We start from the raw sequence: 57,671 nt of genomic DNA on the forward strand, positions 1-57,671 counted from the left end.
TATTGGTAACAAAAACATTTCCCTTCAGTAAATAAGTATGTTTTTTATGCAAAATGATATCTTCGGAGATGCTTCCAGATAGAACCTTAACGTTTACGTCGTAATTAACTTTATTTGGCATAAATTCTGTCCAAGAACTTAACCAATTATTAGCACCTATGATGCCTTTTTCTTATTGAGCATTAAGACTACCAGTAATGATTATGAGCAAGTAAAATATTGATGAGAGATTTTTCATAATAAAATGGTTTTTATTTAAAAGAAACGTATTAAACAGCTTTAAAGAACTAATTAACTTTTAACAGAAAAGTGGTCTAAAAAACTATGATCAACCAAATACATATCATTAGTTATTTTATTTTGAATTAACATTTTCGCTTTATTGGATAGCAATTTTTTTCGCGATATGCCTAATTTGTAAATCATACTTTTGGATACTAACTGATTTTTCGAAAACCCCTTAGTAGATATCTTCAAAACAAAAAAACTGTTTACTAACCTAAAATCTCCTGCAATATCTTCTGGAGGTATAATTCTAGTTTCTAACATGTAACCTTTTGTAGTATTTGATGAATTATCATTTTTTGTTTTCTTGATATTTGATAGTTGCCTTCTTAAATCTGCTGTAGAAACATATATAGGTGCTTCTGGTTGTATAATCTTATCATCCAATCTCGACAAAACGCGGTTTAAATGCGCTTCCAAATTATTCATATTCAACTTTAGAAGTATAAATCCAGCCTTCATTTCTGTATTAATTTCATTATCTGAATACAAAAGTTCTTTGATATGGTGTTTAGAGGCAAGAATTTGGGCTTCCTTTAAAAGTTTTACTTTTTGTCTAAAAGATTCTTCAGAACTGTTAAAAGTCACAACATTACTTTTAATGGTTGATAAATCATTAAACTTAATAAGCGCCTTGTTATATCCGGTATTAATAGAAATACTATCAGCTATAAGCGTATCTAATTCTCTTTTAAATTTGGAATACTCAGGGTTAATAGATTCTATATTTTTCGCATAAGAAACAGAATAAATATTAGAAACGGACTGCCCTCTTAATGTTTGTTTTCTTGTGTTAAGTCTACTAAACGAATAATCTTTTTCTTGAGGATGTAAACTGTAAATTGAGAGCAATGCCAGAATTGACAATAAATACGAAGTTTTCATAATTTATAATTTAAGTTCGAGAGAATGAGGGGATACTCAAATGTAAAGACGAACCTTTTATAATTTCAAAAAAATCGTTTAAGTGCCCATTTCGCTGGTCTTAACAACGGACAGTTAAATATCCTATAGAAATACTACAGGTAAAGTACGAATTAACCTATATGAAGAAATTTTGATATAAAATTTTTATAGAGAATCAAATGTATTAACCATAATGCACAAATCAATAGCATCTTAGATACACTATTTTAATGATTGCTCTAAGAAGAAATGATCAACAAAAATCCGCATACCAAGTGGTAAAATTTGGAATTTGTGTTTATTGCCTTGGAAAAGTTAGAATGAAGGTTAACAAACTACGGCCTAATCTAAATATAAAACCTGATTATCAAACCAATAATAGAAATTAAGGAGATAGCCTGTCAATCTGCCAATCGTAATTATCCTGTAATTTATAACGGATCCGATCGTGTAATCGGTTTGGACGTCCTTGCCAGAATTCTATTTCCACAGGTCTCACCAAATAGCCACCCCAATGTTTTGGTCTTATAACTTCCTTGCCTTCCAATTCATCTTCTAAAGCTTTGAGTTTATTTTCTAGAACTTCTCTATTTTCAACAACCTCACTTTGGTTAGATACCAAGGCACCTATTTGACTGCCCCGAGGGCGAGACTCAAAATAGCCATCGCTTAAATTTTCAGCAATTTTCTCAGCCTTACCTTTAATAATCACCTGGCGTTCTGCTCCATGCCAGAAAAAAGACAAGCATACATTAGGATTCATAGCTATGGCTTTCCCTTTTTCACTATTATAATTAGTGTAAAAAATGAACCCTTCATAGGTGTATTTTTTTAATAGCACCACCCTATTTTTTGGGTAGCCATCCAAGCCGATAGTTGACACGGTCATAGCATTGGTTTCATCTTCAATAAAAAAAGCATCGACCTCATGAAACCATTTTTGAAACAATTCCAATGGGTTCTCAGGCACTTCTGTCAATAGTAGTGCGCCTTTTTCGTATGACTTACGATATTTGCTCAAATCCTTTTCCATAAGTTACAAAATAACAAAAAATTATACTTTTTTAACACAAATATCTTAGTAAACAATTTAAATTTGTAGCTTCTAAGAAACTATAATGAAATTTGAAAATTCCCCTCTAAGTAAAATACATAGTTTTTATAAACTTGAATTACCCTTTGGTAATTTTTATCTGTGTGAAAAATTTATTATTTCAGAAATACATGAAGGTGTTCATTTTGACTGGAATAAAATCATGCTTGCTGCAAAGGATATTTTAGGATACTACGGTGAAGAGGCTAAAGTAGCTTATATTTCTAATCGTGTAAATTCTTATTCTATAGACCCTCAAGACTGGGCGAATGTAACCGAAAATGCAACTCAGATTACGGCTACCGCCATAGTTTCTTATAGCTCAATGTCAGAAATGAATGCTAATTTAGAAAAGCACTTCGCTAAATTGGATATGGAAACCTGTAACTCTTTGGAGGAAGCTATTACTTGGGTTATCAATTCTAAGGTTGTAGATTAAAACTCAAAAGTTTTTCCGTCCCTAGCTAACTGCACATTATTAAAGACTTCCTTGGCTTCTTTTTTAAAGACTTGAATATTGTCGTAGCGCGTCGAATAATGACCTAAAATTAAGGTTCCTACATGCGCTTGCTTTGCTATTTGAGCTGCTTGTTTGGCTGTGGAATGCTTTGTTTTTGTAGCTAAGTTTTCATGTTGATCTAAAAATGTAGATTCATGATACAACACATCGGCATCTTTTATAATGGGAACAATATCTTCCTTATACATGGTATCACTACAAAAAGCATAGCTTAAAGGTTTTGGGCCTGGTGTAGTCACTTTTTTATAGTCTATTAAAACACCATCTTCATTTTCTACATCAAAACCCTGAACCAGTTTTCTGTAGTAAGCCACATTGATGTTGGCTTCTTCGGCAGCATAAATATTCAATTTTCTATCGCCTTCTTTTTCCTTAAAGAGATAGCCATTAGTATAAATTCTATGATTTAAAGGAATGGTATGTACTTCAACTTTATCATCTTCAAAAATTAATTCAGATTCATTTGAAGTTAATTCATGAAAATACAAGTTGTAATTGGTCCATGAATCGGCTAGTTTTAATTGAAGGGTTACAATTTCTTTAATGCCTTTAGGTCCATAAATATGTAAATCGGTTTCCCGGGTTAACAATCTGAACGTAGAAATCAAACCCACTAAACCAAAAAAGTGATCGCCATGTAAATGAGAAATAAATATATGCTTGATGCGATTAAATTTCACCTTATGTTTTCGCAACTGAACTTGTGTGCCTTCGCCACAATCGATAAGAAACATGTGATTGTTTATTTCTAATACTTGCGACGTGGTGTTATTTAAAGTTCTTGGCGTTGCACTATAACAGCCTAATATTGATAATTTCATAATGGTATTTCTGGTAGCGTTGCATGTTGAGTTGTTTAAGTAAAGTTTACACAACAAACAACTTTACGATCTATGGACCTTGATTAAAAACCTAAATCGCGTTCCATATCTTCCATTTCAATAAAATCGTAGGCCTCTTCAATGGTAGGAACCACTGCAATTTCTTCTGGAACCAAGTCTAAATCAATTTTATTGGTAACAATCACAAACGATTGTTTTGCGGCCTTATGCGTTTTTGAAAGTTCCAAGAATTCAACGATATCTGCTTTGGTAAAACTTCCTAAAGTGTTTAAAGCTACAATAATATTATTGTTTTTAAATTTAGGATATAAAGCCTGTATTTTTTTAACGAGTTCTATAACAGTAACTTTTTCTTGTGTAATTATAGAAGTATTTCCGTTTTGGTCTAAAATCATAATTTACTGTTTTATTTTTGATGCTAATAAATATATCACGGCCATTCTAACAGCCACGCCATTTTCAACTTGATCTAAAATAATGGACTGCTGCGAATCGGCAACATCACTAGTTATTTCCACACCTCTATTTATAGGACCTGGATGCATAACTGTAATTTCTTTATCTAATGAATCTAATAAATCTTTAGAAACACCAAACTGTTGTGTATACTCTCTTGTTGATGGAAAATAACTAATATCCATGCGCTCATTTTGCACACGAAGCATGTTTGCTACATCACACCAATTCAATGCTTTACGTAAATTAGTTTCAACCTTTACTCCAAGCTTGTCTATGTACTTTGGAATGAGTGTTTTTGGTCCGCAAACCATCACTTCAGCGCCTTGTAATTGCAGGGCAAATATATTAGAGAGCGCTACTCTACTGTGTAGAATATCACCAACAATAACCACCTTTTTGCCCTTAACCTCTCCTAGCTTTTCTCTTATGGAATATGAATCAAGTAGGGCTTGTGTAGGATGCTCATGAGCACCATCGCCAGCATTAACAATACTTGCATTAACGTGTTTAGAAAGAAACACACCAGCACCCGGATTTGGGTGGCGCATCACCACCATATCCACTTTCATGGATAAAATATTATTTACCGTATCAATTAAGGTTTCACCCTTTTTTACAGACGATTGTCCAGAAGAAAAATTAATAACATCGGCAGATAACCGTTTTTCAGCAAGCTCAAAAGATAATTTTGTACGCGTTGAATTTTCAAAAAACAGATTGGCAATAGTAATATCTCTAAGCGAAGGGACCTTTTTAATAGGTCTATTAATCACTTCTTTAAAATGATCGGCTGTTTCAAAAATTAGTTGAATATCTTGTTGATTAAGATATTTAATTCCCAATAAGTGGTTTACACTTAATTCGCTCATTATACAAGGTAAAAGTTAAAAATTAGAGCTTAAAAATTAATTAGATATACTTTTTAAAACTCGAACTTTAGTTATTTATTTTATTTTTCAATCAAGTAAACCGTATCGGCGTCGGCATCATCATGCTCTTTCCAGTTCACTTTTACTTTTTCATTATTTATCACATCTACTTGTCTGCCACGGTAATCGGGCTGAATAGGTAAATGTCTGCTAAATCGCCTATCTATAAGCGTTAACAGTTCAATTTCGTTAGGTCTACCAAAAGATTGGATGGCTGTTAGAGCCGCTCTAATACTTCTTCCAGTATAAAGTACATCATCAATAAAAACGATATTTTTATCTTCAACCAAGAAATTAATTTTCGTGCTATTGGCCTCTAAAGGTTTCTCACCTCTTCTAAAATCATCTCTAAAAAACGTGATATCCAAATGCCCGAGTTGAATATTTTTAACCTTATAATCTTCTGATAAAATTTTGGCAAGTCGATCTGCTAAAAACACGCCGCGAGGTTGTAAACCTATAAGCACCGTATTCGAAAAATCGTTGTGTTTTTCAATAAGTTGACAAGCCAATCGGTGAAGAATGATGTTTACCTCTTTCTCGTTAAGTAAAACTTTCTGACTCATATATTATCCAAAACGTAAGTTGGAGAACAAAGGTAATGCAAAATATTAGAAGTTGAAACCAATAACACTAAACTTTATTTGGGTGTATCCTTCCCTATTTCCGTGGAAAGGTCTTGCTAGAGTTTATCTTAAGCGGAGCCGAAAGGCTATATCATTTTCTCGAACCTCAAAAAAGGATACCGCTTCTATCCCTTACACGATAAACCCACGTTGTCTTTTAGAAGGTGGCACGACTGAAGCATCTATTTTTTATAAAGTTGCGGAGTTGGGTAGCTGTGAAGTTACAGAGGTCTTGCAGATATTGATAGTGTGTGGAAGTTTATGTCTTTGATTTATGCTATAATGTTCTCGACTTCGCTCGAACACCTATACTTATAACCCTAATAAAAAAAAGCCTCTCGAATACACGAGAGGCTTTAAGTTTTAAATGAATAAGAATCCTGTTTTCACAGGAACTAATTAGTTTTTCCCGTCCATTTTATCTTTAAGCGCTTGTAAAGCGTCGTTAGCATCACCTAAAGTTGGTTTTGCTTCAGCAGCAGCACTAGCAGCTTTCTTAACAGCAGCTTTTACGTTAGCAACTTCTTCAGCTTTAAAAATAGCAGTATGAGAAGCTACAACACGTTTAAACTCTTTGTTAAATTCAATGATTTTAAATTCTGCAGACTCACCTTTTTTAAGTTTGCTTCCATCTTCTTTCTCTAAGTGACGAGAAGGTACAAATGCAACGATATCTTCGTTAAATTCGATAGTAGCTCCTTTATCAACGATTTCAGAGATTTCAGCAGTATGAGTAGTTCCTAAAGCGAACTCAGTTTCATACTTATCCCAAGGGTTAGCAGTAGTTTGTTTGTGACCTAAAGATAATTTACGTCCTTCAACATCTAATTCTAATACAACAACATCTAATTTATCTCCTACAGCGCAGAATTCAGATGGGTGCTTAATTTTCTTAGTCCAAGATAAATCAGAGATATAAATTAATCCGTCGATACCTTCTTCTAATTCAACAAAAACACCAAAGTTTGTAAAGTTACGTACAACACCAGTGTGTTTAGAACCTACAGGGTATTTTCCAGTAATATCAGTCCATGGATCAGCAGTTAATTGCTTGATACCAAGAGACATTTTACGATCTTCTCTATCTAAAGTTAAGATAACCGCTTCAACTTCATCTCCTACAGATACGAAATCTTGAGCAGAACGTAAGTGAGTAGACCAAGACATTTCAGAAACGTGGATTAATCCTTCAACACCATCAGCAACTTCGATAAATGCACCGTAATCAGCGATTACAACAACTTTACCTTTTACTTTGTCACCAACTTTTACCTCTTCAGCTAAAGCTTCCCAAGGGTGTTTAGATAATTGTTTAAGACCTAATTGGATTCTTGATTTGTTTTCATCAAAATCAAGGATAACAACGTTTAATTTTTGATCTAACTCAACAATCTCGTTAGGGTGGTTAATTCTAGACCAAGATAAATCAGTAATGTGGATTAAACCATCTACACCACCAAGATCGATGAATACACCGTAAGAAGTAATGTTTTTAACAACACCTTCTAATACTTGACCTTTTTCTAATTGACCAATAATTTCTTTCTTTTGTTCTTCAATATCAGCTTCGATAAGCGCTTTATGAGAAACAACAACGTTTTTAAATTCGTGGTTGATTTTAACAACTTTGAATTCCATTGTTTTATTTACGTACTGATCGTAATCTCTAATTGGCTTAACGTCAATTTGAGAACCTGGTAAGAATGCTTCAATTCCGAAAACATCTACAATCATACCACCTTTAGTTCTACACTTAACGAAACCATTTACGATTTCACCAGACTCATGAGCAGCGTTTACACGATCCCATGCTTTGATTACACGTGCTTTTCTGTGTGATAATACTAATTGACCTGTAGCGTCTTCACGTACATCAATTAATACTTCTACTTTATCTCCAACCGCTAAGTTAGGGTTGTAACGAAACTCGTTTAAAGAGATAACGCCTTCAGATTTAGCGTTAATATCGATAATAGCATCACGATCTGTAATATGTACTACAGTTCCTTCTACAACTTCGTCATCTAAAGTGTCAACGAAATTTTCTGCTACTAACTTTTCAAATTCTTTTAATTGTTGATCGTCAACTTCATCAATACCTTCTTGGTAGTTGTGCCAGTTAAACTCTTTTAAGAATTTTTCAGGGTTTGCTTTAGCTTCAGATACTACTGGAGCTTCTACAGTTTTTGCTTCAGTTGCCTCAACTTCAGCTTGTTTTGCGTTTTCCGCCATTTTGTTAATTGATAATGTATCTTAGTTTTTTTAACCTTAATACATTATGTTTTGTATTCTGTATGCTTTGGAAGATTTAAGCGATTAACACACAGAAGTGTTATATAAAATTGAGTTCATTCCTTTTATCTTTCCAATAATCCGCTAAAAGGAGTGCAAAAATACATAATAATGATGTAATTACCTAAAAATGAATACATAAAATTAAAACCCTGACATTGAAGCTATTTAGAGTGTAAATGTGTGAAATTTCATTTTAGTTTTCATAAGAATAAAAGTGACAATCAGCTTAGTAAAAACAAAATGAGATATTTTACAGCATAAAGTTTAGTATAATATAGAATGTCTGGTCCTTTTAAATTCAAATTATCCTTTAATTTCTTAAGTTTTGGTATTACTTTTAACTAATAATTTTCATACCTTGTTAAGGTTGAAATAATCAATAACAATTTATTTAATCCATTATGACTGCAAAAGAAAAATATCAACCAGTACTAGACTTAGGAGAATCATTAAACATTAAAAACGGCGAAGTAAGAGAAGATGAAGGCGTTTTAAAAGTTAAGGGAGAAGCTAAAACTCAATATGAAAAAAATATCCTTTGGGATAAAATTAAAGAAATTGGTGGCGAAAACCCTGCTGATATAAAAGCTAATATTACTGTTGCCGATACTAGTGTGTTCCACAGACATGTGGTTAAAAGTGGTGAAACCCTTGGTAAAATTGCTGTTCAGTATTACGGAAAAGCATCAAAGTATCAAGATATATTTAAAGCAAACTCTGATATTTTAAAGAACCCTGATTTAATTCACCCAGGTCAAGAGTTAATTATCCCTAATCTGTAACATCAGAAAATTACAAACTATATAAAACGAATCTTTAAATGTTTAAAGATTCGTTTTTTTTTGTCATACTTTGAAGGTTTGCAGAGAGCACACAGCATTACACAAGTATTGGTTTATTTCTAACAGGGTATCTTCTTTGTGAAAATTGATTACAATTTAGTCTCCACTAAGGCAAGTAACTTTTGGAACTGCTCTTCCTTGGTCAATATCGAATTATCAAATTCAATAGCATCTTCAGCCTTAACAAGTGGCGAATCTGCACGTGTTGTATCTAAAAAATCACGTTCTTCTACATTTTTTAGTACCGCTTCATAAGTTACCTTATCCCCTTTTTCGGTAAGTTCTTGATAACGTCGTTTGGCTCTAGTTTCCGCGGAAGCTACCATAAATAATTTAAGTTCAGCATCTGGAAATACTACGGTACCAATATCGCGACCATCCATTACAACACCTTTATTTGCTCCCATTTTTTGCTGCTGTTCTACTAGTTTTTTTCGAACTGCAGAAACCGAGGCCACCGTACTCACAAATTTAGACACTTCTAAGGTGCGTATGTCCTTTTCAATGTTCACATCGTTTAAGTAAACTTCAGCAAAACCTAAAGCCTCATTAAATTTAAAGGTAATATTGATCTTTGAAAGTTGACCCACTAAAGCCTCAACGTTGAAAGCCTCTTTAGTTATTAGTCCGTTTTGCATGGCATAATAAGCCACACTACGATACATAGCACCTGTATCGACGTATACATAACCTAAATGTTTTGCTAATTGTTTAGCGACTGTACTTTTTCCGGTAGATGAAAATCCATCAATGGCAATGGTAATCTTATTCATTAAAATTGTTTATAGAGGCTGCAAAGGTATAAAGTTATATTGTTTTATTGGTTATTAAGTGAAAATCAAAAAACCGACATACATTCAAAGTATTTAACATATAATTTATCAACAACTTATAACTTTAAGTACTCGTAACTTTAAATACTTATAACTTAAAAACCTATTGTAAATCAATTTGAAGTCCGAAGAAGTTAGCGTTAGCCGCACTTGTATAACTGGCATAGGTGTAACTAAAACGCATTTTATTCATTTTTATAGAAAGCCCTGCTGAGAGTCCTGAAAAATTTCGCTGATCGATAATTCTCAAATCCTCGCCTCTTCTAAAATTATATCCCAAGCGCACATTAAAACCTTTATCTGGAAAAAGTTCTGCACCTATAATCGTATGCCTCACAACCTGACCTAAAAAACTAATACTTTCTTCTGTTTCGTTACCCGCTAAATCACTACTTGTTCGCGCAGGATTTGGTCGAGCAATCGGCCATTGCTGTAAATTCTCTAAAGTGACATGCCAACGAATAGGCACGTTTTCTAATTTTTGAGAAATACCAAAACCGATTTCAAAAGGTAGTTTTTCATGAACATCGGCATAAGTTGTAATTTGTGTTCCAAAATTTCGAACCACCAAAGCTGCATTCAATCCTAAATCTTCATCTATGTAAATTAGTCCTAAGTCGACAGCAACCCCAAAAGAATTATACTGTTCTAGTTTTGAAGAAATAAATTTTAGATTCGTTCCAAAATAGAAATCGGAATACCCCAACTGAAACGCATAGCCTAAAGATAAAGAAGCTTCATTTCCCGAAAAAGTTCCGGTAGAATTTCCGTCTTCATCATAACCATCAAACGACCCATAATTTATATAGTTTACCCCAGCATGAAACGTTTGAACACGTCTGTCGTACGTATAAGCGTATGCAGCAGACCCGTAACTTATGCCTCCTAAATAACTGGTGTAATTCACGGCCAACTGATTATTCATATCCACATTTATAGTTGCTGGATTAAATAATGGTTGGGTAACATCGTAGTCTACATTTGTAAAGACCTTCCCTCCTAATGCAGCTTGGCGAGGTGAAGAAATTAAATTTAAAAATTGATATGTATGCTCTCCTCCAACTTGTGCTGAAGCGAAAGTACCCATGAGTAAGCAAAAAGAGAGAATAGTTTTTTTCACCATATTTACGACACAAAGTAAGTAAATCTATCTTAAAACGATAGCATGTATCTTTTATTTTAAATCAAAAAAAAACCTCGAAATTTATCGAGGCTTTTTAAATTATTAATTAAAGTGCAGTAGCACTATAGTTTTTTCGCGTTTTTCACCTTTTGGTTAGTCACCGCTATTTTAACAACATCACTCATATCGGTTACATAGTGAAAAGTTAAACCTTTTAAATATTCTGGTTTTATCTCCTCAATATCACGTCTATTATCTTCACACAATAAAATTTCTTTTATTCTTGCGCGTTTGGCTGCTAAAATCTTCTCCTTAATACCTCCAACTGGCAGCACTTTACCACGAAGAGTGATCTCGCCAGTCATGGCTAAATTGTTCTTCACTTTCTTTTGTGTAAATAAAGATACTAAAGACGTTAACATAGTAACACCAGCACTAGGTCCGTCTTTTGGCGTAGCCCCTTCCGGCACGTGAATGTGTACATTATATTTATCGAAAACAGAAGCGTCTATTCCGAAAGCATCGGCATTCGATTTGATGTATTCCATGGCAATGGTAGCCGACTCTTTCATGACCTTACCTAAATTCCCGGTAATGGTCAAACTACCTTTTCCTTTAGATAAAATAGACTCAATAAATAGTATATCACCACCAACACGTGTCCAAGCTAAACCTGTAACAACACCAGCAACGTTATTGTTTTCGTATTTATCGCGTTCTAATTTAGGTCCGCCAAGAACTTCAATAATATCTTCGTTAGTCACTTTAATATTATAATCTTCTTCCATGGCAATGTTTTTGGCTGCATAACGCACCATTTTTGCCACTTGTTTTTCTAAACCACGAACACCAGATTCACGTGTATAACCTTCAACAATTTTCTCTAATTGCGGTTTTCCGATTTTTAAATCCTTATCACTTAAACCATGTTCTTTTAATTGTTTTGGAAGTAAATGACGTTTGGCAATTTCTACCTTTTCTTCAATGGTATAACCTGTTACATTGATAATTTCCATACGGTCTAATAAAGCCGGCTGAATAGTAGACAAACTATTAGAAGTGGCTATAAACATCACTTTAGAAAGGTCGTAACCCATTTCTAAGAAATTATCGTGAAACTCACTGTTTTGTTCTGGATCTAAAACTTCTAATAATGCAGAAGATGGATCACCTTGGTGAGAATTTGATAGTTTATCAATTTCATCTAAAACAAACACAGGGTTTGAGGTTCCTGCCTTTTTCAAACTCTGAATAATACGGCCTGGCATAGCACCAATGTAGGTTTTCCTATGTCCGCGAATTTCTGCTTCATCACGTAAACCACCTAATGAAATACGAACATACTCACGCCCTAAAGCTTCTGCTACCGATTTTCCTAATGAGGTTTTCCCAACCCCTGGAGGCCCATAAAGACAAAGGATTGGTGATTTCATATCATTACGCAACTTCAAAACTGCAAGATATTCGATGATACGTCGTTTCACATCTTCTAATCCGAAGTGATCACGATCTAGAACTTTCATGGCACGTTTTAAGTCAAATTTATCTTCTGAAAACTCATTCCAAGGCAATTCTAAAAACAGCTCCAAGTAGTTACGTTGAATAGAATACTCGGCAACTTGCGGATTCATACGTTGCATTTTTGCAATCTCCTTCTCGAAATGCTTCGCTACTTTTTCATCCCACAGCTTATCTTTAGCTTTGGCTTTCATTTCTTCTATTTCCTGATCGTGACTCACACCGCCCAATTCTTCTTGGATGGTTTTCATTTGTTGATGCAAGAAATATTCACGTTGTTGCTGACTCATATCCATCTGAACCTTAGACTGAATATCATTCTTAAGTTCAAGTTTCTGGAATTCAACGTTCATATACTTTAAAGTCGCAAGCGCACGCTTTTTCAACTCGTTAATCTCTAAAAGCTCTTGTTTTTCAGCTACCGAAAGATTCATGTTAGAAGACACAAAATTCACTAAAAACGAATTGCTTTCGATGTTTTTGATTGCAAAAGACGCTTCACTAGGAATATTTGGGTTTTCCTTAATGATATCTAAGGCTAATTCTTTAATAGAATCAATAATAGCAGTAAACTCCTTGTTTTTTAAAGCTGGTTTGGCTTCAGGAATATCTCTAATCGTTGCCGTCATGTAAGGTTCTTCAGTAAGCACTTCGGCTACTTTAAAACGCTTTTTACCTTGAATAATTACGGTAACATTACCATCAGGCATTTTTAAAACACGTAAAATCTTGGCAACCGTCCCTGTTTCATGAATTTCTTGAGCTGAAGGATCTTCAACCGATTCGTCTTTCTGAGCTACTACTCCAATAACTTTTCCGCCTTTATTGGCATCATTTATCAGTTTAATAGACTTGTCACGTCCGGCTGTGATAGGAATAACCACCCCAGGAAACAACACGGTATTTCGTAAAGACAAAATTGGTAGTGTTTCTGGTAACTCTTCATTATTAATCGCTTCCTCATCTTCAGGGGTCATTAACGGGATTAATTCTGCATTTTCATCAAACTCCTGTAATGACAAACTGTCAAGAGTTATAAAATTAGATTTCTTCATATATTATTTTAGGTCAATCTGTCATTAAAGACCAAATCAACCATTTTTTTGATTCTTAAATAAAATATTTATTTTATTGAATATCAGCAATTTACTAAACGCTAATGATATTCTGTAGTAGTATAAATTCAATACTTATGCCATAATAGTAAGGCTAAAAAGATCTCAAATGATTCATGTGCCCAAAATCATTTAAAAGTAAAAAGTCTTACAACTTCCCTGTTCTTTTCAAAATGTATAACAAAACAATAGGTAAAGCCAACAAAGCTATCATTAATAGATTGGTTTGAAAAAGCCAAGGAGCTAAAAGTAATGTGATTAAATAGCCACCAACAGCACCTCCAAAGTGCGCATCATGGCCGATATTTCCAATGCTGTTTTTCATACCATAAATAGAATATAGTAAATAGCCTATTCCGAAAAGATACGCCGGAATAGCAATTGGAATAAAGAAAAACATGAGTTTCATACCTGGTTGCAACAAAATCGCTGAATATATAATTCCTGAAACCGCACCACTTGCCCCTACGGCGCTATATTGAAATTCATTTTTATGAAAGTAATAAGACAATAAATTCCCTAGAAGCAAGCTTCCTATATAAATGACAATAAATGGAAACGCTCCTAAATTATTAATAACCACATCAGCAAAAAAATACAAAGACAGCATATTGAAAATCAAATGCTGTGTGTCGGCATGTAAAAATCCAGCACTAAACATTCTAATTTTCTCCCCTTTTTGAATAGCTCCAATATGGAATTTATATTTTTCAAAAAAATTATAATCACCAAAACCTTTATAGGATATGATTGCATTGGCTACAATGATGATAATAGTGACTAAGCTTAAATTGTCCATAAAGGATTTAAAGTTTAAATAGGATTTAACATATATTTGCTACTGCAAATCTAAAATTAATTAATGCATTTACTAGCTTATATTATTGTTTATCCTTTATTGTGGATAATTTCTATTCAACCATTTAGGATACTGTATTTTATATCGGATATGGTATTTGTTTTAGTTTACCATATTATTGGGTACCGCAAAAAAGTGGTTACAGAGAACTTGAAGTTGGTATTTCCTGAAAAATCTGAAAAGGATATTCTGGCCATTCGAAAAAAATTCTACAAACATATGTGTGATATGTTTCTTGAAATGGCTAAAACCATGACTATTTCTAGAAAGGCCTTACAAAAACGTTTTATCCTTAAAAACCCTGAAGCTTTTAAAGAAATTGAAAAGGGCGATAAAAGCATCCTACTTATGTTTGGACATTATGCTAGCTGGGAATGGGTTTTAGAACTTCAAAATCAAACATCGCTTCCTGGTTTTGGGGTTTACAAAAAACTTAATAATAAGTATTTTGATCGCTTAGTGCGAAATATTAGAGCCAAATACAACACCACATTAATTACTACTAAAGAAACCGTAAGTACTATAAACCATAATGAAGCTAAAGGTCTTAAAAGCGTTATTGCCTTTTTAAGTGATCAATCGCCTAGACTTTCTAAAGATGTATATTGGGGAGAATTTATGGGAATAGAAGTACCTTGTTTTACTGGTGCCGAGCGTATTGCCAAAAAATTGGACCTAACCATTGCCTTTTTAAAAGTCAACAAAGTAAAACGTGGTTATTACGAATCGGAATTCATTCTATTATCGGAAAACCCTAAAGAGTTTCCAGACTATGAGCTAACAGACATGTTTTTACGTGAGGTAGAAAAACAAATTTACGAGGCGCCAGAGTATTATTTCTGGACACACAAACGTTTCAAACATAGGAACAAGAAACCTACAAAATAACTAAAATAAAAAAGCTGTTTAAAAAGAAAATTATACTTCACTTTTTAAACAGCTTTTTTTAAGGTTTTATAATTTACAGAGTCTTTGCTATCTCACCTAATTCAGCAATAAACTTATCACCTAAAGTATCGGCTTCATCTTGCGATTTAGCTTCCGTATATATTCTAATAATAGGTTCTGTATTACTTTTTCTTAAGTGTACCCAGCTTTCTGCGAAATCGATTTTAACACCATCAATAGTGGTTAGTTCTTCATTTTTATAGCGGATAGCAATTTCTTTTAAAATGCCATCAACATCTAAACCAGGCGTTAATTCAATCTTCTTTTTACCCATAAAGTAACTTGGATATGTTTTTCTAAGTTCACTCACTTTCATTTTTTTGTCAGCTAACAAACTTAAAAATAAAGCCACCCCAACTAAGGCATCACGACCATAATGTGAATCTGGATAAATAATACCACCATTTCCTTCACCACCAATAACAACTTTGTTCTTTTTCATGAGGTTTACCACATTCACTTCACCTACAGCACTCGCTTCATACATACCGCCATGCTTTTCGGTAACATCACGAAGGGCTCGAGTCGAACTCATATTACTCACCGTATTACCAGGTGTTCTACTCAAAACGTAGTCGGCGCAAGCTACTAAAGTGTATTCTTCGCCAAACATCTCACCATTTTCATCCATAAAAGCTAAACGATCAACATCAGGATCGACAACAATACCTAAATCGGCATTATGCTTTTTAACAGCTTCCGATAAATCGGTTAAATGTTCCTTTAAAGGCTCTGGATTATGTGGAAACTCGCCATTAGGCTCGCAGTATAATTTGATCACTTCAACACCTAAACGCTCTAATAATAACGGAATAGCAATCCCTCCTGTTGAATTCACACCGTCAACAACCACTTTAAAACGCTCCGATTCAATAGCGCCAACGTTTACTAAATCTAAGTCTAATACTTCTATAATATGTAAATCGATGTATGCTTTATTCTTCGTGATTTTACCAAGACTATCTACATCAGCAAAATTTATGGCATCACCTTCGGCAATTTCAAGAATTTTAGCGCCTTCAACAGCATTTAAAAACTCACCTTTATCATTTAAAAGTTTTAAAGCATTCCATTGTTTTGGGTTGTGACTTGCCGTTAGAATAATCCCTCCATCGGCAACTTCCATGGGTACAGCTACTTCCACAGTAGGTGTCGTTGAGAGTCCGACGTCAACTACGTCAATCCCCAACCCGATTAGGGTGTTCATGACTAAATTCTGAATCATCTTACCCGAAATTCGTGCATCACGACCTACAACCACTTTGTAGTGTTCTTTATTACGTTGTTGTTTTAACCAAACCCCGTAAGCCGAAGCAAATTTTACAGCGTCAATTGGTGTTAAATTTTCACCAACCGCACCACCTATAGTTCCTCTAATGCCTGAAATTGATTTTATAAGTGTCATATGTTTTTATATTGACTATTGATTAATTAATAGTGTTTATTGTTGATTTTTATGTTGTATTCAAATAAAAAAGCCTCAGTACCCTACTACAACAAAAACTTAAAGATTAGAGTACATAAACTATGTATTTCCGAAACAAATATAGTATTTCAAAATCGGAATTCTTAAAAGGGAATTCGTAAATTTCCCAAATGAATTATTTAGCGCACATCTATCTTTCGGGGGAAAATGAATTGGTTACTATAGGAAACTTTATTGCCGATGGCGTTAAGGGAAAAAAGTACATGCAGTTCCCTAAAGAAATTCAAACCGGAATCTTGCTACATCGACATATAGACACTTTTACCGATGCACATCCAACGGTAAGGTTAAGCACAAAAAGGCTTCATAAAAAATACGGGCACTATTCAGGTGTGATTGTAGATATATTATATGATCATTTTTTAGCCAAAAACTGGCAGCAATATTCCGACACGCCGCTAATTGAGTATACCGAGAATTTTTACAATGCCTTGGAAGCGCATTACGATATTTTACCACTTAATATTCAAAAGCTTCTACCCTACATGCTCACCGATAACTGGCTATTAAGCTACGCCTCTATTGAAGGCATTTCTAGAGTTTTAGATGGTATGAACAGACGCACTAAAAACCGATCTGGTATGAATGAAGCTGTCTTTGAACTACAAGAGTATTATAATGAGTTTGAAGCTGAGTTTTCTTCGTTTTTTGATGAATTAATTCGCTCTTCAAAACAAAAGCTTGACGCACTAAATAGCATATAAATGAAAAATATACATATTGTTTTAGTAGCACTTCTTACCCTAATATATTCATGTAAAAAAAACATTAAAAGAGGCTTAGTCACTAAAAACGCTATGGTAGTTTCAGCCCGTGTAGAAGCTTCTAAAATAGGTAGTGATATATTAGAAAAAGGCGGTAATGCTTTTGATGCCATGGTGGCCACACAACTAGCACTAGCTGTAGTGTACCCTTGTGCTGGTAATATTGGAGGTGGTGGTTTTATGGTCTACAGAAAGGCTAATGGTGACATTGGAAGTTTAGATTTCAGGGAAAAAGCACCAAAAGCAGCAACAAAAGATATGTATTTAGATTCCTTAGGTCATATTATTCCAGATAAAAGTATTAAAGGCGCTATGGCTGTTGGCGTTCCAGGCACCGTAGCCGGTATTATGGCCGTACATGAAAAACTTGGTTCTCTACCTCTTGAAACCATTATAAAACCAGTTATAGAGCTCGCCGAAAAAGGTTATATCATTTCTAAAAGTCAGGAAAAACGATTTAGAGACAAACAAACTGATTTTAAAGACGTTAATAAAGACTCCATATTATTCATTAACAACTTTAAGCCCGGAGATACTTTAAAACAACCTGCCTTAGCTAAAACTTTAAAAGCGATTATGAATCACGGTAAGGCGGAATTCTACAAAGGTGAAATGGCTAAAACTTTGGTTAGGTTTATTCAAAATAACGGTGGTATTGTTTCTGAAGAAGACATGGCTAATTATGAAGTGCAATGGCGCCGCCCTATCACTTTTAATTACGATGATTTGAGGATTATTTCCATGGCACCACCTTCAAGTGGCGGTATTTGCTTGGGACAAATTATGAAAATGATAGAACCTTACGATCTTCATGACATGGGGCACAATACTCTAAAAAGCATTCAAATAATTACCGAGGCTGAAAAACGTGCTTACGCCGATAGAAGTTATTACTTAGGAGACCCCGATTTTGTTAATATCCCCACTAAAAAACTGCTTGACACCTCGTATCTTAATCATAGAATGTCCGATTTTTCATTTAACAAGTCAACGCCTTCCGAAACTATTTCACATGGTAATGTACAAGTTATTGAAAGCAATGAAACCACACATTATTCCATTATAGATCAATTCGGCAACGCAGTTTCCACTACAACCACTTTAAACTCATATTATGGTTCCAAACTCTATTGCAGTGAACTAGGGTTCTTTTTAAATAATGAAATGGACGATTTTAGCAGTAAACCTGGTATTCCTAATCTATTTGGACTCATAGGAGCTGAAGCCAACAGTATTGCTCCCGAAAAACGCATGCTTAGTTCTATGACCCCTACCATAGTTGAAAAAAATGGTGAGTTATTCATGGCTGTTGGTACCCCAGGAGGTTCTACGATAATTACATCGGTGCTACAAACCATACTCAATGTTCATGAGTTTGGTATGGGCATGCAGGAAGCCGTAAATGCCCCACGGTTTCATCATCAATGGTTACCAGACGTTATCACTATGGAGCCGAATTCATTTGATAAAAGCGTTATAAACCAACTTGAAATTTTAGGTTATAAAATAAAAGAAGGAGAATCTATTATTATAGGTAAAGTAGACGGTATTCTAGTTACGGAAGATCATTCTTACGAGGGAGGTGCCGATCATCGAGGTGATGATACCGCCGTAGGATTTTAATTAATTTACTATCTTTAAAAGGATGTAATTAGTAAATTAGACCTAACCAAGCCCTAAAAAAACATTTTATGCCAAAAAAATCAACTAAAGTATTTAAAATTATAGCCGGTGTCATTATTTTTTTCACTCTTCCTAGTTTACTTTTTTTCGGTTTCCTTTATTTTAAATATAATGAAGATCTACCTACCGGGGTTCAGGGAGAAACTGCCGACCAATTAGCCCATAATATGCTAGAGGCTTTAAATTACGAAGCCTACAAAAACACAGATCACATTGAATGGACCTTTAAAAAACGTCACCATTATAAGTGGGATAAAAAAAATAACATCTGCGAAGTATATTGGAAATCCTATCGGGTGGTTTTAGATTTAAATAATAAAGAAAACACTAAAGTTTATATTCAAGGTTTTATAAATCAGAGTGAATTAGCACCAGAACTTATTGAAACAGCTACCAACTATTTTAACAACGATTCCTTTTGGCTCGTCGCTCCATATAAGGTTTTTGACAAAGGCGTGGAGCGCCGATTGGTTAAAACTACAAACAATGATGCCTTATTAGTTACTTACACTTCTGGAGGCTCTACCCCTGGCGATTCGTATTTATGGTTAATGGATGATGATTATAAACCGGTCGCATTTAAAATGTGGACTTCTATTTTACCTATCGATGGATTAGAAGCTTCATGGAACCGATGGAAAACGACTGAAACTGGAGCACAACTCCCCGAATTTCATAAAATGTTGTTTTTAGGTCTAGAAATCACTGATATTAAGGGATATAACTAAATCATTAAATTAAAATTCTTTGCTTTTTTTATTGAATAATAAGAAATACTCAGTAATGAAGTATGAGTAGCGACATAAAACTGTTAAAGTTTGTTAATTTTTTACAAATTTTTAAAAATCAACAACCCTACAAATTAGGATACCATCACATTACTTTTATGGTAATAATTCCACTTACCCATCCAAAAGACACCCCTAAAATTTATAAAAGATTTTTTATGGATACCTATACCCTAAAATTTATATCCCTCGCATAAAATTAGCCAATAATTAACAATTGTTAAGGACTTCAAAACGGATTTTAACAGCCTGTTTTTCTTGTGTACTTTAGTACAAGATTTAAGTAAAGCACTTAAACAGACCCATAAATTTTAATATTATAGTCCTATGAAAAAATTAACTTTTTTATTGTTTTTAGCCTTTGGTTTTTCTTTTGCGAACACTACAAATCCAATTAGTCAAGATGTTCAAGTTGGTGATGAGCTTGTGATTAACGTTCAAAAAGCAGACAAGTTCAATCATGTTGATTTCCCTAGACTTAATTTTATTGTAAAACGTGGGGGTATTGGAAACTATAGCAGTGTAGATGGAGAAGTTGTTGTGGTAAAAAATGTAACAACTAACAATCAAGGTAACACACAAGTCACTTTAGAACGTAAAAATGGAAAGAAATTCTTCGGTTATTTAAACGCTGTAGATGCCGATTTAACGAAAGCCTTAAATTCTGGCGAAATATCTAAAAAATAATTAAAAGTTTTAGATTATAAGAATTAGTCCTCATATACTACATAAACTTGAAAAAGGATTACTTTATTTCCAAATAAGGTAATCCTTTTTTTTTGAAGTCTACTGAAATAATTTTACTTACTGCGCTGCCCTACAAACTTATGGCTATCGGACTTAAAAAGCACATTAAAACTCGTTAAGCTACCGTAAATCCTGGTAATGTACTGTTGCAAGTCCACTTTACTTTGTTCATCTAAATCGCTCGAATTAATACGTTGCTCCATAACACGAAGGCGATCTCTAACCATAATAATCTTATTAAAAAACTTATCTATAGGCAATTCGTAAGCTTTCAAATTGGTGTCGCCAGGTTCAAGAATTATTTTTCCGCCCTTGTATTTATCAGCAATTGGCACCACCTCGCTCACATCACTATATTTTTTCAATATACGCACCAAACTACTTTCAACTTCAGCAAAACTAATGGTATCTACATCGCCATCGGCTGCTTCAATAACCTCAAAATCACTATCAATTTCAATGGTTTCTAAGCCGTTATCTATAAAAGTCACCCAATAATATTGAGCTGTTACGTTGGTTATCACACCCTTACCAAATTCAGAATGATTTATGCGTGATCCTATTCCTAATATTTTCATAAGTCTAAATTATCTTAATGGTTTTACTCAGCTAAATATAAGGTCTTCAAAAGAAATTTTAAAGAAAAATAAAGTTGAAAACCAAAGCAAAAATTTATATAGCCCTTTCGCGGAAGACTACAAAACTTCACAAGAATTTAACAACTAAAATTGTAACTTTGCGCTTTTGCAAATTTATGAGCCAATTCAACGATTTTATTGAGGTTAAAGGAGCTAGAGTTCACAATCTAAAAAACATTGATGTCTCCATTCCTAGAGAAAAGCTTGTAGTTATTACAGGTTTATCGGGGAGCGGAAAATCTTCTTTAGCTTTTGACACCATATATGCTGAAGGTCAGCGCCGATATATAGAAACGTTCTCGGCTTACGCCAGACAGTTTTTAGGTGGCTTGGAACGTCCGGATGTTGATAAAATTGATGGCTTATCTCCCGTTATTGCCATAGAGCAAAAAACGACTAGTAAATCGCCACGATCTACCGTAGGTACCATTACTGAGATTTACGATTTCATGCGTTTACTTTTTGCTCGTGCTTCAGATGCTTACAGCTTCAACACCGGCGAGAAAATGGTAAGCTATAGCGACGACCAAATAAAAGAACTCATCTACAGTGATTTTAAAGGAAAGCGCATCAATATTTTAGCACCAGTGGTACGTTCCAGAAAAGGGCATTATCGCGAATTATTCGAGCAAATAGGAAAACAAGGCTTTGTAAAAGTGCGCACCGATGGTGAGATTAAAGACATCACTAAAGGCATGAAATTAGATCGTTACAAGAATCATGACATCGAAATAGTTATAGATCGATTGGTTATTAACGATTCGGCCGATAACGACAAGCGACTTTCTGAAACCATAAATACAGCCATGTATCACGGTGATGATGTGTTATTAATTATAGATCAAGACACTCAGGAAACCCGCTATTTTAGTCGTAATTTAATGTGTCCGAGTTCAGGAATATCCTATCCGAATCCAGAACCTAACAATTTCTCTTTCAACTCGCCTAAAGGAGCTTGTCCAAATTGTAATGGTATCGGAAATCTTTATCAGGTTAACGAAGCCAAAATAATTCCCGACGATTCTATTTCCATAAATAACGGCGCATTAGCACCGCAGGGACCGAAAAAAAACAGTTGGATTTTTAAACAGCTGGAAACGATTGCTCAACGCTTTAATTTCAGTTTAACAGATCCTTATAAAGACATTCCTGCAGAAGCAAAACAAATGATTTTGTACGGAGGCAATGAAAAATTCTCTATAGAAAGTAAGACCTTAGGTGTTACGCGAGATTATAAAATAGATTTTGAAGGCATTGCCAATTTTATTGAAAATCAATACAATAATGCCGAATCGACCTCTATAAAACGCTGGGCAAAAGATTTTATGGATAAGGTTGACTGTCCTGTTTGCGAAGGTTCACGCTTAAGAAAAGAGTCACTTTACTTCAAACTAAACGGTAAAAACATTGCCGAATTAGCCCAAACCGATATTGTAGAGTTAGCCCAATGGTTTGATGTGCTAAACGAGAAACTCTCGGAAAAACAACTAAAAATTGCAGAAGAAATTCTCAAAGAAATAAAATCAAGATTACAGTTTTTATTAGACGTTGGTTTAGATTACTTGAGTTTAAACAGAAGCTCAAAATCACTTTCTGGTGGTGAAGCACAACGTATCCGATTAGCCACACAGATAGGTTCGCAATTGGTTGGTGTCCTCTATATTTTGGATGAACCTAGTATTGGACTGCATCAACGTGATAATGAAAAACTCATCAATTCTTTAGTCTCCTTACGTGATATTGGAAACTCTGTTATTGTTGTAGAGCACGATAAGGACATGATTGAACGTGCCGATTACGTTATTGATATCGGCCCTAAAGCCGGAAAATATGGTGGTGAAATCATCAGTATAGGTAATCCTGATGAACTAAAAACCCACAATACTTTAACTGCCGATTATTTAAACGGCAAAAAAGAAATTGAAATTCCTAAAAAGCGCCGCGAAGGCAATGGCCATTTTATAGAGTTAAAAGGGTGTACGGGTAATAATTTAAAAAACGTATCCGTAAAATTTCCTTTAGGAAAAATGATAGGTGTTACAGGGGTATCTGGTAGTGGAAAATCAACTTTAATTAACGAGACGCTCTACCCTATTTTAAATGCGCATTATTTCAATGGCGTTAAAAAGCCTATGCCTTATAAAAGCATTAAAGGCTTAGAGCACATCGATAAAGTTATTGATATTAACCAGTCGCCCATAGGTAGAACGCCACGAAGTAATCCTGCCACTTATACAGGTACTTTTAGTGAAATTAGAGCTTTATTTGCTAAAGTTCCTGAAGCTATGGTAAGGGGTTACAAAGCTGGTCGATTCAGTTTTAACGTTAAAGGTGGACGCTGTGAAACTTGTCAAGGTGGCGGTTTACGCGTTATTGAAATGAATTTCTTACCTGATGTGTATGTGGAATGTGAAACTTGTCAAGGCAAGCGTTTTAACCGCGAAACATTAGAAATTCGATATAAAGGCAAAAGTATTAGTGATGTGTTGGAGATGACCATGAATGAGGCGGTCGATTTCTTTGAGCACATTCCTAAAATACACCGAAAATTAAAAACAATAAAAGATGTTGGTTTAGGTTACATCACACTAGGACAACAAAGTACTACCCTTTCTGGAGGTGAAGCACAACGTATAAAACTAGCCACCGAATTATCTAAAAAAGATACAGGAAACACCTTTTATATTTTAGACGAGCCAACCACAGGATTACATTTTGAAGACATTCGTGTGCTTATGATAGTACTTAACAAGCTTGCCGACAAAGGCAATACGGTACTCATTATTGAACACAATTTAGATGTTATTAAAACCGTAGACCACATTATAGATATTGGTTACGAAGGCGGAAAAGGCGGCGGAAAAGTCATTGTTGAAGGCACGCCTGAAGAAGTTGTCAAACACAAGAAAAGCCATACGGCTAAATTTTTAAAAAAAGAGTTAAAAGCTGTAAGCTCTAGGCTATAAGCATAAAGCCTACAGCATACCGCATAAAGCATAAAAAAACATCAAATTATGAGAGCAGAAAAACACCCAAAAGGATGGAACGAAATTAAAACCAACGATTCATGGGCCATTTTTAAAATTATGGGAGAATTTGTAAGTGGTTTTGAAAAAATGAGCAAAATAGGTCCGTGTGTATCCATTTTTGGTTCCGCTAGAACAAAACCAGACCATAAATATTATAAACTGGCAGAAAGTGTTGCTAAAAAAATTGTTGAGGGTGGTTATGGTGTGATTACTGGTGGCGGACCAGGAATCATGGAAGCAGGAAATAAAGGCGCGCATTTAGCCGGAGGAACTTCTGTAGGATTGAATATTGAATTGCCTTTTGAACAACACGACAATCCTTACATTGATGCAGATAAAAATCTAGATTTCGATTACTTTTTCGTCCGTAAAGTGATGTTTGTAAAATACTCTCAAGGTTTTGTGGTTATGCCAGGAGGTTTTGGAACCTTAGACGAACTTTTTGAAGCGATTACACTTATACAAACACATAAAATTGGAAAATTCCCTATCATTTTGGTCGGAAGAGATTTCTGGGCTGGCTTATTCGAATGGATTAAAACCACGCTTTTAGATGGCTATGCAAATATTAGTCCGAAAGACTTAGACCTCATTCACATGGTAGATACCGAAGATGAAGTTATTGATATCCTTGACGAATTCTATAAAAGCTCAGATTTAAGTCCGAATTTTTAATGCCAAGCTCGCATTATAATGAAGATTCCATCGTTATTGAATTTAAAGTGATACATTGTAGTCGTACCCAAAAGTTACCTAATTTACATTAACCCAAATGCTATTATTGTTGAGAAAAGCTCTTTTTAATTGTATTTTCATCTTATCATGCCTTCTTAGTTTTAGTCAGAATAAAATTGAGGTTAAGGCTGAATTTGATGTGGAAAACAGAGCTATAAAAATATCTCAAACCATACAATATTATAATGATTCTGATAACACATTAGAAAGCATTTACCTTAACGATTGGAATAACAGTTATTCTTCCAAACACACACCATTGGCCAAGAGATTGGCTGAAGAGTACAAAGACGAATTTCAGTTGGTTAAAAACGAAGATCGCGGCTTTACAATCATTGAACATATTAGGCAAAATGGAAAGCGTTTAGATTATGATGTATTGAAAAACCAACAAGATATTCTAAAAGTCTATCTAAAGGAACCCATAGAACCTTACGGAAGCTATTCCCTAGATTTGGAATACAACGTAAGAATCCCTCATGCACAATTTACGCGATACGGTATTACTGATACTGGTGAAATAAGTTTAAGATATTGGTATATAACCCCTGCGGTTTACGATGGTACTTGGCATTATTACAGTAACAAGAATTTGGATGATTTATTTATACCCAAGGCTGATGTTTCTTTAGAAATCACCTATCCTATTAACTACAAACTTACTTCAGATTTAGATTTAATTAACCTGTCTGAAACAGGTGAAAATCAAATAATTACATTAATAGGAGAAAATCGAAATTCCAACAAACTTTTTCTTCAAAAGTATTCACATTTCGATACTGTTGAAACCGATAATTTATCGTTAGTTTCTGATATTTCAGGTAAAGGTGTTGAGCTTTTAGATCAGGTAGTTATCAAGGAAAAAGTAGTCAAATTTATAACAGAAAACTTTGGAGCATATCCCCATAAAAAACTTTTGCTTTCACAAATTGATTATGATAAAGACCCTATTTATGGTTTAAATTTTCTTCCAAAATTTATAAAAACACACCCTATAAGTTTCGAATATGAGCTTAAAATTTTAAAGGTTGCTTTATATAATTATTTAGAAAACACTTTACTTCTCAATCCGAGAACCGAACAATGGCTCATTGATGGGATTCAAGTTTACTACATGATGCAATATGTAGATCAGTTTTACCCAAACATGAAGTTCTTGGGTTCTATTGCCGATTTTTGGGCTGCCAGACCCTTTCATGCTTCAGATATGATGTACAACGACAAGTACATCCTTGCCTTTATGATTATGGCCCGAACCAATCGCGATCAAGCGTTAACAACAGCAAAAGATTCGCTTTTAAAGTTTAACGCCAACATTGCTAATAAATATAAAGCAGGTATCGGATTTAAATATCTCGACGATTTCACCGATAAAGAAATGGTTGAAGAAAGCATAGAAAATTATGTAAAAACATCAAAGCTAAAAAACACCTCTGTTTCTGCTTTTGAAGAACATTTAAAATCACACACTGATAAGAATATCGATTGGTTTTTCACAGATTACTTGGCTACTAGAAAAGTGATGGATTACAAGATTAAAAAAGTAAGTAAAACCGAAGACTCCATCACCTTAACCATTAAAAATAAAGGCAAGAACAACATGCCTGTTTCTTTATACACCCTTAAAAACGATAGTGTAGTCGCTAAACAATGGGTAGAAGACATTAAAGAATACAAAACGCTTACCATAGCTAGAAATGATGGTGATAAACTGGTATTAAATTATGATAATACGATACCAGAGTTCAATTTAAGGGACAATTGGAAATCTTTAAAAGGCCCCCTTTCAAATAACAAACCATTACAAATACGTTTGTTTAAAGATATTGAAGATCCGAACTACAGCCAGGTTTTTTTAATGCCCATTTTAGAATTCAATAACATTTACGACGGTATTAACTTAGGATTAAAGGCGTATAACAAAACCGTTTTACGTCGTATGTTTTATTATAAAGTTGCACCACAATATTCGTTTGGCTCCAATTCGGTAACGGGTTCGGTAACGGTTTCAAAAACGCATAATATCCAAAACCGTAATTTATATTACCTCAATTACGGATTTACAGGTTCATATATGTCTTATGCTGAAGATTTATTCGTGCGACGCGTTACCCCTTCAGTGTCTTTATTGTATCGTGATAATAACGATTTTCGATCGAACAAGCGCGGTGCTTTATACTTCCGATTTGTAGACATCCATAGAGATGAAGATGAGCAACACATTATAACAAGCGACGAACCCAATTACTCACTCTTTAATACGCGATTTATTTATTCAAACGACAACCTGATCAATTTTTACAAATGGTATGTCGATTTACAATTTAGTAATGAGTTTAGCAAACTGTCATTAAATTATGAATACAGGCATCTTTTTGAAAACAACCGCCAAATCAACGTTAGAGCTTTTGCGGGTACATTTTTAAAGAATAATAACGATCCTAATTCAGATTATTTCAGTTTTGCCTTAGACCGTCCAACCGATTACTTATTTGATTATAACTATTTAGGTCGTTCTGAAACTACAGGGATTTTCAGTCAGCAATACATTCCTGCTGAAGGCGGATTCAAATCCAAATTAGATCCTGCTTTTGCTAACCAATGGATTACAACCTTAAATGCAAGCACAACCTTGTGGCGCTATATCTTACTTTATGGAGATATAGGATTCGTGAAAAACAAATATGAAGACCCTAAGTTTGTTTATGGTACTGGATTACGTGTAAACTTGGTTACCGACTATTTCGAACTCTACTTCCCTATTTATTCAAATTTAGGTTGGGAAATAACTCAACCAAATTACAGTCAGCACATTAGATTCATTTTTACTGTGGATCCACAATCCCTTCTAGGATTATTCAGAAGACGTTGGTTTTAAGTGTTAAGATTTAAAAATAATCAATAAAACAGTGATTTTGATTAATTTATTCTAACAAAACACTCCATATAGGCTTCTCTGTTTAATTATCCTCAACAACTTAAGATCTTTTATAATTGCAAAAAAGCTAAATATTAACTACTTTTGCAACAACTTAAAAGCACGGCTTCTATGCAAACCTTATCAGATTTGAGCAACAACCTATCATTTGAAGATTTTAAAACAGAAGTATTAAATGATTATAGAATAGCCATAATAAGTCGAGAATGTAGTCTATTGGGTAGACGTGAAGTACTAACCGGAAAGGCTAAATTTGGCATTTTTGGTGATGGTAAAGAAGTACCTCAATTAGCTATGGCTAAAGCTTTTAAGAAAGGTGATTGGCGCTCTGGATATTACAGAGACCAAACCTTTATGATGGCCATTGGAGCACTTACTCCAGAACAATTCTTTTCAGGACTATATGCCAACACGAATCTAGAATTAGAACCTATGTCTGCTGGTCGCCAAATGGGAGGCCACTTTGTAACGCATAGTTTAAATGAAAACGGAAGCTGGAAAAACCTTACCGAACAATACAATTCTAGTGCCGACATTTCACCTACAGCTGGGCAAATGCCGCGCTTATTAGGACTAGCTCAAGCTTCAAAAATATTTAGAAATGTAAAAGGTATTAATGCTAGTAATTTTTCAATTAACGGTAATGAAGTTGCTTGGGGAACTATTGGTAATGCTAGTACTAGCGAAGGTTTGTTTTTTGAAACCATAAATGCCGCAGGCGTGCTTCAAGTGCCTATGGTGATAAGTGTTTGGGATGATGAATACGGTATTTCAGTACACGCCAAACATCAAACTACTAAAGAAAACATCTCTGAAATCCTTAAAGGTTTTCAGCGTGATAGTGAAAATAAAGGCTACGAAATTTTACGCGTTAAAGGTTGGGATTATGCAAATTTAGTTGAAACCTACCAAGAAGCTGGTAAAATAGCTAGAGAAGAGCACGTGCCTGTTTTAATACATGTTACAGAATTAACTCAGCCTCAAGGTCACTCTACTTCGGGGTCACACGAACGTTATAAGGATGCCGCACGATTAGAATGGGAATCTGACAATGACTGCAATCTTAAATTCCGTAATTGGATTATAGAAAGCGGCATTGCAACTAATGAAGCCCTTATTGAAATTGATCGCGCTGCCAAACGTGATGTTCGAGAAGCTAAGAAAAATGCATGGAACACTTTTTTAAGACCAATTAGCAGAGAACAGCAAGAATTAATTGCGCTCTTAAAACCTATAGCAAAAATAAGTGCTAACGGTGTTTTTATCGCTAAAATAATTGAGTCGCTTACAAACATAGATGAACCAACACGCAAAGACTTGCTCTCTAATGCTAGAAAAGTATTAAGATATTTAGTATTTGAAAATTTCGAAGAAAAACGAAAGCTTCAAGTTTGGATTGACACTATTTTTGAAAATGTTCAACCTGCATTTAGTTCACATTTATATTCACAAACACAAGGAGGCAATACACGTATTAAAGAAGTTAAACCAAGCTATGATGACCATGCTGAAATGGTTGACGCTCGAATTATTTTACGTGATAATTTTGATGCCATTTTTAAAAACTACCCCGAATCTTTAATTTTCGGAGAAGATACTGGTAATATTGGTGATGTAAATCAAGGTCTTGAAGGCTTACAAGCCAAGTATGGCGCACTTCGTGTTGCCGATGCGGGTATACGTGAAGCTACTATATTAGGACAAGGAATTGGTATGGCACTAAGAGGCTTACGACCTATTGCTGAAATTCAATATTTAGACTATATCATGTACGCTTTACAAATTATAAGCGATGATTTAGCAACGACACATTACAGAACAAAAGGAAAACAAAAATCGCCTTTAATTATAAGAACCCGTGGCCATCGTTTAGAAGGTATCTGGCACTCAGGTTCACAGATGGGAGGTATTTTAAATCTTGTAAAAGGGGTAAATCTACTTGTACCTAGAAATATGACCAAGGCTGCCGGATTTTATAACACTTTATTATTAGGTGACGATCCTGCCATTGTGGTGGAATGTTTAAACGGTTACCGTTTAAAAGAAAAAATGCCGAATAATTTAGGAGTTATGAAAACACCTATTGGTGTTGTGGAAACACTAAAAGAAGGTCAAGATATCACCTTAGTTTCTTACGGATCTACGCTTCGTATTGTAGAACAAGTTAGTAAAGAATTATTAGCTGCAGGCATTGATGCTGAAGTTATTGATGTACAATCGTTGATGCCTTTCGATTTGAATCATGATATTGTAAAGAGTATAGCCAAAACGAATCGTGTAGTCATTATTGACGAAGATGTTCCTGGCGGTGCTTCGGCATATATTCTAGACCATATTTTGAACGAACAAAAAGCCTTTCAGTATTTAGACAGTGCGCCTAAAACCATAACTGCCAATGCACACCGACCTGCTTATGGTAATGATGGCGATTACTTTTCTAAACCTTCAGCCGAAGATATTTTTGAAGGTATTTACCAGGTTATGCACGAAAGCAACCCTACGAAATTTCCTAAAATAAGGTAAGTAGGCTACTTTCAGTGAATTAAATATTTTAGATTGGTTAAAATTCAGGATTAATCACTTATTTTGTAATTAAATTTCAGAAAAATGCCACTCTACAAAAGTCGAAGAGGCCATGATTCTTTCATCCAATAACTTGTTTTCAGTTAACCAAAAACCACTAACTGATCAAATAGTGAGGTGATTAAACCATTAAACAATTCCGCCTAAAATAACATGAAAGCTGTTTCCGTAAGAGAAATAAAAAAAGAGTTAGATACCCTATCGACTGAAGAACTACAAGCTCTTTGTTTACGCTTGTCACGTTTTAAAAAAGAAAACAAGGAACTCCTCACCTATTTACTTTTTGAATCTCATCATGAAGATGACTATATTAAAAGTGTTAAGGGTTACATGGATGACGAGTTTAAAACTATAAATCGTACCAGCTACTTTTACATAAGAAAAAGTACGCGAAAAATACTCCGCAACGTTAAAAAGTTTATTCGATACTCCCCGAAAAAAGAAACGGAAGTAGAACTACTGCTCTATTTTTGTAAACAACTTAAAGCCTTTAGACCATCCATTTCTAAGAGTGTACAACTTCAGAATCTTTATAACCGACAGTTAGCACTGGCAAAGAAAATTATAAGTACCCTTCACGAGGATTTACAGTATGATTTTAATTTGATGATTGAGGAATTGTGAGTTTATTCCATTTCGAAAGAATTAAATGAGACACCAATTCACACTAATTTTAACAAAAATGAATGCCCTCTATTTTCCGATGACTATATTGGTTTTCCTTGGTAAAAACCATATCAAAAGAAAAAACTTAAGAATCATAAATTAAAAAAACATCACAATTAAATAACTGAGCCTATCAAATAAATACTTTTCAAAGTTTATATTTGTGCTATGTTAAAGGAATTAATACCCTCAGAAATAAAAATATCATTTAATTAACTACAAAATATAAATATGAAGCCTTCAATTTTCAAATTATTAACACTTGCTACTATCTTTATTCTGTCCGGATGCTCTAGTGTACAAGAAGTAAACCACTGGACTTCGGGCAATGTTGCATCCATAAAATCTAAAAATGTTTTAGTAATTGTTAAAGTAAAAAAGCCAAAACTTAGGGCCGCTTATGAAGATCAAATCACAAAACAGTTAAAAGCTGAAAATATACAAGCTACTTCTAGTTACAAACAATATCCAGATATAAACCCAAATGATTCTATTTCAAAAGAAGCTGTTTCTAAATTTAAGGAGAAACTAGAAAAAGATGGGTTTAACGGTGTTGTGTATAGTCGCGTTATTGGTGTTGAAGAGATTTCTAAAACAACCACTTCTGGAGGTTACGAAGCTGGAACGATTTTAAGTGATTATTCTAATTTATTTGACATGGGCTTTTATGGTTTTTATAGTTACCCGCTACCTAGTCCGAGTTTTGAAGGGGTTTACGAACCTGTTGAAGTGGACACTCAAACAGCAAAAGTTTATGTATTAGAAACCGTTGTTTATAATTTAGATTTACCACAAAAAGATCAGCTAGTAGCCTCGGTTACGTCTAAAATAGACAATTTAGAAACGGGACATAATTTGGCTAAAAATTACGCCAAAACAATTATTAACGGGGTTAAAAAGAAATAATTGTTTTTCCCTAAATTCAATTTAACATCCCGTTATTATTACTTTTTATATATTAGTATCCAAATTATCAAAATTAATTTACCCTTAAAACATTGAACATTATGAAAAAAATTACCCTTTTATGCGCTGTATTATTTCTTATTCCCTTAAGCGCTGTATTTGCTCAGAACTTTGAAATTACGCCTTCTTACGGAGCTCAATTTGGAGCTAAACTAAATTTTCCCGATGGATTTTTAAAAATAGAAAATAGCGATCAATTTGGAGTTACTTTAGGTATGGAAGTAAGACCTAATTTGATGGGGGAAATTAGCTACTACCACCAAGGAACGGAGCTAAGAGACGAATATTACAACAGACCTGCTTTCAACTCTACATCAAGTCTTAACATGGACTGGTTACTTGTAGGAGCTAATCACTACTTAGGAAGAAGCCAAAATATCAAGCCTTTTTTAGGAGGTGGTATGGGTGTTGTTTTTGTATCTCCTGAATATTATGAAAATTCAACACGTTTTACTTTCTTTTTTAAAGGAGGTGCTAACTTTATGCTAACTGATAGAATTGGCTTAAACGTTCAAGGAAATCTATTTTTACCAATTCAATACGAAGGATTTTATATCGGCACTGGAGGTGGCGGTGTTAGCACACAAAGCACCATTGCTTTAGCTGGAATTAGTGCTGGAATTGTATTTAAACTTGGTGCATAAGCACATTTCATTTATAAAGAAGAGTTAAATTATAACATGATTCGTGTTACAGTTTAACTCTTTTTTTGTGCTTATATTTGGGGTGATTTTCTTCAAGGATCTTCAAAAATGACACCTCTATGCCCCCTTTTTATGGGATATTTACGTAGTGGTTTGATTTGTAATTGTGTTTTCGATAATACTTGATTGTCATGTCGAACGCAGTGAGATATCTTTTAAATATGTTTCAACTTTAAGAGATACCTCCTATCGTCGGTATGACAAGTATATTCATGGTATAAAACTATGACTACACAATTAAACAATTCCACGGTTGAACGAAAAAAAACACCCCTATCAGCTACGCTGGGTATCTTCGACAAAAACGGTGTTTTCATCTCGATAGTCCTCAAGGGGATATTTGAGTAGTGGTTTGATTTATAATTGTGTTTTCGATAATACATGATTGTCATGTCGAAGGCAGTGAGATATCTTTTTAATATGTTTCAACCTAAAGAGATACCTCCTACCGTCGGTATGACAAGTATATTCATGGTATAAAACTATGATTACACAATTAAACAATTCCACGGTTGAACAAAAAAAAACACAATTATACTCTCCTTTTTCAACACTAATTACTTAGTTCAACAATTGAAATAATTTCAATTTGCTTTGTATATTGCTATAAAATAATAAAGACATGAAAATTGTAGTATTAGATGGATATACTTTAAATCCAGGAGACTTGAGCTGGGAAGGTTTAGAGAAAATTGGAGATTTAACCGTTTATGATCGAACTGAATTTGAATCGGAAGTTATTTTAAAAAACATTGGAGATGCAGAAATTGTGTTTACAAATAAAACACCACTTACAAAAGAAGTTATACAAAAGGCTCCAAATTTAAAATACATAGGTGTTTTAGCCACTGGATATAATGTTGTTGATGTTGAAGCTGCTAAAAGTCGTGATGTTATTGTGACGAATGTTCCCGAATATAGTACTAAATCCGTGGCACAATTTACGATGGCTTTATTACTCGAAATGTGTCATCATGTGGGTAATCACAACCAGGCGGTTCAAAATGGTGCATGGAGTTCTAGTCCTGATTTTTCATTTTGGAATCATCCGCTCATCGAATTAGATGGTAAAACTTTAGGTATTATCGGCTTCGGAAATATTGGTCAAGCTACAGCTAAAATAGCCCAAGCATTCGGATTAAATATCCTGACTTACAGCCGAACAAAATATCCTGAATTAGAATCGGAAACCTGTAAATTTGTATCTCTAGACGAATTATTAAACAACTCTGATATCATCAGTCTTCATTGTCCGCTGTTTCCTGAAACGAAGCATATCATCAATAAAACAAATATTGATAAAATGAAAGATGGAGTAATGATTATTAATACCTCCCGTGGTCCCTTAATCCATGAAGAAGATTTAAGAACAGCGCTTAACAACGATAAAGTTTACGCCGCGGCTATTGATGTAGCTTCGGTTGAACCTATTGAAGCCAATAATCCGTTACTATCGGATAAAAACTGCATCATTACACCACATATAGCCTGGGCACCAATAGAAGCTCGAACGCGTTTGATGAAAACTGCTATTGAAAATTTAGAGGCCTTTATAGCGGAGAATCCTGTGAATGTGGTTGGGTAAGGATTCTCTAAACTATCTTAAAAGTTGATTTTACGTCAATCTGAATTTATTTCAGATTCTCAAAAACTAAGATTTTCAATGTAATGAAGTGCTGTTTCGAATACTCAGGTAAACAATTTGACAGTTAAATAACACTCCTATCAGCTTCGCTGGGTATCTTTGATTAAAACTGTGTTTTCATCTCGATAGTCCTCTAGGGGATACTGTTTCAATTGTGAGTTGTTGCTCGATTACACGATTTAACAATTAAGGTTCAAATTTAAGAATGAGATACCTCCTATTGTCGGTATGACAGTAGTATTTATGGTAATTACCTTGATTACACGGTGAAATATTTCTACAACTCAACATCAAAAACACCCCTATAATCCCCTTATTAGGGGATACTAGCTCATCGATTTAATTTGTAGTTATGTCTTTGATTACAAATTGTTGTCATGTGGAACGTAGTGAGGCAACTCTTGAAAACACGTTTTGATTGTGAGCTACCTCCTAGTGTCGGTATGACATGTATGTTTATGGAACTCACTTAGGTTACAGGGTTTAACTATTCGAAGGTTCAACCTTAAAAAACACCCCTATGATCCCCTTTTTAGGGGATACTGCATCAATTATAAGTTGTTGCTCGATTACACGATTTAACAATTAAGATTCAAATTTAAGAATGAGATACCTCCTATCGTCGGTATGACAGGTACATCTATGAAACTAGCTTAGGTTATACGGTTTAACTATTCGACCGTTCAATATCAAAAAACACTCTATGTTTTCCTTTTTAGGGCATACTGCTTCCATTGTGAGTTGTTGCTCGATTACACGATTTAACTATTCCACAATTAAACATTCAAAGAAAAAGATATTTTTTAAAGCTCTAAATTTTAGCATTTCTTAAACGTAAGGCATTCGCTATCACCGAAACTGAACTAAAACTCATTGCTAGTGCCGCAATCATTGGTGAGAGGAGAATTCCGAAAAACGGAAATAATACCCCTGCAGCAATAGGCACGCCCACAGTGTTATAGATTAATGCGAAAAACAAATTCTGTTTAATATTTTGCATCACTTTATCACTAAGGTTTCTGGCTTTTACAATACCGTGCAAATCACCTTTAACTAAGGTTATCATGGCACTTTCTATAGCTACATCGGTTCCTGTTCCCATGGCTAATCCCACATCACTTTTAGCGAGTGCAGGAGCATCATTAATACCATCGCCAGCCATGGCAACCACTCTACCCTGTTCTTGGAATTGTTTAACAACATTGAGTTTATCTTCAGGGAGCATCCCCGCTTTAAAATCGTCAAGTTTTAGTGTTTGCGCTACACCCTGCGCCGTATCATAATTATCACCAGTAAGCATAACCACTTCAATACCTTTATCTTGCAGTTCTTTGATAGCTTGAGCACTCGTTTCCTTTATTTTATCGGCAATCACCACAAAACCAACTACTTTTTTATCTACCGCTAAAAACGAGACGGTCTTGCCTTGTTGCTGATAGGTTTTAGCTTTTTCAGTCATTGCGGAAGTGATTTCAGCATGGGCATGGACCATCATTTTAGGATTTCCAAGACTTATCTTTTTGCCTTCAACAGTTGCTTCAACACCTTTTCCTGTCACTGCATTAAAGTTTTCAGATTTCAAAACCTGAACGTTTTTTGTCTTGCCATAGGCAACGGTCGCCTCAGCCAATGGGTGTTCGCTATTGGTATTTAACGCTACCATGAATTGAAGCAGGGTCTCTTCCGAGTCATCGCTATTGAAAACCTCAATCTTTTCAACACTGGGTTTGCCTTCTGTAATGGTTCCTGTTTTATCGATAATTAGGGTATTGACTTTATCCATTTTTTCGAGTGCTTCTGCATTTTTAATCAGCACCCCATTTTGAGCACCTTTACCCACCCCCACCATAACCGACATCGGCGTAGCCAAACCAAGTGCGCACGGACAAGCGATAATTAACACAGCAATGGCATTAACCAAGGCATAAACATAAGCAGGTTCGGGTCCGAAAACAGCCCAAACCACAAAAGTTATTAAGGCAATAGCCACGACTACGGGAACGAAATACCCAGAGACTTTATCGGCCAATTTTTGAATGGGCGCACGACTACGACTGGCATCGTTAACCATATGAATGATTTGTGATAACAAAGTATCGCTGCCCACTTTTTCGGCTTTCATTAGAAACATTTGATTACCATTTATGGTACCGCTACTTACTTTATCGCCCACTACTTTAGTTACAGGCATGGGCTCGCCGGTAATCATGGATTCATCTATACGAGATTCACCTTGGGTAATAACGCCATCAACAGGCACTTTATCTCCAGGTTTTACCTTTAAAATGTCTTGCGTGGCGATGTTATCTATACGCACTTCAACATCTACACCATCAACCACTTTAATAGCTTTATTGGGTGCTAGTTTAAGCAACTCTTTAACGGCTGCATTGGTTTTACTATGAGCTCGAGCTTCTAAAAGCTGTCCCAGAAGCACCAAGGTTAAAATTACTGTGGCCGCTTCAAAATACACATGTACTGTGCCTAATTCGGTTTTAAATTGATCGGGAAAAACATTAGGAAAAATCAATCCGAATACACTAAACAACCAGGATATTCCGGCGCCAATGCCAATTAGGGTGAACATGTTTAGATTCCATGTTACGATACTTTTATAAGCCCTCTGAAAAAACATCCACGTTGCATAAAAAACCACGGGAATAGACAGAAAGAACTGTACCCAATTCCAATATTTTTGATCGAGAAACGTGTACAATGGATTGTTTGGAAGCATTTCGCTCATGGCAATTAAAAAGATGGGCAATGTAAACGCCACAGCTATTTTAAATTTACCAAGTAGTTTTTTATAGGTTTTCTCTTCGGAAGATAAATCTCCTTCCAAAGGCACCAAATCCATCCCACAAATCGGACAATCACCAGCTTCATCCTTGATAACTTCAGGATGCATGGGGCAAGTCCACTGATTAGCCTGCCCTACCGAAAGGTTTTTCTCTTCCACGAGATCCATGCCACAAACGGGACAATCACCAGGTTTATCGAAGGTTTTATCTCCTTCGCAATGCATGGGGCAGTAAAAAACACCTGTACCCTGGCCTGACTTCACCGTTTCTTTTTTGTGCTGACTATTACAACAAGGTTTTTCATTTAAATTATAAATGGCATACTGTCCACCGTCATTTTTTAAAGCTTCTTGAAACGTTTCAATGGGTATATGATTAGCCATGTTTATAGTCGCTTGGGCCTTTTCTAAATTTACCGAAACTTCAGAAACACCTTCAACATCTGATAGTGCTTTTTCCACATGCGAACGACACCCATTACAGCTCATTCCTTGTATTTTATATGTATGTTTCATTAGTATTACCTTAAATAATTAATAATCACCGATTAATTGTAATAGCTTTTTGATATCAAAAGTATCACTAAAATTGGTGTCATATGAAATTCACCGTGACTGGTTATGAATAGTTATTTATAAACTATTCGTGTGATTTATGTTCCATATAATTTTGCCATAAAATTAGGAGGTATTTGGTTTTATTGTTCTCTTTAATTTTAAGAAATCCGTATTCATAAACAAACAGATATACTTCGCCTTTATGATTTTTCCAATAGTGAGTAAAGAAATTAGGATTAAAACCTTGATCCATAAGTAGCTCCGCTCGAAGCGTTACTTTTCCGCCTTTATTGAATTCTTTTAAAATTTTCCGATTAAGCTTCAGCTGATTATCTACTTTATTATAGAACCGTTCGGGCTGTAATTTTGATTGTTGATATTGATAGGCACTTTTACACTGCACATCACAAAATTTCTTATCAGTTCTTCCGCTTAAAGCGTCATCACAATACAAACAATTTTTATAAAACCTCATAAATTTCACATTAAAAGCATAATATACGAATATTGTGTAAATAATATACTACTAATATTTTTTCGTCATCTATATTGGTCAAAAAAAACATGTATAAAGGTCGAAGCATCACGTTAAAGCATTTATTAATTAGGGAAGAGCGTTTTATAGGATTGCAATTTAACACCGATAAGGTTATTCATGCACTTGTAAAACAACTGCCAGAAGTAAAATGGAGTAAGGAGTTTAATATGGCTTATGTTAAAAACACAAAAGAAAATCTTGATATTATTTACAAAATTTTTACGGGTGTTGCCTGGGTAAATGCCAATTATTTTTTTGATAAGAAACCACGAAATGAAAACACAGAACCTTTAGATATTACTTGGTTTAGAAATCGTGCGATACCACAAAACTACCGCTTGTGCCCTACTTCGTATTTAGATAAATTGGAAATTAAAAAATACGCTAACAATACGGCCAGATCGTACATATCGGCTTTTGAAGCGTTTATTAATTATTACTACAGTAAAGAGATCGACGCGATTAATGAAAATGATGTGCGGTTATATATTTTAAAATTAGTTCAGGAAGGTAAATCGGATTCCTCTGTTAACATAGCCATAAACAGTATTAAGTTTTACTATGAAATGGTATTAGGCATGCCAAATAGGTTTTATCAAATTGAGCGACCAAGAAAGGAAAAGAAGTTGCCCACGGTACTTTCTAAAGCCGAGGTAAAACGCATTATTGCCAATACGAATAACATAAAACATAAATGTATCGTTTCTATTTTATATTCATCGGGTATGAGACGTAGTGAACTGATCAATTTGAAACTCCAGGATATTGATAGCTCCAGAATGGTTATTCGAGTTAATGCAGGTAAGGGGAAAAAAGATCGATTTACGATACTTTCTGAAAACTTATTGGTCGACTTACGTCAATATTACATAGAGTGGCGGCCGAAAACTTACCTAATAGAAGGCACATATGGTCAACAATATTCAGCTCAAAGTGTTGCACAAATTGTTTCTAGAGCCGCAAAGAAAGCGGGTATCCGACTAAAAGTCTCTCCACATATTCTAAGACATAGTTTTGCAACTCATTTGTTAGAAGATGGTGTTGATATCAGACAGATTCAGGTTTTACTTGGTCATAGTTCGACTAAAACCACCGAAATTTACACGCATGTAGCCACCACAACATTTAAGGCTATTAAAAACCCTTTGGATGATTGATATAGGAACATTCAGATCATTTTTTCACATTTTGATATAAAAGGTTTATAAAACATTACATTCATATCCTTATATTTGATCATATATAGAACATAATGTTCGATATACTATTGTTAGGGTGCATTAGAACAACCCTAAAAACCAAGCGTACAAGTCTATTTTCAAATGGTAGCTGTTTACTATCACAAAAAGCCCAAAGGCAAAACCAAGCAAAGAGTTAAACCAATGCAAGCCAGTGTACGCCCAACTGTATTGTGTTAGTTTAGAAATTGGTGCTATAATTATAAAGTTAAAGGCTATTTTAACAAGAAAAGCCAACCAGTTAAAAGTTAATAAACCACCAAACATCCATAAAGTAAACGTAAGGCTTGCTAAACCTTTAGTTTTTAATAGGCTTTTGTATTCTTCAGTATAATCATCCCATTTTTTGCCTTTGTTCTTTTTTCCTTCCTCTTTCATTTCTTTGGCTTTTTCTACTTGGTCTTTAGGGTTTAGTAACCAAATCATTTCATAGATAATAAAAGCAATTCCAATAAAGTAAAATATGTGTTTCATAAAATAACGCACCCTAACAAAGTATAAAAACAAAAGCCTGTTAAGGTGCTTAATTTTAAAGCTTTTGTCTGTTTATTAATACCATTTTGTTAACGTCAACAATATGGTCTATTTACGGCTTCAATTTTTATACAAGTCCGTTGGCAACAATATGAACAAAACGAACAGCATAGAAAAAATTAGGACTGAATTGATTAATTCGTGTGTGAATTACGATACAAAATCATTCATTCCTTTTCTAATGTCAAAAAACGTTCTGACTGGAATGCCAAACAAAACAAGATTTTATAGTTTTTTCAAACATATGGTTAGTTGTACAAAACAATGTTCGGAAGGACAACTTACATTCAAAATAGAACACGAAAAAAGAATAAATAATCAGAGAAATTATTACTTAAATTTTTACGACAAAATTCATAAATATTCCCGTTTATCAATCGAAGTCAGAGAAACGAAAGAAAATATATATCTCGACACATTACCATTTTAAAAGCTTATGGATGATTTTATGAAAGAATGCTTTATAGAAGCATTTTCAAAAACAAACATTGATGATATTTGGAAAAATAGAACATCAAAAACCGACATTCTACCGATTGAAACCGACTTACCTATTCGCAACAAACTAAATGATGTTGGTACTCGAAATATTGAGATTATGCTTCAATCACCTTTTGGTTTAATGTACAAAACTCTTGGACTTGTCGAAAATGACCAAATAATTATTCCTAACGAATTTAACAGTCTAAAATCTCAAGTTGATTTTGGAAACTTCAAAACTTTCAACTTTAAAAGAGAAATTGATATTATGATTGGAGCTTTTTCAATGGATAGTCTTTTACAAGCTGTTGGTAATGAAGACGTGGACTTGTACAAAGCCAACGGAATTGATTTTGAAATGGTAAAAGCATTTGACGGAACAATGCAAACATTTACAAAAGAAAAAGAAGGTTTAGACTTTTTCAATCCTTTGACAAGGCTTCAACAAACTGAATTGGATGGCAATCCTATTTCTGCGTTTAAACTTCGTTCTCAACCATCTGGAGTTTTTCCAACAAACAATTCTCATCAATGGTTAGACCGTTTAGCACCTCAAAGATTAATGGCAATTTTTACAATGGAACAATAAATTATGGAAAGTATCAAAGAACAAATGAAAATGCCTATATCATTGGACTTGCATATGACAATTTCAAAACTGGCAGAAAAAAATGAAATAGATAAAAATTCGGCATTAGAAGCAGGAGCATTCGTTGCCGCACAGTTTATGGAAAGTGTAAAGAAAACTAAATTTGAAAATAACCAAGGTCCATTATCAAAAGAGGAATTAAAAGCTATATTTGAGGTTATCGGAGAATTTTATTCGGAGAGTTTTAAAGGACAATTTACTCAATCAGATTTTGACACAATCACTCAAAAAACAATGAGTTTAATAATGTCACCTAATAAAGACACAACGATTTCAAATTATTTCAAAAAACTAATGGAATAAAGTTAAAACCGAATTGAATAATAAAAAAATACTGTTGCCAACAATGGCTATAAGTAATTGCTTGTTCTCGCCTACTTCTGAAAATCCTCGCGGATTTTCAGTTCGGTGTGTACTTGCAAAGTTAAGTGCTAACCCACGCAACTACTCATAGCCGAGACCGTTGTGCTTCATTATGACAAACTGCTAACCAATGATAAAATTCTTTAGAAAAATTAGACAAAAAATGCTGACTGAAAACAAGTTCGCAAAATATCTGACTTATGCCATCGGAGAAATTGTTCTTGTTGTTATTGGGATTTTAATTGCGCTGTGGATTAACAATTGGAATGAAAATAGAAAATTGGATGAAATTAGACAAAGTTATTATAGTAAACTTATGGAGGACCTTGAAGCTGATAAGACTTACGCTAAGAATCAAATCCTAAAAATGGAATCATCCATATCAAATTTTGAGAATTATGCATTAATTTACAAAAAGCCAAATCTCAATCTTACCGAAGCTTTTGAGGCCATGAAAAAAAATGATTGGCAGGTTATCATTTTAGAATTTAAGTCAAGCACTATTAAATCTTTATTAAACGTTGGAGGATTAAATTTAATAGACCAAACCCTACGTAACAATTTGGAATCGTACAACTCGAGCAAAAATCTAACATTAAATAACTTTGATAGACTAGGTAATAGTGCTAGAAATATTTTAGAGAATGTAACAATGCAAGGAGGTATTGCTGAATTAATGATACGACTAGAAAATCAGCAAGAATTGAAAAAAACCTTGGAGATGGAAAATAAGATTCCAGACATATTCATTAAGACTGAAGCTTATTTTGCTTTTAAGATTGGCGGATACAAGGGTACAATAGAGAGATTAAATAATTTGATAATTGATGCGGAATACAATATTGAACTAATCAAAAAACGACTGAATAAATAACGAAAGCACAACAACGTGTATAATTAATTGCTTTGGCAAGTGCTTATTTGGAAAATTCCTTCGGAATTTTCTTTGGTTCGTATTTGTTTACTAAATTAGTTGCTTAACCACGCAACTAACCATACACAAAACCGTTGTGTATAATGCCGGAAAAAACGTCTCGAATGAAAAAAATAATACTTCTTTTATTGTTAGCGACTTCGGTTTATGGACAGAATTCGGAGAAAATTTCTGACGGACAACTGTGCAGACAAATTAAATCAGCGATTAAATACCTTAAAGCTGATAAGGAATTAAAAACTCGGAATTTTAGATTTGATTCCAAAATTGGAAACGGATGGAATTATGATATGTTTTCATCAGAATATGTTGCTCATCAATTAGGTGTTGAAAAAGAAAAGATATTTGATTTAGATAAAACCAAAACTTATCCGATTTATAAAAAACTGGAAAACACCAAACGCAAAATTTCCGAATTGGAATTAGATTGTGTAAAAAAGAAAAGAAAACCTAATGCGGAATTATCTAAAATGGACAATGATAATTTGCTGATTAACGTAACAACAAACCGAGTCGGAAAAGAAGGCGCAAATGGAATAGCTTATTTATTCTTTTTTGAGAATGGAGAAATATCAAAAGTATATAAAACGAGTTGGATAGAATAAAAAAAGCACTATACACAACACAGTGTATAATTAATGGCTAGGTCGAGCTTGCTTACGAATATTCCTGCGGAATATTCTATTCGGTTTTTATTTGTTAACTTCCGTGCTAAATCACGCCACTAATCATACACGAGACCGTTGGCAACAAGCTGAAAAAAAACCGAACTACAAATGAAATTAAAGTTTCAGGAGAATATAGATAAGATAAAAGACTGTCCTGCGAATAATGAGCAAGGAGAGAAAAAACTCTTTCGCTGTGTTGAAAAGGAAATCACAGAAAAGTCATTTACACCACAAGCAGTTTTATTAAAACCAAAATATCAAGACAAATGTATTGCTTGGGGTTTGTCAGTTTTTAATAGTTTTGATTCCGCAAATCAAATGTTGAAAAACCTATCAAAAAATAAAAGGGTAAATTACTCAAAAATTGCGCAAGGAGTTATAAATGATAGTCACGGAATTAAATATGGTGGTTCAAATAAAAAACATTACACATTTTTTCCAACAGAGGAATTTAATGTCGTTGAAAATTTCGAAATTGTAGAACGAAATGACTAACCAAAACAAAAATATCAGTTTCGATTTAAATCAATTTCAAAAGATTGAGGATATCATTTTTTTAGATGAGCCAATTTTAACTCACCTAATAAAAAACAACAAACATTTTCTGCAATATTTGGTAGATACTTCAGAGAATAAGGATACATATTTACTACTTGAACTTGAAGAACAAGCAATTTTTGATTACCTGACAAAATTGGTAACATTGAGGCAAATTATTTCAACAAATCAAAACTTCATCTACAGAATTGAGCAAGATTTTAATGGCAATATTTTAAATGCAGAAATTACTCAAAGCTCTGCCCTACCAGAAAACTATTTGCCGACCGAAGATTCATATTTAAATTACGAACCTTCATCTCAATCTTATTATTATAATTTCATAAAAGAATTTGAATCGCAATCATACTTGCGTTCACTTCGTGAACAAGCATTTTACATAAAATTAGCACCAACAAATAGTAAATATTCTGACACAATAGGATTTAATGAACTTGTAAGCGAGTTACTTAAAAATATTTCAACTTCTTTCAAGAGTTTCTTAAAAGCTGACTTTTTTGAATCTTTCAAAGAAAGACAAACTGATGAAAAAAAACTAAATGCATCATTCAATCGCTTGTCTAATGATTTAGATTATAGAATGGTGGACTTGGATTTTGGAAGTTTTGAAATAGGTCTTGCTGTAGATAAAGTAATGAAGCAATCAATAGAGAATAAAGAAATAAGAGATTGGGCAATTGACGTAGGTTATAAATATAGAAATATAGTTCTCGATGATGATTATGATGAGGAAACTGTATCAACTATTATCTCTAATTACAGTCAAGAAGATAGAAAAAAGATTTTTGAACCTATATTTAAAATAACGGAAAATTCAAATTTCGACTTCAAAGTCAAAAATTCAAAGAGTAAAGAATATTCCAAAATTAATATAAAAGACAAGTCTAAAATTGATAGAATAGTTCCACCTAAAATTGATGTGCCAGAAGAGGTAAAATCAAAAGAATATGAAATTATTCAAGTAACTACAATCAAAGAGAAAGATAAAGTAAGAAAATCAATAAGACTTGATGAAAACACCCTTTTTGAATCTTCTAATGCTAAACAAGTTATTTTAAAGAAAAAAGACTTTGAGAAATTTGATTACTCATTGGACTTCGATGTTGAAATTCCGTTAGATATTTCGACCGAAAAAGGTCAGATTGTTTTACGAACTGAATTCGATGGAATAGAATTTGAAAAAACTCTTGACTCTGGAAAATTCGACGATGGAATTAAACAAATTGTTTCTTCTATTTATGAATACATAGTAAACAAATCGGAATAAAGCCAGTTGCCAACAACGCGTATAGCTCATTGCTAATCAGTTGCTTAACCAAAGTTTAGGCATATTTGGAAAGTCGCCAAATTTTTAAATTTGACGATTTCCAACAAAAAAAGATAAATAGTAAAATTTAAAAATCTGGCTTGTGCCCAACCGAAAAATAATCGCTAATTTGCACGCAACGAGCCATACACAAACACGTTGGCAACAATATGAACAAAACGAACAGCATAGAAAAAATTAGGACTGAATTGATTAATTCGTGTGTGAATTACGATACAAAATCATTCATTCCTTTTCTAATGTCAAAAAACGTTCTGACTGGAATGCCAAACAAAACAAGATTTTATAGTTTTTTCAAACATATGGTTAGTTGTACAAAACAATGTTCGGAAGGACAACTTACATTCAAAATAGAACACGAAAAAAGAATAAATAATCAGAGAAATTATTACTTAAATTTTTACGACAAAATTCATAAATATTCCCGTTTATCAATCGAAGTCAGAGAAACGAAAGAAAATATATATCTCGACACATTACCATTTTAAAAGCTTATGGATGATTTTATGAAAGAATGCTTTATAGAAGCATTTTCAAAAACAAACATTGATGATATTTGGAAAAATAGAACATCAAAAACCGACATTCTACCGATTGAAACCGACTTACCTATTCGCAACAAACTAAATGATGTTGGTACTCGAAATATTGAGATTATGCTTCAATCACCTTTTGGTTTAATGTACAAAACTCTTGGACTTGTCGAAAATGACCAAATAATTATTCCTAACGAATTTAACAGTCTAAAATCTCAAGTTGATTTTGGAAACTTCAAAACTTTCAACTTTAAAAGAGAAATTGATATTATGATTGGAGCTTTTTCAATGGATAGTCTTTTACAAGCTGTTGGTAATGAAGACGTGGACTTGTACAAAGCCAACGGAATTGATTTTGAAATGGTAAAAGCATTTGACGGAACAATGCAAACATTTACAAAAGAAAAAGAAGGTTTAGACTTTTTCAATCCTTTGACAAGGCTTCAACAAACTGAATTGGATGGCAATCCTATTTCTGCGTTTAAACTTCGTTCTCAACCATCTGGAGTTTTTCCAACAAACAATTCTCATCAATGGTTAGACCGTTTAGCACCTCAAAGATTAATGGCAATTTTTACAATGGAACAATAAATTATGGAAAGTATCAAAGAACAAATGAAAATGCCTATATCATTGGACTTGCATATGACAATTTCAAAACTGGCAGAAAAAAATGAAATAGATAAAAATTCGGCATTAGAAGCAGGAGCATTCGTTGCCGCACAGTTTATGGAAAGTGTAAAGAAAACTAAATTTGAAAATAACCAAGGTCCATTATCAAAAGAGGAATTAAAAGCTATATTTGAGGTTATCGGAGAATTTTATTCGGAGAGTTTTAAAGGACAATTTACTCAATCAGATTTTGACACAATCACTCAAAAAACAATGAGTTTAATAATGTCACCTAATAAAGACACAACGATTTCAAATTATTTCAAAAAACTAATGGAATAAAGTTAAAACCGAATTGAATAATAAAAAAATACTGTTGCCAACAATGGCTATAAGTAATTGCTTGTTCTCGCCTACTTCTGAAAATCCTCGCGGATTTTCAGTTCGGTGTGTACTTGCAAAGTTAAGTGCTAACCCACGCAACTACTCATAGCCGAGACCGTTGTAAAACATTTGGTAAAACTACTCGACATATTATTTAGAACGCTATTAGGAAGTGGTACAACTTGGAATCAAGCAGAGAGGAAAGTATTCAAAGATTTAGGAATTAATAAAACTGACTGGATAAACTGGAAACCTCATATTATCATTGAAATTGATTCTGAAAAAAATATTGTGATTCTAAAGTCAGAAAGCGGAAATATATTCCAAATAGAATCGGATAAAAAAACAATTCGGAATTTGATTAAAGGCATTTCCGAAAATCAATTTTTGCCGAAATATGGATCTGACTTTATAAATGAAATAAGAGGTTGGACTTACTCTTACTCTCGAACTAAACCAGCTGAATATAAAATTGATTTAAGAGCAAAACTCAAGCCAGAAGACCAAACTACCGAGAAAAGAAAGAAAATGTATCACAAGCGCAATATAAATGTGACAAAATTTTTTATTAAAAAACTAGTTGAAAAGACAAAATAAAAACGTTTTACAACACCGTTTAATACATTTTGACCCACCAAAATCTAACTGAACTTTAAATGTTCCATTATTTATTCTATTTCTTTTACAGTTACTACGACGATAATAAATGGGAAGGTAAAATACCATATTTATCGACGGTAGCAGTGATTTCAGTATTATTGATGTTTAATTACTTGTTTATTCGTGATTTTCTTACTTACCATTTAAACGGATTTAAATATCAGACTTTCGAAAATGAAAATTTTATTGTTCCGACAATTTTTCTAGGATTTAATTATTGGTACTTCAAAAAAGATAACCGATTCAAAAAAATATTGACCGACAATAAAACAACTACTAACAAAAAAAATATTAGATTTTACTGGGCTTGGGTTTATATGATTATATCTGTAATTCTAGTTATTTTAATGGGATATTCTGTTCGAAATGGTATACGATGGATATAAAAAAACGTTTTACAACAAGGTATATAATTAATGGCTAGGTCGAGCTTGCTTACGAATATTCCTGCGGAATATTCTATTCGGTTTTTATTTGTTAACTTCCGTGCTAAATCACGCCACTAATCATACACGAGACCGTTGTGGTGCATATAAAAAATGAGAACTAACTTCAAAATATCGTTACTAATTTTACTAGTTTTTACTATTATTGGATGTCACAGTAATAACAAGAAAGAAAAACAGTTGGTAAAAATAGAGTTCGGAAACATAAATTCTGAAAACGATAGTCTTGGTGTTGAATTAGAGTTAAACAGATTTAAGAATTGGAAAGACATACTCAAACGAACTGAAAGAATTGCTTGTAATGACAGCTTACCGAAAATCACTATAAAATCAGACAACAGAATAAAGACAATTTATTTCCTAAATCCTTGTTGGGACGACTTTGGTTGCATTTTAATTCGAAAAAAAAATGTGATTGAAATTCACAATGATACTATTAATAAATCAGATATGAATTTCTATCAAATAGATAGTTTACAAAAAGTAATAAAGAGAGATATAGAAAACAATGGGAAGAATCCAGATTTATGTGATAATCAAGATAAATTACTTTTTTACATTTCGTATAATGATAACTTAATCGGAAATTTACCTAAAACATTAGATGAACTAACAGAAAGCTATTATCGAATTACAGGAAAAACGGATATTAAAATATGGTTAAATGAAAAAATATACTTTGTTCCACCACCACCGCCAACAATAGAACTAGATCAAACTGAATAAAAAATACGCACCACAACAAAGTGTATAATTAATGGCTAGGTCGAGCTTGTTTACGAATATTCCTGCGGAATATTCTATTCGTTTTTTATTTGTTAACTTCCGTACTAAATCACGCCACTAATCATACACGAAGCCGTTCTACGCAATTTGAAAAAAATTAGTAATGATAAAAAAACATATTATACTTCTGATTTTATTATCTGTTTCATTTCTGAAAATATATTCTCAAAACAATGAACATTGTACTGTTTTTTTAGAACCAATACTTGACATAGATTTTTCATTAAACGATAGTAAATCCTCTGTTTTGAGTAAATTAAAAACCGCAAGAAAATTGACGGGAGAACTTGTAAAATACAATCCAGAAGGTGTAGAAACTTATAACGATGAAGTCGAAATAATTCTGACTAATAATAAGAAAACTAAAACCAAATATATTCTACATTTCTACGATAATAAACTAATAGGATTTAAGATATTCATAAATATAGGAAATGATTATAGATACTTTTTTGAACTAATGAGGTTAGTAAAAGAAAAAGACAAAAACAATATAAATGATTTTGTAGAATTATCTTTGGATAAATTAAGTTATGATGACCTTTTCGACAATATGCAATGTAGAAGAAGGATTGGAGTTTATCGAGCTTATGACGCAAATAATGCCTTTGAAATACAGATTGATGTAAGTAGAAAAAAAACTGCGTAGAACACCGTGTATAATTAATTGCTTTGGCAAGTGCTTATCTGGAAAATTCCTTCGGAATTTTCTCTGGCAAGTATTTGTTTACTAAATTAGTTGCTTAACCACGCAACTAACCATACACAAAACCGTTGGCAGTAATTAAAAACCAAAATTATGAAAAAGAAAAACCTATTGATTTTATTAATATCAATTACATTATTTAATTGTAATTCTCATCTTAATAAATCAGTTATTGAACCATTGACAGTAAAAGAACTAAAAAAAACAATTGATAGTGACTCTTTGTTTAAAAACACTTATGAATATATTGTTTACTTAAGAGATACAGTGATTAAAAATGACTTAGATAAAGTTAAATTTACTGAATTAACATATAATCAAGTTATAGATTTTGTTGAGTTTTCATCTGATACTACTTATTTCAAACCTATAAATGAACGTATTGAAAAGGAATGGAACAATAAATATGGAATTTATAAAAAACAAGTAGATTCAGTTTCTAATTATTGGAAAAAATTCAAACAAGAAAATTCATTAGAACAATATGTAAAAATTGAATTAGTAAAAATTGATAAGGAATATTATACTTACAGTAGAGACATTAGAAATGTTAATTTAGGTTTTAAATTAACACCTCTAAAAGGAAAAATAGAACAAATTCGTTTTGGGTTCAATATAGTAGCAAAAATAAATGAAAAAGAAAAAAATGATGAATATTCATCTATTTATTCAGCATTAGATAAATCTTGGTGTAGATCTACAAGTCCATTTTCAAGACCAGTTGTGCGATATTGGGAAGCAAGTTATTCAGATGAAAAAATTTTAAAACACAAATCTTTAAAAACTTTATTAAGAGATTATAATATTCATATAGAAGTTGACAAAATCCGTAAAAACGGAAAAAATATCAGTAGAGACGATTTAAATATTCCTGAATCTATAGAAAATCATTGGAAATACGAAAATCACGAAAAAGAATATTTACAAGATTTATACTTTGATGATGTTGTTAAGGAAGTACTGAATAAAGAATACGTTGAAAAATATACTTACAGAAATAAAGAGATAGATATAATTTTAAAAAAAGAATTCCCCTTGGTTTTTGATTTTTTAAGATTTCAACACAACAAAAAATAATTATTTTAAACCAAAATTATAAACACAAATAAATTTATTATGAAAAAGTCATTAACAGTTATTACGTTATTAATTACAACTCTAGTATTTTCTCAAGACATTAAAAAAGATGCCGAAAAAACTAAAACCAAAATGGAACAATTTGCTTCTCAAACAGGTGTGATTACAAAATTTACTGATACAAATTTGACTAATTTGAAGTCATCATATACAGTTGCAGAAACAAGAATTAGAAAGCTGAATAGTGGTAATAGCGAAAGATATTTTTATCAAATTGAAAAACCAGGAAAATATGGAAGTTCAACTGCTTCAATTGAATATTCAGATTTATTAGAAGTTATTAAAGCGTTGAATAGTTTAAAGTTGGAAGTTGATAACGATATTTTGAAAAACCCTGATTATTTAGAAAATAAATTTATCACAGAGGACGGATTTCAATTAGGTTATTATGTAAGTAAAGGTAAAGCAACTTGGTATATAAAACTTGAAAAATATGGCTCAGACAAAACACTCTATATTAAAGATTTGGAAAAAATTGAAGCAAATTTCACAGAAGCAAAAAACAAGATTGAGGAATTAAAAAACAAATAACTACTGCCAACAACGTGTAAAAAAAATTGCTGGTAAAAGCCTACTTACGAAAATCCTCGCGGATTTTCTTGGTTAGTGTTTTATTTACTAACTTTAGTGCTTAAACCACGCAACTTTCCTTACACAAACACGTTAGCGCCAAGCTTAAAGATGCGAAGTGCAACTTTTGAAAAAAAAATAACAAAGACTGACAACTATTTGTCATAGCGAGATTCTAATTTTGCTACCGAAGTTTAGAATATTAATTAAAACTTAAAAACAATGAAAACATTAAAATTGGCAGAAAACATTTATCAATTTCACAATTATTTTGCTCCAATTAATTTATCTTTTAACAATTACCTCATTATTGGTAAAGAAACATTATTGGTTCAAACAGGAGACACGATGCACGCACAAATGTTAATCCCTAAAATCAAAGAAATTCTAGGAGATAAACCATTGGATTATGTATTTATTTCTCATTTTGAAAGTGATGAATGTGGTGGGTTTAAAATAATTGAGCAGCAATATCCTAACATAAAAGCTATTTGTTCAGAAGTTACAGCACGTCAACTAATGGGGTTTAACATCACAAAAAGCACAATTACACAAAGCCCCAATAGCGAATTTTCGTCTAATAATATTAATCTAAAATTTATTGGTTACCCTGCTGAAATGCACAATTGGGTGGGATTATTATTATTTGATAAAACAAGTTCCATTTTGTTTAGTAGCGATGTTTATCTACAATTTGGGGAAGTTACAGAAAATTTAATTTGTTCTGATATTGATACTCAAATTAAAGTTTTAGAAAACGACCCTTTTTTATCTAATCAAATGAAAAATGACCTAAAAAATGAGTTTTTAAAACTTCCAATTTCAATTATAGCTCCAGGACACGGTGCTTGTATAAAGCTATAAATTTGATATTAACAATTGCACTTAGGAGCTCATCTCCTAGTGCTTTTAGAATACTATATAAAATGTATAATAATTTTATTTTTGACGATAAATTACAAGAGGGACTGATTGTTAAGCGAAAAAGCCAGTTTACAATGTTGGTTATCATTAATAATAATGAGGTTAATTGTCACTGTCCGACAACTGGACGTATATGAAATATTGCATTAGAAAACATCCCGTGTCTTTTATCTTCAAGCAACAATCCATCAAGAAAAACCCCATATACAGTTGAAGCCATCTCATTAGACCCTATAGAACATCCACAAAAAAGATGGGTTGGCATTAATCAAAATGCAGCAAATCGTTACGTCGAACATTTTATATTTACAAATCAGTTGCCCTTGATGATTAGTAATGGAACTACATTAAAAAGAGAGCAATCCCTTGGTAATTCTAAATTAGATTTTTGGGTCGATAATACATATATTGAAGTTAAAACACCCTTGTTAAATTTACAATTGCCTATCGGAAATCATATTAAAACAAAAAAAGTAAGCGAGTTTAATTCTTTTGAAAGATTTGTAAAACACATTAATGCTTTAGCCGACAGTTTGCAAGAAAATGAAAAAGCAATCCTGTTAAATTGTTTTATTTATGATAATAAACATTTTATACCTAGTAGAAATAATAAATGCAGTAATTTTGTGGGAGAACAGGTTACGAATTGCATAAAAAAAGGAGTTGAAATGTGGCAAATTAATTTTCAAATAACACCAACAGAGGTAAGTCTATTAGACTATTTTTCAATTACTGAGGATTTTATATAATTTCAGATAAAGTTTTAATATGAATGGATCAATTTCAAAATTGTCACGAATTATAGCAATACTTACGTATCTACAAGCTAAAAGAATAGTATCAGCTCCATTTTTAGCAAAACGATTCAATGTTAGTGTTCGAACAATATATAGAGACATCAATACTTTAATAAATGCAGGGATTCCAATAATTTCAGATATTTCGAAAGGTTACTCATTAATGGACACGTATCATCTTCCTCCAGTTATGTTTACTCAAGATGAAGCGAATGCATTAATTACAGCAGAACACTTTATCAAAAATAATACGGACACGTCACTGGTAAAAAATTACTCTGATGCTTTGAACAAAGTTAGAGCAGTTTTTAGAGATTCAATGAAAAAGAAATCTGAATTTTTAAATAATAGAATTGGTGTTAAGCCACAGTTGCCTCATAATTTCAAAAGTGACACCTTGGCACTTTTACAAAATGCGATTATTGATTGTCGGCTTTTAGAGATTTTATATAACTCTGAATCAAAACAAGAAAAAACAAGCCGTTTAATTGAGCCTTTTGCTTTATATAATAATAAAGATGACTGCTGGACTCTTATTGCTTTTTGCAGATTGAGAAAAGATTTCAGATTATTCAGACTAGAACGAATTGAATATCTTAAACCATTAGAGGAAAAATTTAAACCACATAAAATGACATTAGACCAATTTATTAACAAACAAAGGGAAAAAGCCAGGCGCTAACATTTTGTATAAGTAATGGCAGGTGAAGTAACTAATATCAAGGTTTGTAGCCCGCTCAAACAGCGTAGCCGTTTGACAGGAAATTACCACGCAATCTGCCACTACTCATACAATTTACCGTTAGCCACAAGCTCTGAAAAGCCAACGCGCAGTCAAGCACATTTTATTTTTTCGTGCCTCAAAAATAAAAAGAGCTTGCCTTATCCCACCACACAAGAATGATTTGAATAATAAAGTTGACAACTTTTAATATCATAATATGATATAATTTATTAACTTTCCTATCTTAGCAAACGAATTAATAAAATCTAAAATGAACCGAATAAAAGAGGTTTTAGACGAAAAAGGAATTAAGCAAATATGGCTTGCCGAAAAAATAGGCAAAAGCTATAATATGGTTAATGGCTACGTTCAAAATAGAAGGCAACCAAGTTTAGAATTACTAAATGAAATAGCCAAAATTTTAGATGTAGATGTAAAAGATTTAATACAAAGCTCAACCAATAAGGATGCTAAATAATATTATAAGAAACAAAACAAATCAATGGTTACAATCAAAAGATTGTAGCATTAACGGTTTGTTATCATACATAAAAGAAAAGGGAGAGCTTAGAGATACTCAAATTGAAGCAATTGAAACTTACCTATTTCTTAAAATAGAAGGAAAAAACAAACCGCTTTGGAAATTATTTTCAGAAGGTTTTTTCACTAATGGAACTGACCTTTCAACATTAAACATAAATAATAAAGCTCGAACCTATTTAGAAAACAATATAAATGCATTTGCTTTATATGACTTTTCAAGACAAAAAACAGGAAAGACAACAATACTTCCTAATCTTGAAAAAATGATTGTAGATAATTGTGATAAAGTCGAATACGACAAAATCATAAAAAACATTTTTTACAATGTAAGCTACGCAGATTATTTATTGAGTTTACCAATGGGTTCAGGTAAAACTTATTTGATGGCTGCATTTATATATATTGATTTATACTTTGCAAGTAACGAGCCTGAAAACAAAAACTTTGCTCATAACTTTTTAGTTTTAATTCCGTCAGGTCTTAAAACTTCTATTGGACCAAGTTTAAGAACAATAGAAAACTTTGACCCTTCTTGGGTTATTCCAGAACCTTCAGCTACTAACTTAAAAAAACAACTTGTTTTTGACGTTTTAGACGAACAAAAATCAGCTAAAAAAAGTAACAAAGCTCGTAATCCAAATGCTCAAAAAGTAAACCAATGTTTACCAAATCCATTTGGACAAGTTTTTGTTGTAAACGCAGAAAAAGTAATTTTAAATAGAGTTGATACAACTGGACAAAAATCGCTTTTTGAGGATGATGAAGATAAAAAAGCAAATGAATTAAGAAACTTAATTGGTAATATTCCTAATCTATCATTACTAATAGATGAAGTTCACCACGCAGCAAGTTCTGACATAAAATTAAGACAAGTTGTAAATGGCTGGAATGAAAAAGGAAATATTACTACAGTTCTTGGATTTTCTGGAACACCTTACCTTTCTTCTGCTGAAAAAATTCAATTATCAGAAGATGAAGTTTTAAAAATTTCGGAAATAACAAATACAGTTTATTATTACCCACTAACTACAGCAATTGAGAAATTCTTAAAAACACCAACAGTTAAAATTGGCGAAAATTTAGACCATTTTCAAATTGTAAAAAAGGGAATAGAAGATTTTAATACTACTTATGGCAATACCATTTATGAGAATGGAACAATTGCAAAAGTTGCTATTTATTGTAGCTCTATTGAAATGCTTGAAAATGAAATATATCCTTATTTGCAAAGCGAACTAAATATTAACACAGATGAAATTTTGCGTTTTCACGGAGGTAACAAAACATATTCTTTGCCAAAAGAAAATGAATTACAATTTAAATCTTTAGACACTTCTTTGTCTAAAAAGAAATACATTTTATTAGTTGCCATTGGTAAAGAAGGTTGGGATTGTAAAAGTTTAACGTCTGTTATTCTTCCTCAAAAAAGTAAAAGCACTTCTAAAAACACAATTATTCAAACTACTTGTAGATGTTTAAGACAAGTTACTAAAGGAAATGATGAATCCGCTTTAGTTTGGTTAAACAAAGAGAATGCTGAAATCTTAAACAAACAATTACAAAAAGAACAGCATACCTCTATTGAAGAATTAAATAATCTTAAAAGAAACACAAAAGTTGAAATGGTGGAACGTGTTTCTCGAATGGATTTCTTAAAAGTTCCTAAAGTTGATTACTACCAACTTAAAGTTTCTTACCAATCTATTGAAGAAGGAGAAAAATCGAATAGAAAAGAGAAACTAATACAATTACACAAAACCATTGAGGAATATAAAACCACAGCATTAATAACAACTACGAGTTTAGATTTTTTAGAAGAAGGTCAAACGGAATATTTAGTTAATTCTGGTTTTGAACTTGCAAATTATAACGCTTGGGTATTTAATATCTCAAAAGACAGCTTTGAAACTATTACAAGTGTAGAACTTCATTCTTTTGACAAAGAACTAAAAGCAATTTTTGAAAAAATCACTTTTGTAAAAAATAAACAACAGTTTTTTAATGAACAATTTGATTTATTTAAAATCAACTCAAAAATACGTGTTGCTTTTAGCGTTAAAAAGAGTTTAAAAACAAAACAGGAAATTATACCAAAAGAAGCTAATCTTTTAATTGTAGACAACCTAAAAGCAGTTGAGCAAAACAAAAATATATTTCCAGATAAAGATATTAGCAGTCAGATACTTTCTTTTGATAAAAAACCATTAACTAAAGAAGAATTCGACAAGCAAAAGCAAGATAGAATACTACAATTAACACAAGAAGGGAAATTTGAAGAAATAGCTAAAGTTGCTTCTGAAACTATTCACCCAATTATTGAGCAAAAAGACAAATCATTTCATTTATTGCCTTATAATTTTGATAGTTCTTTTGAATCTGACGTTTTAAATAAAACATTACAGCTAAAAGATTTTAAAGAAAAGAATTTAGAAATCTACTTTAATGGAGAAAGAGGTTTGACAGAATTTGTAATTAATTGCTTTGCTAAAAAAGGAAAGAATTGGCAAAATGTCGGTAAATACACAACCGATTTTTTAATTCTAAACAGAACCAAAGAAAATAAGATACACAAAGCATTAATCATAGAAACAAAAGGAGAAGGTTTTTCAAATGACCAAAGTTTTATAAAAAAGAAAAACTTTGTAGAAACCGACTTTTTAGCCCAAAACAATGAAAAATTTGGTTATCAAAAATTTGATTTTATTTACTTAGAAGATAGTGATAGCTTAAATACTAATGTAGGAAAGCTAAATAGTAAAATCAATTCATTTTTTAACGAATAAAAACAGAATATGCCAGTAAAATATATACCATACACACCAAACACAGTTGAAGGACAAGCTGTTTTAGATAACATAACACGTACTCAAAGAGTATTGCGTTACAGAGAAAATAATGAGGTTTACAACCGCATAAAAAGAGGAATGCCTTATTATGAAGTGGAAACTGTTGAGCAAGTTGGTGCAGCATCTGAAAACATAGTTTTAAGAGGCGAATGTATTTCTGCTTGTGCTTACTTAAAAGAACAGAACATAAAGGTAGATTTGGTATATATTGACCCACCTTTTGCAAGTGGAGCAGATTATGCGAAAAAAGTACACATTCGCAAAAATCCAAAACTTGCTGAAAAAATTGCCAAAGCAGAAGCTGAATTAGAAATGGAAGAACTAAAAGCTTTTGAAGAAACTATGTATGGTGATATTTGGAAAAAAGAAGACTATCTAAATTGGATGTATGAAAACTTACAAGCCATTAAAAGCATTATGAGTGATACTGCCTCAATTTATGTTCATTTAGATTGGAATATTGGTCATTATGTAAAAATTCTAATGGATGAAGTTTTTGGTCAAGATCATTTTCTTAATGAAATTATATGGAGTTACGATAAGTGGTCTGCCAAAAGTAATACTCTTCAAAAAAATCACGATGTTATTTATTTTTATTCTAAAAATGACGAATATTTATTTAATGAAGTAAAAGAAGTAACTAAAAATTTAGAAAAAAAATATAAAAACGGTTATTCTTTAGGAGGTGGTTTTGGTAGTGATGGATTAGTTGTCTATGATGAAACCAAACCTAAAGTAAAAGAATTGATTAATTCTGGTAAGTACCGTGTTGTTTACGCAAAAATGGA

The 57,671-nt window shown here is 33.0% G+C and carries 53 protein-coding genes (2 of these 53 cut by a window edge); 36 read left to right on the forward strand and 17 right to left on the reverse strand.

Annotated features, from left to right (window positions below):
- The 3 genes from JJL45_RS11320 to pdxH all read right to left on the reverse strand — a co-directional run.
- Positions 1-121, reverse strand: partial view of a hypothetical protein gene (locus tag JJL45_RS11320; protein WP_082936003.1) — the 5' end (the start) only. 1,082 nt of this gene lie to the left of the window's left edge; only the first 121 of its 1,203 coding nucleotides appear in the window; the start codon lies at positions 119-121; its stop codon lies off the left edge, out of view.
- 170 nt (positions 122-291) lie between these two features.
- The gene (locus JJL45_RS11325; protein WP_068605201.1) at positions 292-1,170 is read right to left on the reverse strand and encodes a hypothetical protein; all 879 of its coding nucleotides are present in this window, start codon (positions 1,168-1,170) and stop codon (positions 292-294) included.
- 406 nt (positions 1,171-1,576) lie between these two features.
- Positions 1,577-2,224, reverse strand: coding sequence for a pyridoxamine 5'-phosphate oxidase (gene pdxH, locus JJL45_RS11330; RefSeq protein WP_068605200.1), 648 nt, complete (start codon positions 2,222-2,224; stop codon positions 1,577-1,579).
- A gap of 223 nt (positions 2,225-2,447) precedes the next feature.
- Here pdxH and JJL45_RS11335 point away from each other — a divergent pair, with 223 nt between their 5' ends.
- On the forward strand, positions 2,448-2,723 hold the full coding sequence (locus JJL45_RS11335) for a hypothetical protein (RefSeq protein WP_150936318.1): 276 nt from the start codon (positions 2,448-2,450) through the stop codon (positions 2,721-2,723).
- Here JJL45_RS11335 and JJL45_RS11340 read toward each other — a convergent pair.
- From JJL45_RS11340 to rpsA, 5 genes are all read right to left on the reverse strand, one after another.
- Positions 2,720-3,625, reverse strand: a complete 906-nt coding sequence (locus JJL45_RS11340; protein ID WP_068605195.1) for a ribonuclease Z — start codon at positions 3,623-3,625, stop codon at positions 2,720-2,722. The genes JJL45_RS11335 and JJL45_RS11340 overlap by 4 nt on opposite strands.
- Before the next feature lie 83 nt (positions 3,626-3,708).
- On the reverse strand, positions 3,709-4,041 hold the full coding sequence (locus JJL45_RS11345) for a ribonuclease Z (protein WP_068605193.1): 333 nt from the start codon (positions 4,039-4,041) through the stop codon (positions 3,709-3,711).
- A 3-nt stretch (positions 4,042-4,044) separates the two neighbouring features.
- Positions 4,045-4,974 (reverse strand): aspartate carbamoyltransferase catalytic subunit, encoded by a 930-nt coding sequence (locus JJL45_RS11350; RefSeq protein WP_068605191.1) that lies wholly within the window; start codon positions 4,972-4,974, stop codon positions 4,045-4,047.
- Positions 4,975-5,054: 80 nt separating this feature from the next.
- Entirely contained in the window at positions 5,055-5,600 is a 546-nt protein-coding gene (gene pyrR, locus JJL45_RS11355; protein ID WP_067149074.1) for a bifunctional pyr operon transcriptional regulator/uracil phosphoribosyltransferase PyrR, read from the reverse strand.
- A 459-nt stretch (positions 5,601-6,059) separates the two neighbouring features.
- Positions 6,060-7,892, reverse strand: a complete 1,833-nt coding sequence (rpsA, locus tag JJL45_RS11360; protein WP_068605190.1) for a 30S ribosomal protein S1 — start codon at positions 7,890-7,892, stop codon at positions 6,060-6,062.
- 464 nt (positions 7,893-8,356) lie between these two features.
- On the opposite strand from rpsA, the gene JJL45_RS11365 reads away from it, so the two are divergent.
- Positions 8,357-8,737: a LysM peptidoglycan-binding domain-containing protein gene (locus tag JJL45_RS11365; RefSeq protein ID WP_067149070.1), complete on the forward strand. Its 381-nt coding sequence runs from the start codon at positions 8,357-8,359 to the stop codon at positions 8,735-8,737.
- A 149-nt stretch (positions 8,738-8,886) separates the two neighbouring features.
- Here JJL45_RS11365 and cmk read toward each other — a convergent pair whose 3' ends face one another.
- The 4 genes from cmk to JJL45_RS11385 form a co-directional block, all read right to left on the reverse strand.
- Positions 8,887-9,570: a (d)CMP kinase gene (cmk, locus tag JJL45_RS11370; RefSeq protein WP_068605187.1), complete on the reverse strand. Its 684-nt coding sequence runs from the start codon at positions 9,568-9,570 to the stop codon at positions 8,887-8,889.
- 163 nt (positions 9,571-9,733) lie between these two features.
- Positions 9,734-10,753: a type IX secretion system protein PorQ gene (gene porQ / locus JJL45_RS11375; RefSeq protein WP_068605185.1), complete on the reverse strand. Its 1,020-nt coding sequence runs from the start codon at positions 10,751-10,753 to the stop codon at positions 9,734-9,736.
- A 122-nt stretch (positions 10,754-10,875) separates the two neighbouring features.
- Positions 10,876-13,326, reverse strand: a complete 2,451-nt coding sequence (lon, locus tag JJL45_RS11380) for an endopeptidase La (RefSeq protein ID WP_068605183.1) — start codon at positions 13,324-13,326, stop codon at positions 10,876-10,878.
- Between the two features lie 208 nt (positions 13,327-13,534).
- A complete protein-coding gene (locus tag JJL45_RS11385; RefSeq protein WP_068605181.1) occupies positions 13,535-14,185 on the reverse strand; it encodes a rhomboid family intramembrane serine protease in 651 nt (216 codons plus the stop codon).
- 63 nt (positions 14,186-14,248) lie between these two features.
- On the opposite strand from JJL45_RS11385, the gene JJL45_RS11390 reads away from it, so the two are divergent.
- A complete protein-coding gene (locus tag JJL45_RS11390; protein WP_068605178.1) occupies positions 14,249-15,133 on the forward strand; it encodes a lysophospholipid acyltransferase family protein in 885 nt (294 codons plus the stop codon).
- Between the two features lie 73 nt (positions 15,134-15,206).
- Here the strand turns inward: JJL45_RS11390 and glmM are convergent, their stop codons facing one another.
- Positions 15,207-16,598 (reverse strand): phosphoglucosamine mutase, encoded by a 1,392-nt coding sequence (gene glmM, locus JJL45_RS11395; RefSeq protein ID WP_068605176.1) that lies wholly within the window; start codon positions 16,596-16,598, stop codon positions 15,207-15,209.
- Positions 16,599-16,789: 191 nt separating this feature from the next.
- Here glmM and JJL45_RS11400 point away from each other — a divergent pair, with 191 nt between their 5' ends.
- From JJL45_RS11400 to JJL45_RS11415, 4 genes are all read left to right on the forward strand, one after another.
- Positions 16,790-17,383 (forward strand): ACP phosphodiesterase, encoded by a 594-nt coding sequence (locus JJL45_RS11400; protein WP_068605174.1) that lies wholly within the window; start codon positions 16,790-16,792, stop codon positions 17,381-17,383.
- Positions 17,384-19,066, forward strand: coding sequence for a gamma-glutamyltransferase (ggt, locus tag JJL45_RS11405; protein ID WP_068605172.1), 1,683 nt, complete (start codon positions 17,384-17,386; stop codon positions 19,064-19,066).
- 68 nt (positions 19,067-19,134) lie between these two features.
- Positions 19,135-19,854: a hypothetical protein gene (locus JJL45_RS11410; RefSeq protein WP_068605170.1), complete on the forward strand. Its 720-nt coding sequence runs from the start codon at positions 19,135-19,137 to the stop codon at positions 19,852-19,854.
- A gap of 387 nt (positions 19,855-20,241) precedes the next feature.
- Complete coding sequence (locus JJL45_RS11415; protein WP_068605165.1) at positions 20,242-20,601, forward strand: hypothetical protein; 360 nt, start codon at positions 20,242-20,244, stop codon at positions 20,599-20,601.
- Between the two features lie 113 nt (positions 20,602-20,714).
- Here JJL45_RS11415 and JJL45_RS11420 read toward each other — a convergent pair whose 3' ends face one another.
- The gene (locus tag JJL45_RS11420; protein ID WP_067149040.1) at positions 20,715-21,239 is read right to left on the reverse strand and encodes a hypothetical protein; all 525 of its coding nucleotides are present in this window, start codon (positions 21,237-21,239) and stop codon (positions 20,715-20,717) included.
- Between the two features lie 176 nt (positions 21,240-21,415).
- On the opposite strand from JJL45_RS11420, the gene uvrA reads away from it, so the two are divergent.
- From uvrA to JJL45_RS11460, 8 genes are all read left to right on the forward strand, one after another.
- Entirely contained in the window at positions 21,416-24,265 is a 2,850-nt protein-coding gene (uvrA, locus tag JJL45_RS11425; RefSeq protein WP_068605163.1) for an excinuclease ABC subunit UvrA, read from the forward strand.
- 48 nt (positions 24,266-24,313) lie between these two features.
- Complete coding sequence (locus tag JJL45_RS11430; RefSeq protein ID WP_068605161.1) at positions 24,314-25,003, forward strand: TIGR00730 family Rossman fold protein; 690 nt, start codon at positions 24,314-24,316, stop codon at positions 25,001-25,003.
- A gap of 109 nt (positions 25,004-25,112) precedes the next feature.
- Entirely contained in the window at positions 25,113-27,941 is a 2,829-nt protein-coding gene (locus JJL45_RS11435) for a metalloprotease (protein ID WP_242521385.1), read from the forward strand.
- 171 nt (positions 27,942-28,112) lie between these two features.
- Positions 28,113-30,524, forward strand: a complete 2,412-nt coding sequence (locus tag JJL45_RS11440) for a thiamine pyrophosphate-dependent enzyme (protein ID WP_068605157.1) — start codon at positions 28,113-28,115, stop codon at positions 30,522-30,524.
- Positions 30,525-30,737: 213 nt separating this feature from the next.
- Positions 30,738-31,208: a hypothetical protein gene (locus JJL45_RS11445; RefSeq protein ID WP_068605155.1), complete on the forward strand. Its 471-nt coding sequence runs from the start codon at positions 30,738-30,740 to the stop codon at positions 31,206-31,208.
- A gap of 273 nt (positions 31,209-31,481) precedes the next feature.
- Positions 31,482-32,156 carry a hypothetical protein gene (locus tag JJL45_RS11450; RefSeq protein WP_068605153.1) on the forward strand — a complete coding sequence of 225 codons (675 nt, stop codon included), beginning with the start codon at positions 31,482-31,484 and terminating at the stop codon, positions 32,154-32,156.
- 101 nt (positions 32,157-32,257) lie between these two features.
- Positions 32,258-32,860, forward strand: coding sequence for an outer membrane beta-barrel protein (locus JJL45_RS11455; RefSeq protein WP_068605152.1), 603 nt, complete (start codon positions 32,258-32,260; stop codon positions 32,858-32,860).
- A gap of 682 nt (positions 32,861-33,542) precedes the next feature.
- Positions 33,543-34,505 carry a D-2-hydroxyacid dehydrogenase gene (locus JJL45_RS11460; RefSeq protein ID WP_068605150.1) on the forward strand — a complete coding sequence of 321 codons (963 nt, stop codon included), beginning with the start codon at positions 33,543-33,545 and terminating at the stop codon, positions 34,503-34,505.
- 871 nt (positions 34,506-35,376) lie between these two features.
- Here the strand turns inward: JJL45_RS11460 and JJL45_RS11465 are convergent.
- Both JJL45_RS11465 and JJL45_RS11470 read right to left on the reverse strand, forming a co-directional pair.
- Positions 35,377-37,881 (reverse strand): heavy metal translocating P-type ATPase, encoded by a 2,505-nt coding sequence (locus JJL45_RS11465; RefSeq protein ID WP_068605148.1) that lies wholly within the window; start codon positions 37,879-37,881, stop codon positions 35,377-35,379.
- A 124-nt stretch (positions 37,882-38,005) separates the two neighbouring features.
- Positions 38,006-38,398: a hypothetical protein gene (locus JJL45_RS11470; RefSeq protein WP_068605146.1), complete on the reverse strand. Its 393-nt coding sequence runs from the start codon at positions 38,396-38,398 to the stop codon at positions 38,006-38,008.
- Positions 38,399-38,487: 89 nt separating this feature from the next.
- Between JJL45_RS11470 and xerA the strand changes: the two genes are divergently transcribed.
- Positions 38,488-39,618 (forward strand): site-specific tyrosine recombinase/integron integrase, encoded by a 1,131-nt coding sequence (xerA, locus tag JJL45_RS11475; protein WP_068605144.1) that lies wholly within the window; start codon positions 38,488-38,490, stop codon positions 39,616-39,618.
- A gap of 123 nt (positions 39,619-39,741) precedes the next feature.
- On the opposite strand, the gene JJL45_RS11480 is transcribed toward xerA, so the two are convergent.
- Positions 39,742-40,173 carry a hypothetical protein gene (locus tag JJL45_RS11480; protein WP_068602733.1) on the reverse strand — a complete coding sequence of 144 codons (432 nt, stop codon included), beginning with the start codon at positions 40,171-40,173 and terminating at the stop codon, positions 39,742-39,744.
- Between the two features lie 496 nt (positions 40,174-40,669).
- Between JJL45_RS11480 and JJL45_RS11485 the strand changes: the two genes are divergently transcribed.
- From JJL45_RS11485 to JJL45_RS11585, 20 genes are all read left to right on the forward strand, one after another.
- Positions 40,670-41,302, forward strand: coding sequence for a hypothetical protein (locus JJL45_RS11485; protein ID WP_068605130.1), 633 nt, complete (start codon positions 40,670-40,672; stop codon positions 41,300-41,302).
- A 3-nt stretch (positions 41,303-41,305) separates the two neighbouring features.
- On the forward strand, positions 41,306-41,665 hold the full coding sequence (locus tag JJL45_RS11490) for a hypothetical protein (RefSeq protein WP_068605128.1): 360 nt from the start codon (positions 41,306-41,308) through the stop codon (positions 41,663-41,665).
- 190 nt (positions 41,666-41,855) lie between these two features.
- Complete coding sequence (locus tag JJL45_RS11495) at positions 41,856-42,599, forward strand: DUF6090 family protein (RefSeq protein ID WP_068605136.1); 744 nt, start codon at positions 41,856-41,858, stop codon at positions 42,597-42,599.
- Between the two features lie 164 nt (positions 42,600-42,763).
- Positions 42,764-43,264: a hypothetical protein gene (locus JJL45_RS11500; protein WP_202664136.1), complete on the forward strand. Its 501-nt coding sequence runs from the start codon at positions 42,764-42,766 to the stop codon at positions 43,262-43,264.
- A gap of 171 nt (positions 43,265-43,435) precedes the next feature.
- A complete protein-coding gene (locus JJL45_RS11505) occupies positions 43,436-43,822 on the forward strand; it encodes a hypothetical protein (RefSeq protein WP_068605133.1) in 387 nt (128 codons plus the stop codon).
- On the forward strand, positions 43,815-45,152 hold the full coding sequence (locus JJL45_RS11510; protein ID WP_068605132.1) for a hypothetical protein: 1,338 nt from the start codon (positions 43,815-43,817) through the stop codon (positions 45,150-45,152). The genes JJL45_RS11505 and JJL45_RS11510 overlap by 8 nt, the downstream gene beginning before the upstream one ends.
- 554 nt (positions 45,153-45,706) lie before the next feature.
- A complete protein-coding gene (locus JJL45_RS11515; protein ID WP_068605130.1) occupies positions 45,707-46,339 on the forward strand; it encodes a hypothetical protein in 633 nt (210 codons plus the stop codon).
- 3 nt (positions 46,340-46,342) lie between these two features.
- Positions 46,343-46,702 carry a hypothetical protein gene (locus JJL45_RS11520; RefSeq protein ID WP_068605128.1) on the forward strand — a complete coding sequence of 120 codons (360 nt, stop codon included), beginning with the start codon at positions 46,343-46,345 and terminating at the stop codon, positions 46,700-46,702.
- A gap of 171 nt (positions 46,703-46,873) precedes the next feature.
- Positions 46,874-47,341 carry a hypothetical protein gene (locus tag JJL45_RS11525; RefSeq protein ID WP_068605126.1) on the forward strand — a complete coding sequence of 156 codons (468 nt, stop codon included), beginning with the start codon at positions 46,874-46,876 and terminating at the stop codon, positions 47,339-47,341.
- 59 nt (positions 47,342-47,400) lie between these two features.
- Positions 47,401-47,790, forward strand: coding sequence for a hypothetical protein (locus JJL45_RS11530; RefSeq protein ID WP_068605124.1), 390 nt, complete (start codon positions 47,401-47,403; stop codon positions 47,788-47,790).
- Between the two features lie 153 nt (positions 47,791-47,943).
- Positions 47,944-48,576 carry a hypothetical protein gene (locus JJL45_RS11535; protein ID WP_068605380.1) on the forward strand — a complete coding sequence of 211 codons (633 nt, stop codon included), beginning with the start codon at positions 47,944-47,946 and terminating at the stop codon, positions 48,574-48,576.
- Between the two features lie 163 nt (positions 48,577-48,739).
- Positions 48,740-49,285: a hypothetical protein gene (locus JJL45_RS11540; protein ID WP_068605281.1), complete on the forward strand. Its 546-nt coding sequence runs from the start codon at positions 48,740-48,742 to the stop codon at positions 49,283-49,285.
- A gap of 150 nt (positions 49,286-49,435) precedes the next feature.
- On the forward strand, positions 49,436-50,419 hold the full coding sequence (locus JJL45_RS11545; protein WP_068605283.1) for a hypothetical protein: 984 nt from the start codon (positions 49,436-49,438) through the stop codon (positions 50,417-50,419).
- A gap of 39 nt (positions 50,420-50,458) precedes the next feature.
- Complete coding sequence (locus JJL45_RS11550) at positions 50,459-51,010, forward strand: hypothetical protein (protein WP_068605285.1); 552 nt, start codon at positions 50,459-50,461, stop codon at positions 51,008-51,010.
- Between the two features lie 261 nt (positions 51,011-51,271).
- On the forward strand, positions 51,272-51,913 hold the full coding sequence (locus tag JJL45_RS11555) for an MBL fold metallo-hydrolase (protein WP_068605287.1): 642 nt from the start codon (positions 51,272-51,274) through the stop codon (positions 51,911-51,913).
- A 323-nt stretch (positions 51,914-52,236) separates the two neighbouring features.
- Entirely contained in the window at positions 52,237-52,722 is a 486-nt protein-coding gene (locus JJL45_RS11565; RefSeq protein WP_262895038.1) for a DNA/RNA nuclease SfsA, read from the forward strand.
- Between the two features lie 19 nt (positions 52,723-52,741).
- The gene (locus tag JJL45_RS11570; RefSeq protein WP_068605288.1) at positions 52,742-53,452 is read left to right on the forward strand and encodes a helix-turn-helix transcriptional regulator; all 711 of its coding nucleotides are present in this window, start codon (positions 52,742-52,744) and stop codon (positions 53,450-53,452) included.
- Between the two features lie 313 nt (positions 53,453-53,765).
- On the forward strand, positions 53,766-53,972 hold the full coding sequence (locus JJL45_RS11575; RefSeq protein ID WP_068605290.1) for a helix-turn-helix domain-containing protein: 207 nt from the start codon (positions 53,766-53,768) through the stop codon (positions 53,970-53,972).
- Complete coding sequence (locus JJL45_RS11580; RefSeq protein WP_068605292.1) at positions 53,962-56,820, forward strand: DEAD/DEAH box helicase family protein; 2,859 nt, start codon at positions 53,962-53,964, stop codon at positions 56,818-56,820. The genes JJL45_RS11575 and JJL45_RS11580 overlap by 11 nt, the downstream gene beginning before the upstream one ends.
- A 9-nt stretch (positions 56,821-56,829) precedes the next feature.
- A protein-coding gene (locus tag JJL45_RS11585; RefSeq protein WP_068605294.1) for a DNA methyltransferase crosses the window boundary here: on the forward strand, positions 56,830-57,671 show its start. The gene runs 1,057 nt beyond the window's last position; only the first 842 of its 1,899 coding nucleotides appear in the window; its start codon is at positions 56,830-56,832; its stop codon lies off the right edge, out of view.

Origin of the sequence: Tamlana sp. s12 (genome assembly GCF_016767215.1) — a bacterium.
GTDB lineage: Bacteria > Bacteroidota > Bacteroidia > Flavobacteriales > Flavobacteriaceae > Pseudotamlana > Pseudotamlana agarivorans.

Coding starts and splice junctions, on each gene's coding strand:
- JJL45_RS11430 (WP_068605161.1), top strand. CDS start 24,314: ATGAGAGCAGAAAAACACCCAAAAGGATGGAACGAAATTAAAACCAAC.
- JJL45_RS11545 (WP_068605283.1), top strand. CDS start 49,436: ATGAAAAAGAAAAACCTATTGATTTTATTAATATCAATTACATTATTT.
- JJL45_RS11520 (WP_068605128.1), top strand. CDS start 46,343: ATGGAAAGTATCAAAGAACAAATGAAAATGCCTATATCATTGGACTTG.
- JJL45_RS11490 (WP_068605128.1), top strand. CDS start 41,306: ATGGAAAGTATCAAAGAACAAATGAAAATGCCTATATCATTGGACTTG.
- JJL45_RS11345 (WP_068605193.1), bottom strand. CDS start 4,041: ATGATTTTAGACCAAAACGGAAATACTTCTATAATTACACAAGAAAAA.
- JJL45_RS11485 (WP_068605130.1), top strand. CDS start 40,670: ATGGATGATTTTATGAAAGAATGCTTTATAGAAGCATTTTCAAAAACA.
- JJL45_RS11410 (WP_068605170.1), top strand. CDS start 19,135: ATGCCAAAAAAATCAACTAAAGTATTTAAAATTATAGCCGGTGTCATT.
- JJL45_RS11335 (WP_150936318.1), top strand. CDS start 2,448: ATGCTTGCTGCAAAGGATATTTTAGGATACTACGGTGAAGAGGCTAAA.
- porQ (WP_068605185.1), bottom strand. CDS start 10,753: ATGGTGAAAAAAACTATTCTCTCTTTTTGCTTACTCATGGGTACTTTC.
- JJL45_RS11555 (WP_068605287.1), top strand. CDS start 51,272: ATGAAAACATTAAAATTGGCAGAAAACATTTATCAATTTCACAATTAT.
- JJL45_RS11465 (WP_068605148.1), bottom strand. CDS start 37,881: ATGAAACATACATATAAAATACAAGGAATGAGCTGTAATGGGTGTCGT.
- JJL45_RS11510 (WP_068605132.1), top strand. CDS start 43,815: ATGACTAACCAAAACAAAAATATCAGTTTCGATTTAAATCAATTTCAA.
- JJL45_RS11550 (WP_068605285.1), top strand. CDS start 50,459: ATGAAAAAGTCATTAACAGTTATTACGTTATTAATTACAACTCTAGTA.
- cmk (WP_068605187.1), bottom strand. CDS start 9,570: ATGAATAAGATTACCATTGCCATTGATGGATTTTCATCTACCGGAAAA.
- JJL45_RS11500 (WP_202664136.1), top strand. CDS start 42,764: ATGAAAAAAATAATACTTCTTTTATTGTTAGCGACTTCGGTTTATGGA.
- lon (WP_068605183.1), bottom strand. CDS start 13,326: ATGAAGAAATCTAATTTTATAACTCTTGACAGTTTGTCATTACAGGAG.
- JJL45_RS11390 (WP_068605178.1), top strand. CDS start 14,249: ATGCATTTACTAGCTTATATTATTGTTTATCCTTTATTGTGGATAATT.
- JJL45_RS11540 (WP_068605281.1), top strand. CDS start 48,740: ATGATAAAAAAACATATTATACTTCTGATTTTATTATCTGTTTCATTT.
- JJL45_RS11530 (WP_068605124.1), top strand. CDS start 47,401: ATGTTCCATTATTTATTCTATTTCTTTTACAGTTACTACGACGATAAT.
- xerA (WP_068605144.1), top strand. CDS start 38,488: ATGTATAAAGGTCGAAGCATCACGTTAAAGCATTTATTAATTAGGGAA.
- JJL45_RS11450 (WP_068605153.1), top strand. CDS start 31,482: ATGAAGCCTTCAATTTTCAAATTATTAACACTTGCTACTATCTTTATT.
- ggt (WP_068605172.1), top strand. CDS start 17,384: ATGAAAAATATACATATTGTTTTAGTAGCACTTCTTACCCTAATATAT.
- JJL45_RS11575 (WP_068605290.1), top strand. CDS start 53,766: ATGAACCGAATAAAAGAGGTTTTAGACGAAAAAGGAATTAAGCAAATA.
- JJL45_RS11445 (WP_068605155.1), top strand. CDS start 30,738: ATGAAAGCTGTTTCCGTAAGAGAAATAAAAAAAGAGTTAGATACCCTA.
- JJL45_RS11505 (WP_068605133.1), top strand. CDS start 43,436: ATGAAATTAAAGTTTCAGGAGAATATAGATAAGATAAAAGACTGTCCT.
- rpsA (WP_068605190.1), bottom strand. CDS start 7,892: ATGGCGGAAAACGCAAAACAAGCTGAAGTTGAGGCAACTGAAGCAAAA.
- JJL45_RS11580 (WP_068605292.1), top strand. CDS start 53,962: ATGCTAAATAATATTATAAGAAACAAAACAAATCAATGGTTACAATCA.
- JJL45_RS11570 (WP_068605288.1), top strand. CDS start 52,742: ATGAATGGATCAATTTCAAAATTGTCACGAATTATAGCAATACTTACG.
- JJL45_RS11350 (WP_068605191.1), bottom strand. CDS start 4,974: ATGAGCGAATTAAGTGTAAACCACTTATTGGGAATTAAATATCTTAAT.
- JJL45_RS11460 (WP_068605150.1), top strand. CDS start 33,543: ATGAAAATTGTAGTATTAGATGGATATACTTTAAATCCAGGAGACTTG.
- uvrA (WP_068605163.1), top strand. CDS start 21,416: ATGAGCCAATTCAACGATTTTATTGAGGTTAAAGGAGCTAGAGTTCAC.
- JJL45_RS11400 (WP_068605174.1), top strand. CDS start 16,790: ATGAATTATTTAGCGCACATCTATCTTTCGGGGGAAAATGAATTGGTT.
- JJL45_RS11365 (WP_067149070.1), top strand. CDS start 8,357: ATGACTGCAAAAGAAAAATATCAACCAGTACTAGACTTAGGAGAATCA.
- pdxH (WP_068605200.1), bottom strand. CDS start 2,224: ATGGAAAAGGATTTGAGCAAATATCGTAAGTCATACGAAAAAGGCGCA.
- JJL45_RS11470 (WP_068605146.1), bottom strand. CDS start 38,398: ATGAGGTTTTATAAAAATTGTTTGTATTGTGATGACGCTTTAAGCGGA.
- JJL45_RS11440 (WP_068605157.1), top strand. CDS start 28,113: ATGCAAACCTTATCAGATTTGAGCAACAACCTATCATTTGAAGATTTT.
- JJL45_RS11340 (WP_068605195.1), bottom strand. CDS start 3,625: ATGAAATTATCAATATTAGGCTGTTATAGTGCAACGCCAAGAACTTTA.
- JJL45_RS11515 (WP_068605130.1), top strand. CDS start 45,707: ATGGATGATTTTATGAAAGAATGCTTTATAGAAGCATTTTCAAAAACA.
- JJL45_RS11325 (WP_068605201.1), bottom strand. CDS start 1,170: ATGAAAACTTCGTATTTATTGTCAATTCTGGCATTGCTCTCAATTTAC.
- JJL45_RS11495 (WP_068605136.1), top strand. CDS start 41,856: ATGATAAAATTCTTTAGAAAAATTAGACAAAAAATGCTGACTGAAAAC.
- JJL45_RS11420 (WP_067149040.1), bottom strand. CDS start 21,239: ATGAAAATATTAGGAATAGGATCACGCATAAATCATTCTGAATTTGGT.
- JJL45_RS11455 (WP_068605152.1), top strand. CDS start 32,258: ATGAAAAAAATTACCCTTTTATGCGCTGTATTATTTCTTATTCCCTTA.
- JJL45_RS11480 (WP_068602733.1), bottom strand. CDS start 40,173: ATGAAACACATATTTTACTTTATTGGAATTGCTTTTATTATCTATGAA.
- JJL45_RS11385 (WP_068605181.1), bottom strand. CDS start 14,185: ATGGACAATTTAAGCTTAGTCACTATTATCATCATTGTAGCCAATGCA.
- JJL45_RS11535 (WP_068605380.1), top strand. CDS start 47,944: ATGAGAACTAACTTCAAAATATCGTTACTAATTTTACTAGTTTTTACT.
- pyrR (WP_067149074.1), bottom strand. CDS start 5,600: ATGAGTCAGAAAGTTTTACTTAACGAGAAAGAGGTAAACATCATTCTT.
- glmM (WP_068605176.1), bottom strand. CDS start 16,598: ATGACACTTATAAAATCAATTTCAGGCATTAGAGGAACTATAGGTGGT.
- JJL45_RS11415 (WP_068605165.1), top strand. CDS start 20,242: ATGAAAAAATTAACTTTTTTATTGTTTTTAGCCTTTGGTTTTTCTTTT.